General features: G+C 62.8%; 51 protein-coding genes, 4 tRNA genes and 1 pseudogene (1 of these 56 running past the window's edge). 26 read left to right on the top strand and 30 right to left on the bottom strand.

Annotated features, from left to right (window positions below; translation table 11 throughout):
- The 6 genes in view from pilV to thiO are tightly spaced (at most 53 nt apart) and all read left to right on the top strand, a layout consistent with a single transcriptional unit that may run on beyond the window.
- A protein-coding gene (pilV, locus tag A9971_RS31390) for a type IV pilus modification protein PilV (protein WP_072444995.1) crosses the window boundary here: on the top strand, positions 1–176 show its 3' portion. Its footprint begins 268 nt before the window's first position; 176 of the gene's 444 nt are visible here — the last part of the coding sequence; the start codon falls outside the window, past its left edge; it ends in the stop codon at positions 174–176.
- Positions 173–883: a prepilin-type N-terminal cleavage/methylation domain-containing protein gene (locus tag A9971_RS31385; protein WP_183001037.1), complete on the top strand. Its 711-nt coding sequence runs from the start codon at positions 173–175 to the stop codon at positions 881–883. The genes pilV and A9971_RS31385 overlap by 4 nt, the downstream gene beginning before the upstream one ends.
- Positions 883–1,365, top strand: coding sequence for a PilX N-terminal domain-containing pilus assembly protein (locus A9971_RS31380; RefSeq protein ID WP_233447094.1), 483 nt, complete (start codon positions 883–885; stop codon positions 1,363–1,365). The genes A9971_RS31385 and A9971_RS31380 overlap by 1 nt, the downstream gene beginning before the upstream one ends.
- Positions 1,352–4,414, top strand: coding sequence for a pilus assembly protein (locus A9971_RS31375; RefSeq protein WP_183001036.1), 3,063 nt, complete (start codon positions 1,352–1,354; stop codon positions 4,412–4,414). Before A9971_RS31380 ends, A9971_RS31375 begins: the two co-directional genes overlap by 14 nt.
- Before the next feature lie 15 nt (positions 4,415–4,429).
- Entirely contained in the window at positions 4,430–4,831 is a 402-nt protein-coding gene (locus tag A9971_RS31370; protein ID WP_015637084.1) for a type IV pilin protein, read from the top strand.
- A gap of 53 nt (positions 4,832–4,884) precedes the next feature.
- Positions 4,885–5,985: a glycine oxidase ThiO gene (gene thiO / locus A9971_RS31365; protein WP_183001035.1), complete on the top strand. Its 1,101-nt coding sequence runs from the start codon at positions 4,885–4,887 to the stop codon at positions 5,983–5,985.
- Here the strand turns inward: thiO and A9971_RS31360 are convergent.
- From A9971_RS31360 to A9971_RS31350, 3 genes are all read right to left on the bottom strand, one after another.
- The gene (locus tag A9971_RS31360; RefSeq protein WP_019094003.1) at positions 5,982–7,316 is read right to left on the bottom strand and encodes a sigma-54 dependent transcriptional regulator; all 1,335 of its coding nucleotides are present in this window, start codon (positions 7,314–7,316) and stop codon (positions 5,982–5,984) included. The genes thiO and A9971_RS31360 overlap by 4 nt on opposite strands.
- Positions 7,317–7,741: 425 nt before the next feature.
- A complete protein-coding gene (locus A9971_RS31355; RefSeq protein ID WP_041119935.1) occupies positions 7,742–7,975 on the bottom strand; it encodes a PP0621 family protein in 234 nt (77 codons plus the stop codon).
- A gap of 124 nt (positions 7,976–8,099) precedes the next feature.
- Entirely contained in the window at positions 8,100–9,122 is a 1,023-nt protein-coding gene (locus A9971_RS31350; protein WP_041119934.1) for an outer membrane protein assembly factor BamD, read from the bottom strand.
- A 150-nt stretch (positions 9,123–9,272) separates the two neighbouring features.
- Between A9971_RS31350 and rluD the strand changes: the two genes are divergently transcribed.
- The 7 genes from rluD (at position 9,273) to A9971_RS31315 (ending at position 14,363) form a co-directional block, all read left to right on the top strand.
- Positions 9,273–10,235, top strand: coding sequence for a 23S rRNA pseudouridine(1911/1915/1917) synthase RluD (gene rluD, locus A9971_RS31345; RefSeq protein WP_011063535.1), 963 nt, complete (start codon positions 9,273–9,275; stop codon positions 10,233–10,235).
- Positions 10,232–10,957, top strand: coding sequence for a peptidoglycan editing factor PgeF (gene pgeF / locus A9971_RS31340; protein ID WP_077934794.1), 726 nt, complete (start codon positions 10,232–10,234; stop codon positions 10,955–10,957). Before rluD ends, pgeF begins: the two co-directional genes overlap by 4 nt.
- A 130-nt stretch (positions 10,958–11,087) precedes the next feature.
- The gene (clpB, locus tag A9971_RS31335) at positions 11,088–13,652 is read left to right on the top strand and encodes an ATP-dependent chaperone ClpB (protein ID WP_011063533.1); all 2,565 of its coding nucleotides are present in this window, start codon (positions 11,088–11,090) and stop codon (positions 13,650–13,652) included.
- A 296-nt stretch (positions 13,653–13,948) separates the two neighbouring features.
- Positions 13,949–14,024: transfer RNA gene (locus A9971_RS31330), tRNA-Asn, on the top strand.
- 9 nt (positions 14,025–14,033) lie between these two features.
- Positions 14,034–14,110: transfer RNA gene (locus A9971_RS31325), tRNA-Pro, on the top strand.
- Between the two features lie 5 nt (positions 14,111–14,115).
- Positions 14,116–14,191: transfer RNA gene (locus tag A9971_RS31320), tRNA-Lys, on the top strand.
- Positions 14,192–14,286: 95 nt separating this feature from the next.
- Positions 14,287–14,363, top strand: a tRNA-Pro gene (locus A9971_RS31315).
- Between the two features lie 223 nt (positions 14,364–14,586).
- On the opposite strand, the gene A9971_RS31310 is transcribed toward A9971_RS31315, so the two are convergent.
- Positions 14,587–15,798, bottom strand: a complete 1,212-nt coding sequence (locus A9971_RS31310; RefSeq protein ID WP_183001034.1) for a M24 family metallopeptidase — start codon at positions 15,796–15,798, stop codon at positions 14,587–14,589.
- A 284-nt stretch (positions 15,799–16,082) separates the two neighbouring features.
- Between A9971_RS31310 and A9971_RS31305 the strand changes: the two genes are divergently transcribed.
- Both A9971_RS31305 and A9971_RS31300 read left to right on the top strand, forming a co-directional pair.
- Positions 16,083–16,841, top strand: a complete 759-nt coding sequence (locus A9971_RS31305; RefSeq protein WP_053160093.1) for a LuxR family transcriptional regulator — start codon at positions 16,083–16,085, stop codon at positions 16,839–16,841.
- Between the two features lie 95 nt (positions 16,842–16,936).
- A complete protein-coding gene (locus tag A9971_RS31300; protein WP_183001033.1) occupies positions 16,937–17,827 on the top strand; it encodes a proline iminopeptidase-family hydrolase in 891 nt (296 codons plus the stop codon).
- A 56-nt stretch (positions 17,828–17,883) separates the two neighbouring features.
- Here A9971_RS31300 and A9971_RS31295 read toward each other — a convergent pair whose 3' ends face one another.
- The 3 genes from A9971_RS31295 to A9971_RS31285 form a co-directional block, all read right to left on the bottom strand.
- Positions 17,884–19,182, bottom strand: a complete 1,299-nt coding sequence (locus tag A9971_RS31295) for an NAD(P)/FAD-dependent oxidoreductase (protein WP_011063529.1) — start codon at positions 19,180–19,182, stop codon at positions 17,884–17,886.
- A 60-nt stretch (positions 19,183–19,242) separates the two neighbouring features.
- Complete coding sequence (locus A9971_RS31290; protein ID WP_015637073.1) at positions 19,243–19,416, bottom strand: DUF3094 family protein; 174 nt, start codon at positions 19,414–19,416, stop codon at positions 19,243–19,245.
- 189 nt (positions 19,417–19,605) lie between these two features.
- On the bottom strand, positions 19,606–20,235 hold the full coding sequence (locus A9971_RS31285; RefSeq protein WP_011063528.1) for a DUF1780 domain-containing protein: 630 nt from the start codon (positions 20,233–20,235) through the stop codon (positions 19,606–19,608).
- Positions 20,236–20,378: 143 nt separating this feature from the next.
- Here A9971_RS31285 and A9971_RS31280 point away from each other — a divergent pair, with 143 nt between their 5' ends.
- The 3 genes from A9971_RS31280 to A9971_RS31270 all read left to right on the top strand — a co-directional run bounded on the left by A9971_RS31280 (position 20,379) and on the right by A9971_RS31270 (position 21,811).
- Positions 20,379–20,846 (top strand): hypothetical protein, encoded by a 468-nt coding sequence (locus A9971_RS31280; protein WP_183001032.1) that lies wholly within the window; start codon positions 20,379–20,381, stop codon positions 20,844–20,846.
- The gene (locus tag A9971_RS31275) at positions 20,843–21,532 is read left to right on the top strand and encodes an energy-coupling factor ABC transporter permease (RefSeq protein WP_047289276.1); all 690 of its coding nucleotides are present in this window, start codon (positions 20,843–20,845) and stop codon (positions 21,530–21,532) included. The genes A9971_RS31280 and A9971_RS31275 overlap by 4 nt, the downstream gene beginning before the upstream one ends.
- Positions 21,533–21,595: 63 nt before the next feature.
- Positions 21,596–21,811 (top strand): hypothetical protein, encoded by a 216-nt coding sequence (locus tag A9971_RS31270; protein ID WP_011063525.1) that lies wholly within the window; start codon positions 21,596–21,598, stop codon positions 21,809–21,811.
- A 19-nt stretch (positions 21,812–21,830) separates the two neighbouring features.
- Here the strand turns inward: A9971_RS31270 and yacG are convergent, their stop codons facing one another.
- Genes yacG through A9971_RS31250 form a run of 4 tightly spaced genes read right to left on the bottom strand, consistent with a single transcriptional unit; the run spans position 21,831 to position 24,743 of the window.
- Positions 21,831–22,034: a DNA gyrase inhibitor YacG gene (gene yacG, locus A9971_RS31265; protein WP_047289273.1), complete on the bottom strand. Its 204-nt coding sequence runs from the start codon at positions 22,032–22,034 to the stop codon at positions 21,831–21,833.
- Complete coding sequence (gene coaE / locus A9971_RS31260) at positions 22,031–22,654, bottom strand: dephospho-CoA kinase (protein WP_125063616.1); 624 nt, start codon at positions 22,652–22,654, stop codon at positions 22,031–22,033. Before coaE ends, yacG begins: the two co-directional genes overlap by 4 nt.
- Positions 22,651–23,523 carry an A24 family peptidase gene (locus tag A9971_RS31255; RefSeq protein WP_072445006.1) on the bottom strand — a complete coding sequence of 291 codons (873 nt, stop codon included), beginning with the start codon at positions 23,521–23,523 and terminating at the stop codon, positions 22,651–22,653. Before A9971_RS31255 ends, coaE begins: the two co-directional genes overlap by 4 nt.
- Positions 23,524–23,525: 2 nt before the next feature.
- Complete coding sequence (locus A9971_RS31250; protein WP_183001031.1) at positions 23,526–24,743, bottom strand: type II secretion system F family protein; 1,218 nt, start codon at positions 24,741–24,743, stop codon at positions 23,526–23,528.
- 329 nt (positions 24,744–25,072) lie between these two features.
- On the opposite strand from A9971_RS31250, the gene A9971_RS31245 reads away from it, so the two are divergent.
- Complete coding sequence (locus A9971_RS31245; protein WP_011063520.1) at positions 25,073–25,489, top strand: pilin; 417 nt, start codon at positions 25,073–25,075, stop codon at positions 25,487–25,489.
- 228 nt (positions 25,490–25,717) lie between these two features.
- The gene (locus A9971_RS31240; protein ID WP_011063519.1) at positions 25,718–26,074 is read left to right on the top strand and encodes a BON domain-containing protein; all 357 of its coding nucleotides are present in this window, start codon (positions 25,718–25,720) and stop codon (positions 26,072–26,074) included.
- A gap of 210 nt (positions 26,075–26,284) precedes the next feature.
- Here the strand turns inward: A9971_RS31240 and A9971_RS31235 are convergent, their stop codons facing one another.
- The 16 genes and pseudogenes from A9971_RS31235 to dksA form a co-directional block, all read right to left on the bottom strand.
- Complete coding sequence (locus A9971_RS31235; protein WP_011063518.1) at positions 26,285–29,203, bottom strand: DUF748 domain-containing protein; 2,919 nt, start codon at positions 29,201–29,203, stop codon at positions 26,285–26,287.
- A 105-nt stretch (positions 29,204–29,308) separates the two neighbouring features.
- Positions 29,309–30,325: a class I SAM-dependent rRNA methyltransferase gene (locus A9971_RS31230; protein WP_011063517.1), complete on the bottom strand. Its 1,017-nt coding sequence runs from the start codon at positions 30,323–30,325 to the stop codon at positions 29,309–29,311.
- A gap of 193 nt (positions 30,326–30,518) precedes the next feature.
- Entirely contained in the window at positions 30,519–31,697 is a 1,179-nt protein-coding gene (locus A9971_RS31225) for an acetyl-CoA C-acetyltransferase (protein WP_015637063.1), read from the bottom strand.
- A gap of 159 nt (positions 31,698–31,856) precedes the next feature.
- Positions 31,857–32,723 (bottom strand): oxygenase MpaB family protein, encoded by an 867-nt coding sequence (locus A9971_RS31220; protein WP_077934787.1) that lies wholly within the window; start codon positions 32,721–32,723, stop codon positions 31,857–31,859.
- A 53-nt stretch (positions 32,724–32,776) separates the two neighbouring features.
- On the bottom strand, positions 32,777–34,714 hold the full coding sequence (acs, locus tag A9971_RS31215; RefSeq protein ID WP_011063514.1) for an acetate--CoA ligase: 1,938 nt from the start codon (positions 34,712–34,714) through the stop codon (positions 32,777–32,779).
- Between the two features lie 128 nt (positions 34,715–34,842).
- On the bottom strand, positions 34,843–36,507 hold the full coding sequence (gene pgi, locus A9971_RS31210; RefSeq protein WP_011063513.1) for a glucose-6-phosphate isomerase: 1,665 nt from the start codon (positions 36,505–36,507) through the stop codon (positions 34,843–34,845).
- 246 nt (positions 36,508–36,753) lie between these two features.
- Positions 36,754–36,903: pseudogene (locus A9971_RS31205) on the bottom strand (aspartate 1-decarboxylase); the annotation flags it as partial.
- A 123-nt stretch (positions 36,904–37,026) separates the two neighbouring features.
- On the bottom strand, positions 37,027–37,887 hold the full coding sequence (gene panC, locus A9971_RS31200) for a pantoate--beta-alanine ligase (RefSeq protein WP_041119923.1): 861 nt from the start codon (positions 37,885–37,887) through the stop codon (positions 37,027–37,029).
- Positions 37,884–38,684: a 3-methyl-2-oxobutanoate hydroxymethyltransferase gene (panB, locus tag A9971_RS31195; RefSeq protein WP_011063511.1), complete on the bottom strand. Its 801-nt coding sequence runs from the start codon at positions 38,682–38,684 to the stop codon at positions 37,884–37,886. Before panB ends, panC begins: the two co-directional genes overlap by 4 nt.
- Positions 38,685–39,078: 394 nt before the next feature.
- A complete protein-coding gene (gene folK, locus A9971_RS31190; protein ID WP_053153907.1) occupies positions 39,079–39,558 on the bottom strand; it encodes a 2-amino-4-hydroxy-6-hydroxymethyldihydropteridine diphosphokinase in 480 nt (159 codons plus the stop codon).
- A gap of 3 nt (positions 39,559–39,561) precedes the next feature.
- A complete protein-coding gene (locus tag A9971_RS31185; protein ID WP_011063509.1) occupies positions 39,562–40,953 on the bottom strand; it encodes a polynucleotide adenylyltransferase PcnB in 1,392 nt (463 codons plus the stop codon).
- Positions 40,954–41,698: 745 nt separating this feature from the next.
- Entirely contained in the window at positions 41,699–43,126 is a 1,428-nt protein-coding gene (locus tag A9971_RS31180) for a sigma-54 dependent transcriptional regulator (protein ID WP_041119922.1), read from the bottom strand.
- A 22-nt stretch (positions 43,127–43,148) separates the two neighbouring features.
- On the bottom strand, positions 43,149–46,103 hold the full coding sequence (locus A9971_RS31175; RefSeq protein ID WP_011063507.1) for a sensor histidine kinase: 2,955 nt from the start codon (positions 46,101–46,103) through the stop codon (positions 43,149–43,151).
- Positions 46,087–46,263 carry a hypothetical protein gene (locus A9971_RS31170; RefSeq protein ID WP_003176118.1) on the bottom strand — a complete coding sequence of 59 codons (177 nt, stop codon included), beginning with the start codon at positions 46,261–46,263 and terminating at the stop codon, positions 46,087–46,089. The genes A9971_RS31175 and A9971_RS31170 overlap by 17 nt, the downstream gene beginning before the upstream one ends.
- Before the next feature lie 77 nt (positions 46,264–46,340).
- Positions 46,341–47,237: a tRNA glutamyl-Q(34) synthetase GluQRS gene (gene gluQRS, locus A9971_RS31165; RefSeq protein ID WP_183001030.1), complete on the bottom strand. Its 897-nt coding sequence runs from the start codon at positions 47,235–47,237 to the stop codon at positions 46,341–46,343.
- A gap of 138 nt (positions 47,238–47,375) precedes the next feature.
- Entirely contained in the window at positions 47,376–47,816 is a 441-nt protein-coding gene (dksA, locus tag A9971_RS31160) for an RNA polymerase-binding protein DksA (RefSeq protein ID WP_011063504.1), read from the bottom strand.
- 342 nt (positions 47,817–48,158) lie between these two features.
- Here dksA and A9971_RS31155 point away from each other — a divergent pair, with 342 nt between their 5' ends.
- Both A9971_RS31155 and sfsA read left to right on the top strand, forming a co-directional pair.
- Positions 48,159–49,331 carry a pyridoxal phosphate-dependent aminotransferase gene (locus A9971_RS31155; protein WP_011063503.1) on the top strand — a complete coding sequence of 391 codons (1,173 nt, stop codon included), beginning with the start codon at positions 48,159–48,161 and terminating at the stop codon, positions 49,329–49,331.
- Complete coding sequence (gene sfsA / locus A9971_RS31150) at positions 49,331–50,044, top strand: DNA/RNA nuclease SfsA (RefSeq protein WP_015637057.1); 714 nt, start codon at positions 49,331–49,333, stop codon at positions 50,042–50,044. Before A9971_RS31155 ends, sfsA begins: the two co-directional genes overlap by 1 nt.
- Here the strand turns inward: sfsA and A9971_RS31145 are convergent.
- The gene (locus tag A9971_RS31145; protein ID WP_125063814.1) at positions 50,041–50,358 is read right to left on the bottom strand and encodes a Rieske 2Fe-2S domain-containing protein; all 318 of its coding nucleotides are present in this window, start codon (positions 50,356–50,358) and stop codon (positions 50,041–50,043) included. The genes sfsA and A9971_RS31145 overlap by 4 nt on opposite strands.
- 219 nt (positions 50,359–50,577) lie before the next feature.
- On the opposite strand from A9971_RS31145, the gene A9971_RS31140 reads away from it, so the two are divergent.
- From A9971_RS31140 to A9971_RS31125, 4 genes are read left to right on the top strand one after another with little or no spacing between them, the layout of a single operon-like run.
- Positions 50,578–51,453, top strand: a complete 876-nt coding sequence (locus A9971_RS31140) for a hemin ABC transporter substrate-binding protein (protein ID WP_183001029.1) — start codon at positions 50,578–50,580, stop codon at positions 51,451–51,453.
- Positions 51,450–52,487, top strand: coding sequence for an iron ABC transporter permease (locus A9971_RS31135; RefSeq protein ID WP_011063499.1), 1,038 nt, complete (start codon positions 51,450–51,452; stop codon positions 52,485–52,487). Before A9971_RS31140 ends, A9971_RS31135 begins: the two co-directional genes overlap by 4 nt.
- On the top strand, positions 52,487–53,254 hold the full coding sequence (locus A9971_RS31130; RefSeq protein ID WP_011063498.1) for a heme ABC transporter ATP-binding protein: 768 nt from the start codon (positions 52,487–52,489) through the stop codon (positions 53,252–53,254). The genes A9971_RS31135 and A9971_RS31130 overlap by 1 nt, the downstream gene beginning before the upstream one ends.
- A gap of 21 nt (positions 53,255–53,275) precedes the next feature.
- The gene (locus A9971_RS31125) at positions 53,276–54,139 is read left to right on the top strand and encodes a ChaN family lipoprotein (RefSeq protein ID WP_077934782.1); all 864 of its coding nucleotides are present in this window, start codon (positions 53,276–53,278) and stop codon (positions 54,137–54,139) included.
- A 233-nt stretch (positions 54,140–54,372) separates the two neighbouring features.
- On the opposite strand, the gene A9971_RS31120 is transcribed toward A9971_RS31125, so the two are convergent.
- Positions 54,373–55,173, bottom strand: coding sequence for a Crp/Fnr family transcriptional regulator (locus A9971_RS31120; protein ID WP_011063496.1), 801 nt, complete (start codon positions 55,171–55,173; stop codon positions 54,373–54,375).
- Positions 55,174–55,186: 13 nt separating this feature from the next.
- Entirely contained in the window at positions 55,187–55,459 is a 273-nt protein-coding gene (locus tag A9971_RS31115; RefSeq protein ID WP_011063495.1) for a TfoX/Sxy family protein, read from the bottom strand.
- Positions 55,460–55,613: the final 154 nt, after the last annotated feature.

Raw genomic sequence — 55,613 nt, 5'->3', positions numbered from 1 at the left:
CCGCCAATATCGCGAGCTTCGCCGGCCCCAGCGGCAAGGGCAGCATCAGCGTCAAGCAGCATGTCTACACCATTCGCATCACCTGGGACGACTCCCGTGCCGAAGGCCGGGGGGGCAGCCTGCGTAGCCTGGAGCTCAGCAGCCGGGTTGCAGCGCAACCGGGAGGCTTGCCGTGAACCGGGCCGATAGTGGCTTCGGCCTGGTGGAGATGATGCTGGCACTGGCGTTGAGCCTGGTGCTGGTACTGGGGGTGGCCCAGGTATTCATTGCGGCGAAGAACACCTACCAGAGTCAGAGCGCTGCCGCCTACCTGCAGGAGGATGCTCGCTTTGTCCTGAGCAAGATGCTTCAGGAAATCCGCATGGTGGGGCTGTTCGGTTGCCTGCGGACCATCAGTGATGCCAGCACGGCACGGGAGTTCTCGCACTATGCGGCGACGCCGATCCAATGGGACAACGCCGAGCAGAAACTGACCCTGATCACCGCCGATGTCGGGGGCGATGGCGGCACGCCGACCTGGAGCCTGGTCAGCGACTGCCAGCACAGCGCCGTAGCCTATTCAGGCGCTCATCGAGGGGCCGGCGCTGAGCAGGTGTTCGCCCTGCGCCGGCTGTTCTACAGCCTGAAGAATCGCCAGTTGCTGCTGGGCAGCGGCCTTGGCAAGCAGCAAGCGGTGCTGCTGGACAACGTCGAAGCCTTTGATGTGAGTTTCGGCATGGCCCGTTCGGCCACCGACATTGCCGCCTCCAGCTACAGTCGCAACCCGTTGGACCCGGAACGGATCCGCAGTGTGCGCTTGCGCCTGACCCTGGTCGACCCCCATGACCGCGTGCGCCCGCAGACCTATAGCGTGGTCGCGGCCCTGCGCAACAGGTTGCCCTGATGACGCGCTTGCGAGGTCGGGTTCCTCTCGGGCAGCGGGGCATGGCGTTGCTGGTCAGCCTGGTGTTCCTGTTGCTGCTGACCCTGATCGGGCTCTCGTCGCTGCAGAACGCCACCCTGCAGGAAAAAATGGCCGCCAGCCTGGCTCTGCACAACCGCGCATTCCAGGCCGCCGAAGCCGCGCTGCGGGTGGGGGAGAGTGCGGTGCAGCAGGATGATTTTCGCTTGCCGGTATGTGCCAGCCCTGCTCAGTGTGCGCCTCCCGCCGAATCAGCGCTGGTCAAGGCTCCTGGAGTCAATGCTGCTTCGGCGGTGCTGTGGATCGCTAGCGGCTCTGGCTTCTACGGGGTGCAGAACCTCGGTGTTTCACAGGATGCGGTGAATGTGCCGAGCAATACTCCAGCCACCTTGTATCGCGTGACCGCTGTCGGTCTGGCCGGGCAATCGCGCAGTGTGCTGGAGAGCATCTATGCCAAGTATTGATCGGGGCATGCGTCGGCCCGGCTGGCGAAGCCTGGGCGCGCTGCTGCTGAGCCTGTTGCCGGTACCTCTAGCCATGGCGTTCAACCCTGCCAGCACCCCGCTTCTTGGTGCCGCGGCGGTGGCGCCGAACGTGATGCTGGTGCTGGATGACTCCCTGGGCATGAACAGCATTGTCCATGCCCGGGAGTTCGATCCGCTGCTCGCCCGGGCTGCGGTCTGGCGCTGTGCCGGAGTGGGGGGCGAGTGTGCTCGGGGTGAGCGGCTTGCAGGCCCGGCGATTGCCTTGTCCAGCCTCGGCGAATCGGGGTGCCGGGCAGGCTTTCACAGCTTCCATGATCCCGAGCGTGGGGTGCGCTGCCTGAAGCTGCCGGACCCGGTTGGGGCGGGAAATACGCTGTACTCCGCGGACTACCTGTCCTGGCTACTGGCGCAGGCCAAGGGACGGGAGCGAGACTTCACTGACGGTTCCATTCCCAACGACTACCGGATGAATGTGGCTCGGCGGCTGGCCACGGCCCTGGTTACCCGGTATCGCTGGCTGCGCCTGGGGTTGGCCACCTTCAACCCGCCGGCCCCGGGTGATCCGGGCCCTGGGGGTTACATTGCCCGTCCCATCAGTGACCTGTCGGCCATTGAAGGCGCTGTGAGCCCGGCCCAGGCCGAGGCCAATTACCAGGCCCTGCTGGCGACAATCAACGGCCTCAAGGCCGGCGGTCATACGCCGTTGGCGGAAACCTACTACGAGATCACCCGCTATCTGCGCGGCATGGTGCCGTACTACAACCTTTCACCGGCGCTCTACAGCAGCCCCATTCAATACCGTTGCCAGAAGAACTACGGAGTGGTGATCAGTGCCGGCGCGGCGGATCACGATACTCAGTTCCCGTTCAACGACCCTTTGGGGGCGGGGCGCCTGCCCAACTGGGACGGGATCGGCAACGATGGTGGCGAGCGCGATGGGCAGACTCTATTCCTCGATGACCTGGCCAAGTTCGCCTTCGATATCGACTTGCGTGGCCCAGGAGTGGATGAGGCCGGGAAAAGCTGGGCGGCGGTGGATTTCCCCCGTCAGTACCTGAATACGTTCACGGTGGGTTTCCAGGCCCACAATCCTCTGCTGATGGGTGCTGCGGACTACGGCCAGGGTGAGTATTTCCAGGCCCGCAGCAACCTTGATGGCGTGCTGGCAGGCGTTCTGGGCGAAGGCGTAGCCAGTGCCGTGACTGCCGGCAGTGGTGTACTGGATGCCGCCAGTGGTCGTTATTACCAGAGCCAGTACGACCCGGTCGATTGGCATGGCACGATCCGCGCCTACGGCATCGACAATCAGGGCCGAGTGGCTGTCGGTTCGCCGTTGTGGAGCAGCGATAGTGGCGTGGATGGTGCCGGCGCGGCGGTAATCCATGAGACCTGGAACACTGCCAGCCGGCGTCCGGTGAGCCTGGCCTACGGCAACTTGTCCACCGCTCAGCGTGGCGAACTTGAGCAGTCGTTGCCTGCAGGTGTCAGTGGCGCCGAGCTATTGGACTGGAGCCAGGGCCGCTCCGTGAGCGGGCTCAGGGAGCGCCGCTATCAGTTGGGAGATATCGTCAATTCGCCGCTGGTGCTGGCAACTGCCGGGCAGCGCAGTGCTGTCGATGGGGCTGCCGGGGGCGACTACAGCCGCTACCTGGCACAGAAAGCCACGGCCATGGCGACGCGCTTGTTGGTGAACAGCAATGACGGGTTGTTCAATGTGCTGGACCCGGCCAGCGGTGAGCGCCTCTATGGCTACATGCCCTCCAGCGCGTTGGGCGCCCTGGCGCAGGTCGCCGATCCCGGTTATCGGCGGGGCGAGCGCCATCGCTATCTGGTGGATGGTCCCCTGGCGGTGTTCGATGGGCAGCGGGGCGGTGCCTGGCAAACCCTGGCCCTGGGGGGCGTCGGGGCGGGCGGCAAGAGTTTCTTTGCAGTGCGTCTGTTCGACGCCGTGCACGGCAATACGCCTGGCGCCTTGTGGGAAATCGGCGCTCCTCCCGAGCCGGACCGCAATCATCCTTTCAATGACCTGGGGTATGCCTATGCCCGCCCACAGGTAGCGCGCTTGGCCGATGGTCGCTGGGCGGCCTTCATCGGCAATGGCTACGGCAGCCATTCCGGGGTGGCAGCGCTGTATGTGGTGGACCTGAATGATGGCTCGCTGATTCGCGAGATCGCCATTGACGACCAGCCTGACAATGGCCTGTCGTCCGTCACCCTCAAGGTCAATGCACGCAATGAAGTGCAGGCGGCCTATGCGGGCGACCTCAAGGGGCGACTGTGGAAATTCGAGCTGTCCGGCAACGATAGCGCCAGCTGGCATCTGGCATTTGCCGGGCAGCCCTTGTTCCGCACCGCGGGAGGCGCCAGCCAGCCGATCAGCGTACCGCCGCGCCTGCTCGATCATCCCCGTGGTGGCCAATTGGTGCTGTTCGGTACGGGCAAGCTCAACGAGACCCGGGACAAGCAAAGCCGGGCGCGCCAGGGATTCTATGGCGTGTGGGACGCCGAGGGCGGTCCTGGGGGCATTGGCGAAAGTCAGTTGCAGGTGCAGCACCTTGAGGCCGGGTTCAGCGCGGCGGCCAGCAGTTTCCTGCGCAGCACCCTCAACGAGGTGCGTTATCCGGCGCAGCGCGGCTGGTACCTGCCCCTGGTACAAGGTGGCCTGGCAGCCGGCGAGCGGGTGCTCAACGAGGCGACCCTGGTGGCCGGTAGGGTGGTGTTCAGCACCCTGCAACTGGAGCCCGACGACCCTTGTTCGAGTGCCGGCAGTGGGAAATTGATCGAGCTGGAGGCGTTCAGCGGTAAGATGCTCGACGCTGCGGTGCTCGACACCAATGGCGACGGGGTCGTGGATGACCAGGACCAGCCCTCCAGCGGCGTGCGCTACGTCGGCACCGTGCCCAGCCTCGGCGGAGTTGCCAGCAATGGCGCCCGCAAGATCATCAATGACTCCAGGGGTGGCATCAGCACCCTGGTGGAAAGGCCCGGCGGTGGCAGCCGGCGCATCCTGTGGCGACAAATCCAGTAAGCGAGATTCTTGACCATGCGCAGATCCAACCAAGGTTTTACCCTGATCGAAATCATGATCGTGATTGCGATCATCGGTCTGGTCCTTACCTTGAGCCTTCCCAGCATCACCGAATACGTGAAAAAACCGCACCGCAGTGAAATCGCGGTACTGCTTACCGAGCAGGCGCAGCAGCTTGAACGGCATTTCTCCAAGGCTGGGGTCTACAGCAACGCCCCGGACCTGAGCGCTGGCAATGAGTACTACAGCATTGCCGCAACCCTGACCGATACCGGCTTCTCCTTGACCGCGACCCCGAAGGACGATGGGCTGATGGCGGCGGACAAATGCGGCAGTTTCAGCATCGACCAGACCGGCGCGACCCGCATTAGCGGCCAGGCCGAAGGGCTGACCGCCAAGGATTGCTGGGGGCGCTGAGCACCTGATTCGGGCCGCGGCGCCCACTGTCTTTCTCATGATTGGATCGGACTATGGCTAAGCAACAGCAAGTGCTGGTGGTGGGCGGCGGGGTGATCGGCCTGCTCACCGCCTTCAATCTGGCGTCCCAGGGCCAGCAGGTACGGCTTCTGGAACGTTCGGACCTGGGGCGTGAATCGTCCTGGGCCGGTGGTGGGATCGTCTCGCCGCTTTACCCCTGGCGCTACAACCCAGCGGTCACTGCCCTGGCGCACTGGTCGCAGGATTTCTACCCACAACTGGCCCAGCAACTGTTCAGTGCCACCGGTGTCGACCCGCAAGTGCATGTCACCGGCCTCTACTGGCTGGACCTGGAGGATGAAGCCCAGGCCCTGGAGTGGGCCAAGCGTGAAGGCCGGCCGCTGAGTGCTGTGGATATCTCGGCGGTGCATGACGCGGTGCCGGTGCTGGGTAATGGTTATCAACAGGCGATCTACATGGCCGATGTGGCCAACGTGCGCAACCCGCGCCTGGTCAAATCCCTGAAGGCGGCGTTACAGGCGTTGCCTAATGTGCAAATCGATGAGCAATGCACCGTCAGTGGTTTTATCCGCGAAGGCCAGCAAGTGGTGGGGGTCGATAGCTCGCTGGGCGAGGTTCGCGCTGATCAGGTGGTGCTCTGCGCCGGGGCCTGGAGTGGCGAACTGCTGGGCAGCCTGGGCCTGGAACTGCCGGTGGAGCCGGTGAAGGGGCAGATGATCCTCTACAAGTGTGCTGCCGACTTTCTGTCCTGCATGGTCCTGGCCAAGGGGCGCTATGCCATCCCGCGGCGCGATGGCCACATTCTGGTGGGCAGCACTCTGGAGTATGAAGGTTTCGACAAGACCCCGACCGTTTCGGCCCTGGAGAGCCTCAAGGCCTCCGCGGTCGAGCTGATTCCCGCACTGGCCGAGGCCGAGGTGGTCGGGCACTGGGCCGGGCTGCGCCCGGGCTCTCCGGATGGCATTCCCTACATCGGGCCGGTTCCGGGCTTTGCAGGCCTGTGGCTCAACTGCGGGCACTACCGCAATGGCCTGGTGTTGGCGCCGGCCTCCTGTCAGCTGTTCTGCGACCTGCTGCTGGGGAACCCGCCGATCATCGACCCGGCGCCTTATGCGCCTGAAGGTCGGATCTAGTCCAGCCCGAGCTTCTTCATGCGGTAACGCATCGAACGAAACGACAGGCTCAGCCGCCGGGCCGCCGCCGTGCGGTTCCAGCGGGTTTCCTCCAGGGCCTGGAGCAGCAGCTGGCGCTCCACCTGTTGCAGGTGCAGCGCCAGGTCTAGCTGGGTGGCCGCCGCCGATGATCGGGCTTCTAGGCTGTCGGCTCTGGGCAACTGCAGGTCGTCTGTTTCTATCCAGCGTCCTTCGCATAGGGTCTGCGCCCGTTCCAGCAGGTTTTCCAGCTCTCGCACGTTGCCCGGAAAGTCATAGCGCTCCAGGGCTTGCAGGGCTTCGGGACGTAGCTGGACGGCAGGCTGGCCGCTGTCCCTGGCCAGGCGCTGCAGGACGTGCCCGGCCAGTGCGGGGATGTCGCCACGGCGCTCGCGCAACGCCGGGACTCGCAACTCGATGACGTTCAGGCGGTAGTAGAGATCCTGGCGAAAGCGTCCGGTTTCTACCTCGTTTTTCAGGTCCTTGTGGGTGGCACAGAGAATCCGCACGTCGACGGATTTTTCCTGTTGGCTGCCTACAGGGCGCACGGATTTTTCCTGCAAGGCTCGCAGCAGTTTTACTTGCATGGCCAGGGGCAGGTCGGCGACCTCATCAAGAAACAGGGTGCCGCCGTGGGCGGCCAGAAATAGCCCGGGCTGATCGCTGACGGCGCCACTGAAGCTGCCTTTGCAATGGCCGAAGAGTTCACTCTCCATCAATTCGGAAGGAATCGCCCCGCAGTTGACCGGGACGAACGGGTATCGGGCCCTGGGGCCAAGCTGGTGGAGCAGACGGGCGACCCGTTCCTTGCCACTGCCGGATTCACCGCTGATATAGACCGCCGCCAGGCTGTGGGCCAGCTTGTCGATGTGGCGACGCAGGGCATTCATGGGCGCCGAGTCTCCCAGCAATTGCCGGGCTGGGTCCTCCGTTGCGCAGTCCGTGGCCTGCTTCAGGCTGGCACCTACCCAAGCGCGCAGTTGCTTGAGGTCCAGAGGCTTGTGCAGCAACTGGCAGGCTCCGGCCTGCAGGGCGCCCGCGCTGGCCTGTGCACAGGCGCCGTTGCTTAGCAGCGCCACAGGAAGGTTGGGGTGGGACTGGCGGATGTGCCGCAGCAGCTCCAGCCCGCTGCCGTCCGGTAGCTGCAGGTCGGTCAGGCACAGGTCAAAGCGCTCCCGGGCCAGGCGGCCACGGGCTTCCTGCAGGGTGCGCGCACTTTGGGTGTGCAAGCGCATTCGGCCCAGAGTGATCTCCACAAGGGCGCGGGTTTCCGTGGCGTCATCGACTACCAGCACCGATTGCCGTGGGTTCATGGCGGCTGCAGTTTTCATCCGTGAGTGAGGAGCGGGCGACAGTGCTCGCCCGATGGGCGTGAACTCAAGTCTAGGCCCGACGGGATGGCGGCGCAGGGGATGGGCAACTGGTCATCCAGCCGGGCGTCCTGAAGGTGCGCGTCGTCGGGACGTTGTGGTGCCCGTGGATCGGGGGCTACAGCGCTCTGCCCGAGAGCGAAACGGCGAGTGGGCGCCAACAGGCTATTTTGTCGCCAATTGTTCGGCCGGGGTTGGCACTTGGGCCTTCCCGTTCCTGAGTAGAGGTTCGAAGCCTGGGAGAGGCGAGGGAGGACGGGGGCGACGAGCCGGTTCATGCGCTGACCAAGGCCTGGAATAGTCCGTGTCAGACGCCATTTTTCGCCCCCGAGTTCCTTGCCTCGGGTATCCGCAGTGGGCCTGGCGGCTCAGCGGTCCTGGTTTCCCGGCCCTTGTTGCAGGTGTGCCTGGCTGCAGTACCACTGTTGCGACTGGCTCAGGGCCCGGTCCTGGGGCAGGTGCACGCCGCAATGGGCGCAACGCACCATGGGCGTAGTGACCGGTTCATTGGGGGAGCGAGGGGCGGCGGCAGGACGCTTGAACTTGCGCCACAACCATACCGCGGCGGCAATCAGAGCGATCCAGAACAGTAGACGAACCATGGCAACCAGCTTTTTGAAGGGGGAGGGGGCAGTTTAGCCAAGCGCCCGTCGGGCGCACAGGCCCATCAATGCGCGGGCATAAAAAAGGGAGACTTCAAGTCTCCCTTTCCGGCCTGCGGGGTGATCAGTCGAACACGCCGAAGGTCATGTAGCTGAACCAGGAACGGTCGCTATTGTTGCCGGCAGCCTCGTGCTCTTCTTCCTCGACCACGTCGCCGTTGCTGTCTTTAGGCTTGAGCTCGGACGGAATGGCGTCCTTGGCATCCTGGTACTGCTTCATCACGTCCTGGTTGGCGCGGGTTTCTCCCGGCGGCAGCGGTGGACGGGACTCGATCAGGCCCAGGGTGGCCTTGCTCAGCCACGAACGGTTGTCGGCCTCAGCCACGCGTGGCACGAACTGACCGTCCACCAGGCTTGGGTGGTTGGGGTAGTTGAGCTTGAGAGTTTCCAGGCTGGTGGCAGCCAGTTCGTCCAGGTGCAGGCGCTGGTAGGCCTCGGTCATCACCGCCAGGCCGTCGCCGACCGATGGGGTTTCCTGGAAGTTCTCCACTACGTAGCGGCCACGGTTGGCGGCGGCGACATAGGCCTGGCGGGTCAGGTAATAGTCGGCTACGTGGATCTCGTAGGCAGCCAGCAGGTTGCGCAGGTAGATCATGCGCTGCTTGGCGTCCGGCGCGTAGCGGCTGTTGGGGAAGCGGCTGGTCAGCTGGGCGAACTCGTTGTAGGAGTCGCGGGCGGCACCCGGGTCACGCTTGGTCATGTCCAGCGGCAGGAAGCGCGCCAGCAGGCCGACGTCCTGGTCGAACGAGGTCAGGCCCTTGAGGTAGTAGGCGTAGTCCACGTTCGGGTGCTGGGGGTGCAGGCGAATGAAGCGCTCGGCGGCGGACTTGGCGGCCTCCGGCTCGGCATTCTTGTAGTTGGCGTAGATCAGCTCGAGCTGTGCCTGATCGGCGTAGCGACCAAAGGGATAGCGCGATTCCAGGGCCTTGAGCTTGGCGGTGGCGCTGGTATAGCTGTGGTTGTCCAGGTCGGTCTGCGCCTGCTGGTACAACTCGACTTCGCTCAGGTTTTCGTCAACGACTTCCTTCGATGAGCAAGCAGCGGTCAGTGCGAGGATGGCGATCAGCAGCAGGTGTTTCACTTGCATGGCGGCTTGCGTCCCTATGACGGCCGCTGTCTTGGGCGGGGCCGTCCTGTTATGATGAGCGCCCCGTTGAAAGCCTCGGGGCAAAAGACGCCGTATTTAACCACAAGCGCGCAGCCGAAACCAAAGGCTGTGCCGACGCCCAGTCCGAGCATGTCCGATAAAATTGAACTTCGCGCAGAGGTGCCGTCCGAACTGGGCGGTCAACGCCTCGATCAAGTCGCCGCCCAACTATTCGCTGAGCATTCGCGCTCGCGCCTTTCCGCCTGGATCAAGGACGGCCGCCTGACTGTTGACGGAGCGGTCATCCGCCCGCGGGACATCGTGCACGGCGGCTCCATTCTTGAGCTGACTGCCGAGCAGGAGGCCCAGGGCGAGTGGATCGCCCAGGATATCGAGCTGGACATCGTCTATGAAGATGACGACATCCTGGTGATCAACAAGCCTGCGGGCCTGGTGGTGCACCCGGCTGCCGGCCATGCCGACGGCACCCTGCTCAATGCCCTGCTGCATCACATCCCGGACATTATCAATGTGCCGCGGGCCGGTATCGTCCACCGCCTGGACAAGGACACCACAGGACTGATGGTGGTGGCCAAGACCATCCAGGCGCAGACCCAACTGGTGGCCCAGCTGCAAAGCCGCAGTGTCAGCCGCATCTATGAATGCATCGTGATCGGCGTGGTAACCGCCGGGGGCAAGATCAACGCTCCGATCGGCCGTCATGGCCAGCAGCGCCAGCGCATGGCGGTGATGGAAGGCGGCAAGCAGGCCGTCAGCCACTACCGGGTCCTGGAACGTTTCCGTTCCCACACCCATGTGCGGGTCAAGCTGGAAACCGGTCGTACCCACCAGATCCGGGTGCACATGGCCCACATCAACTTCCCGCTGGTGGGGGATCCAGCCTACGGCGGCCGCTTCCGCATTCCGCCGGCGGCGAGCCAGACCATGGTCGACTCGCTGAAGAACTTCCCGCGCCAGGCCCTGCATGCACGCTTCCTGGAGCTGGATCATCCGACCACCGGTATCCGCATGAGCTGGGAGTCGCCGCTGCCGGACGATTTCGTCTGGCTGCTGTCGCTGCTCAAGCAGGACCGTGAGGCGTTCATCGGATGAATGACTGGCTGATTCCCGACTGGCCCGCGCCGGCCGGAGTCAAAGCCTGTATTACCACCCGCGCTGGCGGCGTCAGCCTGACGCCGTTCGACAGCCTCAACCTGGGCGACCATGTCGACGATCAGCCGCAAGCAGTGGCCGAGAATCGCCGTCGCCTGAGCGAACACTTCGGCATCGCCCCGGCCTGGCTGCAACAGGTGCACGGGGTGGCCGTGGCCCACGCCGACCCTTCCATGGTCGCGACCGCGGACGCCAGTTGGTCCGCCACCGCGGGCGTTGCCTGTGCGGTGATGACGGCCGACTGCCTGCCGGCACTGTTCTGCAACCGTGCCGGAACCCGAGTCGCCGCGGCCCATGCCGGCTGGCGCGGGTTGGCGGCGGGCGTGCTGGAAGCCACCCTCGACAGCCTGGATACGCCCTGCGCCGAGGTGCTGGTGTGGCTGGGGCCGGCCATTGGCCCGCAGCGCTTTGAAGTGGGGCCCGAGGTGCGTGAAGCCTTCGTCGCCCAGTTGCCGGCAGCCGAGCAGGCCTTTGTGCCGAGCGCCAATGCCGGGCGCTTCATGGCCGATATCTATCAGCTGGCGCGCCTGCGCCTGGCTGCCTGTGGTGTGACTGCCGTGTACGGTGGCGGCTACTGCACCGTCAGCGATCCCCGCTTCTTTTCCTACCGGCGCAGCCCGCGCACCGGGCGTTTTGCCTCCCTTATCTGGCTTGAGCGCTAGACTAATCTGACTTGTGTCAAGCTGCTGACGCTTGAATCTCCCAGAATCGACCGCATCTAGTGAAACATCTGGCAGGTTTCTCTATTTAGGTGTGTCCATCGCTCCGGCCTGCTCAAAAGGAAGGTGACTAATGCGTATAGACCGATTAACCAGCAAATTGCAGCTGGCCTTATCCGATTCTCAATCTCTGGCGGTTGGCCTCGATCATCCGGCCATTGAACCGGCGCACCTGATGCAGGCGCTGCTGGAACAGCAGGGCGGCTCGATCAAGCCTCTGCTGATGCAGGTGGGCTTCGACGTCAACAGCCTGCGCAAGGAACTGAGCAAAGAGCTCGACCAGCTGCCGAAAATCCAGAACCCCACTGGCGACGTCAACATGTCCCAGGATCTGGCGCGTCTGCTCAACCAGGCCGACCGCCTGGCGCAGCAGAAAGGCGACCAGTTCATCTCCAGCGAGCTGGTGCTGCTGGCCGCTATGGATGAGAACAGCAAACTCGGCAAATTGTTGCTGGGCCAGGGCGTGAGCAAGAAAGCCCTGGAGAACGCCATCAACAACCTGCGTGGCGGTGAGGCGGTGAATGACGCCAACGTCGAAGAGTCGCGCCAGGCCCTGGACAAGTACACCGTCGACCTGACCAAGCGCGCCGAAGACGGCAAGCTTGATCCGGTAATCGGCCGTGACGACGAAATTCGCCGGACCATCCAGGTGCTGCAACGCCGGACCAAGAACAACCCGGTGCTGATTGGTGAGCCAGGCGTGGGTAAGACGGCCATCGCCGAAGGCCTGGCCCAGCGGATCATCAACGGCGAAGTGCCCGATGGCCTCAAAGGCAAGCGCTTGCTGTCCCTGGACATGGGCGCCTTGATCGCCGGCGCCAAATACCGTGGCGAGTTCGAAGAGCGCCTGAAATCCCTGCTTAATGAACTGTCGAAGCAGGAAGGGCAGATCATCCTGTTCATCGACGAGCTGCACACCATGGTCGGCGCTGGTAAAGGCGAAGGCTCGATGGATGCGGGCAACATGCTCAAGCCCGCCCTGGCCCGTGGCGAGCTGCACTGCGTGGGCGCCACCACGCTCAACGAATACCGCCAATATATAGAGAAGGACGCGGCCCTCGAGCGGCGCTTCCAGAAAGTGTTGGTGGATGAGCCGAGCGAGGAAGACACCATTGCCATCCTGCGCGGCCTGAAAGAGCGGTATGAGGTGCACCACAAGGTGGCGATCACCGACGGCGCGATCATTGCCGCGGCCAAGCTCAGCCATCGTTACATCACCGATCGGCAGTTGCCGGACAAGGCCATCGACCTGATCGACGAGGCCGCCAGCCGCATCCGTATGGAGATCGACTCCAAGCCGGAAGTGCTGGACCGTCTGGAGCGGCGCCTGATTCAGCTCAAGGTTGAATCCCAGGCCCTGAAGAAAGAAGACGACGAGGCCGCGATCAAGCGCCTGGAAAAACTCCAGGAAGAGATTGTCCGCCTGGAGCGTGAATACGCTGACCTGGAAGAAGTCTGGACCTCGGAGAAAGCCGAAGTGCAGGGTTCTGCGCAGATCCAGCAGAAGATCGAGCAGTCGCGCCAGGAACTGGAAGCGGCGCGTCGTAAAGGCGATCTCAATCGCATGGCCGAGCTGCAGTACGGGGTGATCCCGGACCTGGAGCGCAGCCTGCAGATGGTCGACCAGCACGGCCACAGCGAGAACCAGTTGCTGCGCAGCAAGGTTACCGAGGAAGAGATTGCCGAAGTGGTGTCCAAGTGGACCGGCATTCCAGTGTCGAAAATGCTTGAAGGCGAGCGCGACAAGCTGCTGAAGATGGAAAGCCTGCTGCACGAGCGGGTGATTGGCCAGAACGAAGCCGTGGTGGCGGTGGCCAACGCTGTGCGCCGTTCCCGAGCCGGGTTGTCCGACCCGAACCGGCCCAGCGGTTCGTTCATGTTCCTCGGCCCGACCGGCGTGGGTAAGACCGAGCTGTGCAAGGCCCTGGCGGAATTCCTCTTCGATACCGAAGAGGCCATGGTGCGGATCGACATGTCCGAGTTCATGGAGAAACATTCCGTGGCTCGCCTGATCGGTGCGCCACCAGGCTATGTCGGTTATGAAGAGGGCGGTTACCTGACCGAAGCCGTGCGTCGCAAGCCGTACTCGGTGATTCTGCTGGACGAAGTCGAGAAGGCGCACCCGGATGTGTTCAACATCCTGCTGCAGGTCCTGGAAGATGGCCGTCTGACGGACAGCCACGGGCGTACCGTGGATTTTCGCAATACGGTGATCGTCATGACCTCCAACCTGGGCTCGGCGCAGATCCAGGAACTGGTAGGGGATCGCGAGGCACAACGTGCGGCGGTGATGGACGCGGTGTCCACCCACTTCCGGCCAGAGTTCATCAACCGGGTCGACGAAGTGGTGATCTTCGAGCCTCTGGCACGGGATCAGATCGCCGGCATCACGCAGATCCAGTTGGGTCGCCTGCGCAGTCGCCTGGCGGAGCGCGAGCTGAGCCTGGAACTGAGCGACGAGGCCTTGGACAAGCTGATCGCTGTGGGTTACGACCCGGTGTATGGCGCACGGCCGCTGAAACGGGCGATCCAGCGCTGGATCGAGAACCCGTTGGCGCAGTTGATCCTCTCCGGCGGCTTCCTGCCGGGAGCTACGGTTACCGCCTCGGTGCAGGACGACGAAATCGTCTTCGCCTGATCGCTGATCGGTGGGTTTATAGAGGAGGCCTCGCATTGCGAGGCCTTTTTTTTCACTAGGGCGTTGAACTGTAAGGAAAAGGCTTGTAAAGTGCGCCCCGCAGTCAGTCACCCCCGAGGTTTTTTCTGATCAAGAAGAAACCGGCAATGAAGTCGCAAATCATTGTCTTAAAAGCAATTTAAGGGGTTGACAGGGGTTTTTAAGATTGTAAAATAGCGCGCCTCAGAGACATGAACGTAGCGATACGAACAAGTCGAAGAGGATGAAGTAAAAAGTTGTAACTTGAAATATGTAGTTCCGTGATAGCTCAGTCGGTAGAGCAAATGACTGTTAATCATTGGGTCCCAGGTTCGAGTCCTGGTCACGGAGCCAATTTCAAACCGGGGTATAGCGCAGTCCGGTAGCGCGCCTGCTTTGGGAGCAGGATGTCAGGAGTTCGAATCCCCTTACCCCGACCATTTTTGGGTCGTTAGCTCAGTTGGTAGAGCAGTTGGCTTTTAACCAATTGGTCGTAGGTTCGAATCCCACACGACCCACCATTTTTGAAACCAGTTAGCGCTGGAATCGAATCTTAAGAACAGAGGCCAAAAGCGCTGTTCGAAGAAGGCGCCTCTAGAAGGTGCCTTTTTTTTACCGGGGTATAGCGCAGTCCGGTAGCGCGCCTGCTTTGGGAGCAGGATGTCAGGAGTTCGAATCCCCTTACCCCGACCATATTCACGAAAAAGGGCACCTCAATGAGGTGCCCTTTTTCGTATGCCCGTGGAAAAGTTCGCAGGCCCGCTGGCGTCTAGCCTGGGTAGGGTACCTACAGCCCTTGATGCCTCGATTGTGCTTGTGCTGAATGTTCTCCGTCACTGTATTTGGCTGATGACTCGAGTCATGGTTGAAGCGGCGAGCCTTCTCTGTGGGGGAGGGCGTTTTCCAGGCAGTTGAGTCAACTGCCAATGATGTTGTACCGCGGTCCGTACGGCAGCCCGGTGATATTGCACGCACCGTGCTCGTCGACGATCAGGATGTCGTGTTCCCGATAACCGCCGGCACCGGGCAGGCCTTCGGGCAGCCTGATCATCGGTTCGATGGACACCACCATGCCGGGCTCAAGAATGGTCTCCACATCCTCACGAAACTCCAGCCCGGTCTCGCGCCCATAGTAGTGGCTGAGGATGCCGAACGAATGGCCATAGCCGAAGGTACGGTATTGCAGCAGGTCGTGTTCCAGGTAGAGGGCGTTCAGTTGTCGAGCGATATCGCTGCAGCGTGCGCCGGGCTTGACCAGTTGCAGCCCGGCTTCATGCACCTGGACGTTGATCTCCCACAATCGCAGGCAGGCGTCGGGGCAATGGCCGAGGAACAGCGTGCGCTCCAGGGCAGTGTAGTAGCCGGCGATCATCGGGAAGCAGTTGAGGCTCAGCACTTCTCCTGGGCTGACCCGTCTCGAGGTCAGTGGATTGTGTGCGCCATCGGTATTGAGCCCGGACTGAAACCAGGTCCAGGTATCCATCAGTTCGGCCCCCGGAAACGCCTCGGCAATCGCCCGCACCATGGCCTGGGTGGCGTGTCCGGCCACTTCGTATTCCGGTACCTGGTCGTGCAGGGCTTCGATGGCGGCGGCCCCGCCGATGTCTGCAATCCGCGCACCCTGGCGGATCAGCGCTTGCTCTTCAGCGGACTTGAGCATGCGCAGGTTCATGCAGGGCGCGGCGATGTCCAGTAACTGTGCCTGGGGATAGAGCTCGGCAAAGGCCCGGTGATTGGGCAGGGTCAGATGATCGAACTCCAGTCCCAGGCGCGAAGCGCGGGGCAGGGCCTGCTTGACCGCGACGAAGAAATTGCCCCGCTGCCAGTCGGTGTAGATCACCTGGGCATCGCAGGTCGCCCGCCGCCCCGGTTGGCCGCCGTCGATATTGGCGCTGATCAGCACGCTGTGTTCCTGGGTCACCACGAGGGCGTACTGGCGGCCGAAGGAGCAATACAGGAAGCCGGCGTAGTAGTTGATGTTGTGGTACGAGGTGAACAGCGCGGCGTCAATGTCCTGTTGCGCCATGTAGGCACGCAGGGCGACCAGGCGTCGAGCGTATTCTTTGGGGGAGAAGGTGGCAGGGGCTTTGTCACCGTTGTGCAACTCAAGCGTCTGGGGCATCTGCATGGCCTGGGTCCTTGTCTGCTATGAGCGATGCATGGCGCCACACGGGGTGGGCCGTGACACTGCATTGCAGCAGATAGGGCGGGGGCAGGCATGTGCGGTACCGACCTTGAGCTGGTTGTCAGCGCTGTTTTGCGGGTCATGGCCATGGGCGCCGATGACGCTGGGGCAAGCGCTGGTTGTGCCGCAAACCTGGTATTTCTTATAGGTTTTGCCTGGCCCGTTGCTGCCGGGCGTGGCATTCTGGCCCTTCGCTGTTAAGGATCAACAGTAAGGAAGCGGCAAGGATGCAGAGCAGGCTCGCGGAATTTGATACCCATCTTTTGTCCGGAAACTCGCTGCATGAGCGAATGACGGGAACCATGACACTGGCCTCGGAACTGGGTTTCGATGCCCTGGTTTATGACTACAGCCCGGTGCCTTTCGATCAGGCAGGCGAACTGATCATCCCCAGTGCCATGGTCTGCAATACCCCCAGTGACTGGCTGGAGCTCTGGTGCGATCAGGGTTACTACCATATCGACCCGGTCCAGCAGGTTGCTCTGGACAGCTCCTCGCCCTTTATCTGGTCCTACAAGCCCGAGGCGGAAACCGTTCTGCGCCAGGCCCTCGGGCAGCAGCACGCTCCGGTATCCAGTTACCTGCACCATCATCAAATGGCCCACGGCATGACCGTGCCCATCCATTTACCCAGGGGCGGTTTCGCCAGCCTCACCGGTTTGCGCTCCGGCAATGCCACGGTGGCATTACAGGACTTGCAACAGGTTCAGGGCCACTTCACCCTGCTTGCTCATGCGTTGCAGGAGCATCTCTATCCACAGCTCAGCAAATGCGTTCGCAGTTATCCGGTTGATCTGACCCGGCGTGAACGCGAGTGCCTGAAATGGGCTGCAGAGGGCATGACTTCCGGCGAGATTGCCGAGCGCCTGCAGCGTTCGCAGGCCACGATCAACCTGCACCTGACCTCGGCGATGCACAAGCTGGGCGCCAGGAATCGGGTTCAGGCGGTGGTTCGCGCGGTTCACTATCGCCTGCTGGGTAACTGAGGCGAGTAGCACAGGCTCTGCCGCACTGGAGGCGTTGGAGCGCGGAACGGAAGATTGAACGACACAGGCTGATTGTCATCAGGGAGCGATGCGCAATGAATGCAAGCAAACCACCACTGGAAGGCTATGCCTCCTTTGGCGTCCATCAGACGTGGTATCGGGTCACCGGGGATCTGCACAGCGGACTTACGCCCCTGGTGATTCTGCACGGCGGTCCGGGCTGCACCCATGACACCCTGGACGCCTTCAGGGATGTGGCCGCCAGTGGTCGGGCGATCGTTCAATTCGATCACTTGGGAAGTGGCCTCTCCACTCGTCTGAATGGCAAGCCGCCGTCGTTCTGGAGCCTTGAACTCTACCTGCAGCAGCTGGACAACCTCCTGGACCACCTGCGCATCAGCCAGGACTACGCCCTGCTGGGTCACTCCTGGGGAGCTGCGCTGGCCAGCGAGCACGGGGTGCGCGCGCCGGCCGGCTTGCGTGCGCTGATCCTGGCCAATGCCCCAGCCGACATGCGCACCTGGGAAGCCGAGACCCTGAAACTGCGCGCAGCCCTGCCTGAGGAGGCGTTGCAGGTGCTGGCCTGGCATGAGCAGCCGGGCTCCCTTCGTGGCGCCGAATATGTGCAGGCCTGGCAGTTGTACTTTGAACGGCATGTATGTCGGCTGCGCCCGTGGCCTGAAGAGGTGGCGCGGATGTTTGCCCAGGGCCGTGGTGCCGATGGCGCGGAGCGGGGGGGAGGTTTTCCGCTGATGGACAACCTGCGTGACTGGAGCATCGTCGAGCGCCTGGGACGCATCGAGGTGCCGACGCTTTTGATCTGTGGCCACTACGATGAAGCCACGCCAGTTGTGGTCAGACCCTACCTGGAGAAGATTCCCGGCATTCGCCTGGCGTTGTTCGAACACTCCAGCCACATGCCCCACGTCGAGGAGCGGGTCGCCTGCATGGGCACCGTCGTGAATTTTCTCGATGAATGCCTGTAACCGCACGCCAGCACCCCACGCTACGTTGCGTAGCGGGGGCGTGGTTTTTCAGGGGCCTAGTGCAGCTTCAGGCGTGGATCGGTACCGCGGCCGATTCGGCTGCCAAGCATCAGCATCGCGGTGCGGAAGACTCCGTACAGCGCCATCTGGTGCATGCGATACAGCGAGATGTAGAACATCCGCGCCAGCCAGCCTTCGAGCATCACGCTGCCAGTGAGGTTGCCCATCAAGTTGCCCACCGCCGAGAAGCGCGACAGCGAGATCAGTGAGCCGTAGTCGGTGTACTTGTAGGTCGGCAGGTCCTTGCCTTCGATGCGCAGCTTCAGCGACTTGGCCAGCAACGAGGCCTGCTGGTGCGCGGCCTGGGCCCGTGGCGGCACATTGCGGTCGCTGCCTGGTTGCGGGCAGGCGGCGCAGTCGCCGAAGGCAAAGATGTTCTCGTCGCGAGTGGTCTGCAGGGTCGGTAGTACCTGCAGTTGGTTGATGCGGTTGGTCTCCAGGCCGTCGATGTCCTTGAGGAAGCCTGGCGCGCGAATGCCCGCGGCCCAGACCTTGAGGCTGGCGGGAATGGTCTGGCCGTCGGCGGTAATCAGGCTGTCGGCGGTCACTTCGCTGACCGAGGCGTTGGTCAGCACCTTGACCCCGAGTTTCTCCAGGGTCTTGTGCACCGGGCCGCTGATGCGTTCGGGCAGGGCAGGCAGCACCCGTGGCCCGGCCTCGATCAGGGTGATGTGCATGTTTTCCGGGAGAATCCGGTCCAGCCCGTAGGCCGCCAGTTCATGGGCCGCGTTGTGCAGTTCTGCCGCCAGTTCCACGCCAGTGGCGCCGGCGCCGACGATGGCCACGCTGATCTGCTCCACGGCATCGGTCTGCCCGGCATGGGCTCGCAAGTAGTGGTTGAGCAGTTGCTGGTGGAAACGCTCGGCCTGCTTGCGGGTGTCGAGGAACAGGCAATGCTGGGCCGCGCCCTGGGTGCCAAAGTCGTTGGTGGTGCTGCCCACGGCGATCACCAGGGTGTCGTAGCCCAGCTCCCGGGCCGGCAACAGCTCCACACCTTCTTCGTCGTAGGTGGCGGCCAGTTGGATTTTCTTGCGCTGCCGATCGAGCCCGCTCATGCGGCCCAGCTGGAACTCGAAGTGGTTCCATTTTGCTTGGGCGACGTAGTTGAGTTCGTCTTCGGAGGAGTTCAGCGAACCGGCAGCCACTTCGTGGAGCAGCGGTTTCCAGATGTGGGTCAGGTTGGCGTCCACCAGCATCACACTGGCGGTGCCGCGCTTGCCCAGAGTCTTACCCAGGCGGGTCGCCAACTCCAGGCCGCCGGCGCCGCCGCCAACGATGACAATACGATGAGTCATGGGGATATCTCGCAAGGCTAAAAGAAATCGGTGCAGTCAACCGAGCGAGCGCGAAGCAGCTCATAGCGTCAGGTAACTGATGAAACGGCTCAACAGGCCCAGGGCGACAGTCACCGCAATCACCACCACGAGGAGCATCCACGGCCGGAAGGGCCGGCGCTCGACTCGATGCTGGGGCAGTTGCAGGTATTCTTCGACATGGCGTTGGTCGTCGGGGTTCAGGCGGCTGCTCATAAAAGACCTCGTCAGATAGACGTCGCAACGTTGAGGAATGTTACAGCGCGGTGTTATCCGGCATGAACGGAGCATAGCCGCTGCCGTGTGAGGGCTCGCTGGCACGGGCCCGGCGTTGGCAGGCAAGTGTGCTTTTTTACCATTGCCGGGCGGATTGCGCCATGGCTACACAGGCCGCATTGACCGGCGTTACAAACTGATGCCGACGTCGAACAGGATGCTGCGGCCCAGGTTGCTGCGCAGGAACTCCGGTGCATCCGGGTGGGCGAACAGCACGCGGGCGAACGTCGGCCCCACCAGGGACAGCGAGCGCCAGCCCTGGCGCAGGTATTCGGTGGGTGGCGGGAAGTGGCTGTTGAGGTCCAGGACTTCGCGTTTCAGGGCGGCGAAGGCAATGATGTCCAGCTCGCCGAGGTTCATTCCGCGCTCCTGATAGTTGTGGGCCTTCTTGCGCAAGGTCGGTGCCAGGCGCAGCAACAGTTCGCTGGCCGGGATGCGCTTGGGCTTGGCTTCGCGGCGCACCAGTTGGCTCAGGGAGAACGCGCTGCGCCGGCGCTGCAGTTCGTCGCGCCATTCATCGTTGAGCCTGCGGCCTTCGTCGAGGACGAAGAACACTTCGAAGCTGGCCTCGCGAAACAGCACATCGGGGGGCTCTTGCCCGGCGGCGGTGAACTCGTCGTTGCGGTAGGGAATGTTCAGGCCTTGCAGCAGGCGCTGGCAGACCCAACGCTCACGCTCCCATTTGCGGGCATTGGACAGGAACGCGTTGGCTTGTTCGGCCTGGATGGTAAGCAGGCGCAAAAAATCTGAGTCATCCATACCCCCAAGCTTAGCGCTCAAATATGACCTTAAAAACCACGGCCGTGCAAAAACCTCCGCAGGCGTTGCCGGCAACCTCGCTGGAGCCTGCCCAAGGGCGGTGTAGACTGTTTGCCGTCCAACCATTCGATAAGGAGTGCGCAGTGAAGCGCTGGTCAATGCTGTTGCTGGCCCTGTTGCCGTTGTGGGCCCAGGCCCTGGAAATAGGAGAGCGCCTGGCGCCCTGGACCCTGCTGGATCAATTCGACCAGCCCTACAGCCTCGATTCCCAGGCGCGGATCCTGTTGGTGGCACGCAGCATGGACGCCGCCAAAGTGGTGAACGCGGTGCTCAAGGACAAACCCAAGGGCTACCTGCAGGAGCGCCACGGGGTGTTTGTCGCCGATATCCAGCGCATGCCGACAGTGATCGCCAAACTGTTTGCGGTGCCGGCCATGAAGGATTACCCCTACCGAGTGATGCTCGATCGCGATGGGCGCGTGGCACCACGCTATCCCGCCGCCGAGGATCAGGTGCTGTGGCTGCAACTGCAGGATGGGCAACTGGTCGCCCGGCAGGCGTTCGCCACGGCCGCGCAATTGGCTGCGGCGCTGGAGCGGGCCCAGCCATGATCAGCGCGGCGCTGCTGTCGCCGCAAAGCCTGATTGGCGGCTGGCTGCTGTATGTGCCGGTACTGATCTGGGCGGTACTGCGGGCACCCTGGGTCGAGCTGTTTACCGACAGCCGGCGCCAGCACTTGCTGTTTGGCACGGTGTTCGCCTTGTTTCTGCTGTGGCTGGTGCGCCGGGATTTCGACACCGGGGTCTCCTACCACTTCATCGGCATGACCGCAGTAACCCTGCTGCTGGACTGGCCGCTGGCGATAGTTGGCGGCTTGATCGCACAGTTGGGCCTGCTGGCCCTGGGCCGGCAGGACCTGGCGGCGCTGGGGGTCAATGGAGCCTTGCTGATCCTGCTGCCGGTGGCGGTCACCGAGGCCTGCGCCTGGCTCGTGGAACGGGCCCAGCCGCGCAATCCCTTCGTCTATATCTTCTGCTCGGGGTTCTTTGCCGCGGCACTCTCGGCATTGTTATGCCTGCTCTGCGGCCTGGGCCTGCTGTGGTTCGACGAACGCTTTGCCATGCCCGAATGGCTGGAAGATTTTGTCGGCTACCTGTGGCTGATCATCTTCCCGGAAGCCTTTATCAACGGCATGGTGATCAGCGCCCTGGTGGTGTTCTGCCCGGAATGGCTGGAAACCTTCAACCGCACCCGCTACCTGTCGGCTCCTTGGAAAGACGAGGATCCGCGCCCTTGATCCATATCAATCCACGGTGTTTTGCCGAGCTGCATGCTCGGCAAAAATCTCAGGAGTGCGGTCATGAGTGTCTACCAGTGGGCCCGGCAGGAAGTGCGCGACAGTCTGCACAATGCTCAGCAGGAAGGTTTTGAACCGGGGTTGAGCCTGCGCGCCCTGCTCAGTGCGGTGGTGCAGCAAAGCAAGAGTGTGCGCAGCATCGAGGACCTGGCAGACGAGCTGCAGTTTCTTGCGGAGAACCTCGACGACGATCAGGACTACAGCTTCATGCGGCCCTGACCGGCGCCGGGGTCAGCACTCAGTGAGCGCGAGGGGGCAGCTCTTCGGAGAACAGGTCGTCCTCGGCATCCGGGCTCACCGGAATCTTGTGCTCCTCGGCAGCCCAGGCGCCCAGGTCGATCAGCTTGCAGCGATCGGAACAGAAGGGCCGATTGATGTTGGCCGCGGTCCATTCCACAGGGGCGCCACAGGTTGGGCATTCGACGGTCAGGGGTTGGCTCATGACTGGCCTCCACGCAAAGTTAGGTAAAAGTGATGCAGGCGCTCGACCTCGCTGCGCAACCAGGCGTGGTCGCGGTCGTTGACCAGTACGTCATCGGCATGGCGCAGGCGTTCCTCACGGCTGGCCTGGGCCTGGAGAATCGCCTGGACCTGCTGTTCGCTGATCTGGTCGCGCTGCAGGGTACGCTCGATCTGCAGTTGCTGGGGCACGTCGATCACCAGAATCCGCTGGGTCATCCGCGACTGGCCGGATTCGATCAGCAGCGGCGACACCAGGATTGCGTAGGGCGATTCGGCGCGGGCCAGGTGGCTGACAATTTCCTCGGCGATCAGCGGGTGCAGCAGGGCTTCCAGCCAGCGACGCTGTTCGGGCACCTCGAAGATCAGCTTGCGCAGAGCCGCGCGATCCAGTTGGCCGTCGGCCTGCAGCACGCCTTGGCCAAAGTGCCGGGCAATCTGTTCCAGGGCCGGGCGGCCGGGCTCCACCACCCAGCGGGCGGCATGATCGGCATCGATCACATGCACTCCCAGGTCGATGAAGTGCTGGGCGGCGGCACTTTTGCCGCTGCCGATGCCGCCGGTCAGGCCGAGGGTCCAGGGTGTGTTTATGGAGCGAGTCATTGGAAACCGACAAACTGCAGATAGAAGTCGGTTATTTGACCACCCCAGAGCAAGGCAATCCAGCCGGCAATGGCCAGAAAGGGTCCAAAGGGGATTGGCGTAGAAGTCTTTTCCCGGCGCAGGCGCAGCAGGATCGTGCCGAGAATCGCCCCCAACAGGGATGACAGCAGCAGGGTCAGCGGCAGGATCTGCCAGCCGCCCCAGGCCCCGAACAGGGCCAGCAGCTTGAAATCACCGTGGCCCATGCCCTCCTTGCCGGTCAGCAGCTTGAACAGCCAGAACACCGACCACAAGAACAGGTAGCCGATCACCGTCCCCCACAGCGCATCCTCCAGGCTGATCAGCAGGCCGAAGCTGTTGGCGATCAGCCCTAGCCACAATAGTGGCAGCACCAGCACATCCGGCAGCAGCTGGTGATCGGCGTCGATCAGGCTCATTGCCAGCAGCCCCCAACTGAGGATCAGCATCAGCCCGGCCGCCCAGCCGAAGCCGAAGTGCCAGGCGATAAAACCCGAGATCAGCCCGCAGGCCAGTTCGGTCAACGGGTAGCGCGGGCTGATGGAGCTATTGCAGTGGGCGCAGCGGCCACGCAGCCACAGGTAACTGAGCAGCGGAATGTTTTCCCAGGGGCGGATCGGCTGCGCACAGTGCGGGCACTGGGAGTGCGGCAGCATCAGGTTGTAGGGCGCAGCCACAGGTTCCGGCTCCAGCCCCAGTACGTCGCGGGCCTGGGCTCGCCAGTCGCGTTCGAGCATTTTCGGCAGGCGCCACACCAGCACGTTGAGAAAGCTGCCGACGATCAGGCCCAATACCAGGGCCGCAGCCACGAAGGCCATGGGGTAGAGAGTGAGGGCGTCAGTCAGGGGCATGTTCAGATCGCTGTACCGAGTTGGAAGATAGGCAGGTACATGGCAACCACCAGGGCGCCGACGATACCCCCCAGGACCACCATGATCAACGGCTCCATGAGGCTGGTCAGGCTGTCCACCAGGTTGTCCACCTCGACCTCGTAATGGATCGCGACTTTTTCCAGCAGATGATCCAGGGTTCCGGACTCTTCGCCGATGGCGGTCATCTGGATCGCCATGGTCGGGAAGACGCCGCTGGCGCGCATGGCAAAGTTCAATTGCATCCCGGCGGCGACCTGCTGGCGGATCCGTTGCACCGCTCGCGTGAAGACAGGGTTGCCGCTGGCTCCGGCCACTGAATCCAGGGCCTGCACCAGGGGAACGCCGGCGGCGAAGGTGGTGGCCAGGGTCCGTGCGTAGCGGGCCACCGCGGATTTGTGCAGCAGTGGCCCGGCCAGGGGCATGTGCAAAAGGCCGACATCCAGGCGGTCACGCAAGCTCGGGGAACGCCGATAGGCCAGGCGCGCTGCGAGCCCGCCCAGCACACCGGCAGCCAGCAGCAGCGCCCCCTGCTGCTGGATGAAATGTGACAGAGCGATGACCCACTGGGTGAGCAGTGGCAGCTCGGCATTGAAACCGGCGAACAGGCTCTGGAACTGGGGGACCACCTTGAGCAGCAGGATGCTGCTGACCACGACCGCCACGCCGATCACCGCCAAGGGATAGACCATGGCCTTCTTCAGCCGCGCCTTCAGGTTCTCGCTCTTTTCCTTGTAGGTGGCGACTCTCTCCAGCAGGGTATCCAGGGCGCCGGCCTGTTCGCCGGCGTCCACCAGGTTGCAGTACAGCGGGTCGAAGTGGCGCGGTTGTCTGCGCAATGCCGCGGCCAGGCTGGAGCCGGCCTCGATGTCGCGCTTGAGGCTGGCCAGCAGTTGGCGCATCTGCGGATGCTCGAAACTTTCGGCAATGATGTCGAAGGATTGCAGCAGCGGCACCCCGGCCTGCATCAGCGTGGCCAACTGCCGGGTGAGCAGGGCAATGTCCCGTGCCCCTACTCGCTGATGCAGGCGCAGCCAGCCCTTGGGTTTGCGTCGGACTCGGGTTGGGGTGATGCCCTGTCTGCGCAATTGCGCCCTGATCAGGGCCGGGGTCGCGGCGCTGAGTTCTCCGGTGAGGGGGCGGCCCTGGCTGTCGGTGCCGTGCCAGAGATAGACACTGGTCGCGGGTGCTTTTACCGCCATGGTTCGATCCTTGGTGCAAGGGTGGATAGGGAGGCGCACGCGCCCTGCTGTGTTCGAACGGGTGATAGATCACCCTGACCCCCGGACGTTCCTTGGTGGGGGCGCGAGCCGACTGTCGGGCCGCCATGCACCTGTCCAAGCCTAGCTGGCGAGGCGCTGCCCGAGAGGGGCAGGGGCTGACGAAATTTGTCAGTTTGTGCGACTCCTTGCGCTCAAGGCCATGGGCTATCGCGCCTGCAGGCCACGTAATCCGTGGGTTATCCCCTGGCACAGGCTGTGCTTCACGCCTTTGTGCTCATGCAACATTCGTCCATGCCAGGAGGCAACCCATGAAACATCAATCCGGTTTTACCCTGATCGAATTGCTGGTGGTGGTAGCCATCATCGGCATCCTCGCCACCGTGGCGATGCCGATGTATGCCAAGTACCAGGCGCGGGCCAAGGTGATTGCCGCCCTGGCCGAGGCGTCGGCCCTGAAGGTCAACGTCGAGGATCTGCTGAACCAGGGGACCGATCCGACCCTGGCCCTGGCCGGGGGCACGGCCCAGACCGCCAACTGCCGGATGAGTGCCGGCGGGACGGCGGCCACCGGTGAAGGCAGCATTGGCTGCACCCTGCTCAATGCGCCGGGGCCGGTGCTGAACAAGACCCTGACCCTGACCCGTTCGGCGACTTCAGGATGGACATGCACCACCACTGTGGAGGCCGACTATGCGCCCAAAGGCTGTGGTGCGGAGGGGGCTTGAGGAGGCTTTTCACGATTGGCTAGGCCGCGCTGAAAAAGCCGCAACTTGCATGCAGATTGGCGGGCAGTCATGCATTTTGCATGATGCCGAATTATTTGTGATTTTATAACTCATTGATTTTTATGAATATTTATAGGCTCCCAGACTTGGCACAGCACCTGCAACATCCCTCATAACCCTGTTGCCAGGACACGGCGCAGGCTTTCTTAAAGAACAGGAGTTACTCGTATGAAGAAGTTCGCTATCGCTGCCGCAACTGCTACCGCTCTGACCCTGACCATGGCTAACGCAGCATTTGCGCAGACCACTCAAAACACCCAGTCGCCCATGGTGGTGGCTGCCGGTGAAGTGACCAAGGCCAAAGAGGCCACCTCCGATACCTGGATCACCACCAAAGTGAAAAGCGATCTGGTAACCGAGAAAGGCATTCCTGGCACCGACATCAAGGTTGAAACCAACAAGGGCGTTGTTTCGCTGTCGTCCACTGTTGCGGTAACCGAGGCTCAGAAAGCTACCGCCGTGGCCATCACCAAGAAAATCAAAGGCGTCAAGGCAGTTTCCGCTGACGGCCTGAAAGCCGAGTAACACTCACGCTTCTCGCCTGGACAGGGAGAGGGTGCGGTAGACGAGCCGAGTGATACGTCTGCCGCTTCTCAAAAGGGTTCATGCGGAAGATCACAAGGACGTGATCATTACAGGCCCCGGCACTGAGTGTCGGGGCCTGTTCTATTGTGGGCGCCAGGCAGGCGCTGCAGGAGAGACCGGCCGGGCTGGGTGGAGCCCGGCGCGAGAGGTTTATTCACTGTCCAGGTGCAGCGGGGTGACGACCCGGCCATCGCTTTCGGCCTGGCCCAGGTTGGCATCGATGAAATAGACCCGGTCGTCGGCCAGTTGGCCCTTGTCCACCAGGAAGTCCTTGATGCTGCTGGCGCGCTCCTGACCCAGTTGTCGCAACAGCACGTCACTGCTGCTCCAGAACTTGATCAGACCTTCACGCAGCTTGGCGCTGCGTTCGTCGCGGCTGAGCTGGGTCCATTCCGCCGGCGGCTGCTGTTTCAGGCGGGTGCGGTAGATGCCTTCCAGCAGAGGGGCCTTTTCGCCCTCGGGAACCTGCAGCAGGGACGCCTGGGCGGGGACCTTGTCACCGCGGCGCTGGAGGATCTTGTAGTAGTTGTATTGGTATTCGCGCTCCAGCCGCTGCTCGGCGATCAGCGGGCCGTCACTGCTCTGGGCGCTGGTACCTTCGATTTCCAGGCGCAGGGTCGGACGCTCCTTGAGCGCCTTGGCCAGGGTGGTCAGGGCCGACTCGGATTCCTTGCTCAGGTCGCTGGAGCCTGGAGCGAAGGACACGTTGCTCAGGTCTTCCGAGCCACCACCGCTGACCAGCCCGCCAATGAACTTGAAGGGTGCCTGGGCGGCGCGCAGCACCAGATTGCGCAGGGTCTGCCAGACAATCGGCATCACGCTGAACTGCGGGTTGTTCAAATCACCGGAGATAGGTAGCTCGATGGAGATCTTGCCGTCCGTGTCTTTCAGCAAGGCCACTGCCAGGCGGATCGGCAGATCCACGGCGTCCGGGCTGTCGACCTTTTCCCCCAGTTGCAACTGCTCGACCACCAGTTTGTTCTCGGCCTTGAGCTGGCCCTTGGTGATCATGTAGTGCAGGTCGAGGTTGAGCCGGCCCTTGCGGATGCGGAAACCGGCGAATTTCCCGGAGTAGGGGGTCAGGGTGGTCAGTTCCACTCGTTTGAAGCTGGTGGCGATATCCAGGGCGGCCATCGGATCGAACGGGTTGACGCTGCCCTTGATGGTCACCGGCGCATAGCGGTCGACCTTGCCCTTGACGTCCACGTCTGCCGGCTTGGCCTGGCGGCTGTCGATGGTGCCGACATGGCCGTTGAGCTGCTGGATGGCGGTAGCGAAGTTCGGCGTCAGGCTCAGGTCGGCGAAGTTCGCCGAACCGTCGTTGATGGCGATTTCACCGATGTGGATGCCCAGGGGCTTGCTTGAGCTGGGCTCGGCCTTCGTCGAGGATTTGCCACCACTGCTGGGTGGTTGTGGAATCAGCAGGTCGTCGATATTGGTGGTGCGGTCATCGTTGATGATGAAGCGTGCATAGGGCTGCATCAGGTTGACCCGGCTGATGGTCAGGCTGTCACCGTGCTGATAGTTCAGGCCTTCGACCACCACTTGTTTCCATTTCACGAAGTCGCGGGTCTTGAGGGTGTCCAGGGTGTGCAACTGGTCCACATTGGCCCGGCCGGTGACGCTGAAAGTCAGGGGTTCGACTTTCTTCAGGTCCACTGCCAGGTCACTGCCGAGCATGCCGCTGCGCAGTTCCAGGCGGATGAACGGGCTGATATAGGACTGGGCGACGCGCAGGTCGATGTCCCGGGTCTGCACCTTGAGTTTGGCGCTGACGGGGTTGAGGTTGACCTCGCCGGTGGCGTTGACCTTGCCTTGTTTGCCCAGGCCGGTATCGAGCTTGAGGGTGAAGGGCGACTGGTTGAGGCTGTCGAAGTTCTGCAGGTCCAGGTTCAGCGGCCCCAGCTCCAGGGCTACGGCGGGCTTGGCCTTGCGATCGGCCAGGTGCACCTGGTAGTTGCGCAGTTGCACGTCCTTGAGCAGCACCTGCCAGGGTTTACCTGGTACTGCTGGTTCCTTGGGGGCGTCGGCGGCGGCCGGCTCGGGTTTTGGCGCCGGTTTGGCCGGCTGACTGGCGAAGAGCTTTTGCCAGTCCAACTGGCCATCGGCTTCAAGGGCGGCCCAGGTTTCGAGCTTTTGGCTGCGGACCTTGCCGACAATCACGTGCTGCTTGGCCAGGTCGACTGTGGTTTCGCTGACGTCCAGGCGCTCCAGGCGCGCCAGTGGGCGACCGTCCGGGGCCTTGATGGCAAAGGGCGCGACGCTGATGGAGGTGTTGTCCAGCAGCAGCTCGGTTTCCTTGGTCAGGCTGAATTTGTAGTGGGTACTGAGGTTGACCACGCCGTCTTCCAGCACCAGCGGCACCGCATCGCGCACATAGGGCCACCAGGCTTTCATCTTGCCGTCGGTGACTTTCAAGGTGCCTTCGGAGGTCAGCGGCGTCACGCTGAAGTTGCCGCTCCAGTCGATCTGCCCGCCCTCGGGGCCGGTGGCGACCAGCGTCATGTCGGCGCTGTCGTCCGGCAGGGTACTGAGGTTCTTCAACTCAAAATCGAGCTTGTTGTAGAGGAATTCGATGGGTTCGCTGGGGCGCAGATCCTTGAAATGCAGGTAGCCGCCGGCCAGCTTGATGCGTTCGATGCGTACCGGGAAGGGTTTGGCGTTGGGGTCGCTTGGGGTCGGTTCGCTGGCCGGCAGCTTGAACAGGGCCAGGAGATTGAGCTTGCCTTCCTTGTCGAAGAGGATTTCGGTCTTGGGCTGGTCCAGCTCGACATCCGCCAGGTGCAGCGCGCGTTTCCACAGGCTGTCCAATTGCAGATTGGCGTAGAGGCGATCGAAGGCGATCTGCTCCTTGCCCGGTTCACCGATGCTCAGGCCCCAGAGGGTCAGCTCCAGGCTGAAGGGGTTGAGCTCGATGCGCTGGATATGGGCTGGGGTGGTGGCGTAGTTGGCCAATTGCTGGTTGGCCACCCGCAAGGCAATGCCCGGCAGAATCAGAAAGCCCAGCAGACTGTAAAGGGCGAGAGCGGTCAACAAGGCGCAAAGAGCGCGAATCAATCCTTTGGTCATGCGAGGCTTCATCTATCTGAATCGGAAGTGCCTTGGAGTATGGCACGCGTTTACGGTTCCGAAACCACTCCAGTCTTCAGGATTGTTCAGATTTCCTGCCCTTGGTCAAAGTTGCAGGATCAAGGTTTTCAGTGGGGGTTGCCCGTCTTGGGAGGGGAAGTCCGCGGCGGGTACCAGGACCTGGCAGTCGCGAACCGGACGCCCGGCCTTCTCGGCGCAGCGCAATACTTGTTCACGCCAGTCCGGCATCGAGACCTTGGCCAGGTTGTTGCAGCAGATCAGCACGCCGTCTTCGGCGGTGGCCAGCAGTGCCGGCTTGAGCAGGCTCTGGTAATCACGCAGCAGGTCGACCGTACCGAAGGCGCTTTTGGCCCAGGCTGGCGGGTCCAGCAGTACCAGGTCGTACTGGCGCTGTTCAAGGCGCGGATAGCTGGGCAGTTTCTGCCCGCGGCGCTGGCTGATGGGCAGGCCCGCCAGTTGGCGAATGGCCGGGAAATAGTCCGACTGTACGAACTGCATCTGTGGCAGTTGCGGGTTGAGCTGGCCGTTCTCCCGTCCGACGGCCAGGTTGCCCTCGGCGAAGTCCAGGTTGCACACCTCGCGCGCGCCGCCAGCTGCGGCGCTGAGGCCTACGCCACAGGTGTAGGCGAAGAGGTTGAGCACGCTTTTACCCGCGCTGTGTTGCTTGACCCAGCCACGGGCGTTGCGCAGGTCGAGAAACAATAGCGGGTCCTGCCCGGCGTGGCGTCCACGCACGCGGTAATTCAGGCCCCATTCGTGGCCAACCAGGTCCTCCAGGGCAGCCTCTTCGGCGCGGTACACCGAGTCTTCGCGGTCGATCCGCGAGTTGCCCCGGGAGCGGTCGTTGTAGACCAGCAGGGTCGACAGGTTCAGATGCTGATTGATGCTGTCGTGCAGTTGCAGCAGGGCGTCGCGTTCCAGCGTCTGGTGAAAGCTCTGTACCAGCAATTGCGGGCCATAGCGGTCGATGGTCAGGCCGCCGGCACCCTCCTGGCTGCCGTGGAACAGGCGATAGCAGTCGGTGCCTTGCTGATGCAGCTCGGCGAGCAGGTCCTGGCGGTGATCGAGAGCGGCGCGCAGCGCCTGATTCAAGGAGGACATGCGGAGCGCCTTGGAGCTGAGGAGTGAGGCGCGGCAGTTTACCAGCGTCCCGTCCGTTGTAGGAGCCAGCTTGCTGGCAAAGACGATCATGCGCACGTCTTCCCCGTAGGAGCCAGCTTGCTGGCGAAAGCGCTCTCACGGGCACCTTCGCTGGCAAGCCAGCTCCTACAAGGAGGGCGGTTTTGCGCGGAGGTTAGCGCTCGATCGCCAGGGCCACGCCCTGGCCGCCGCCGATGCACAGGGTCGCCAGGCCCTTTTTGGCATCACGCTTGATCATTTCATGCAGCAGGGTCACCAGCACCCGGCAGCCCGATGCACCAATCGGGTGGCCGATGGCGATCGCACCGCCGTTGACGTTGACCTTGCTGGCGTCCCATTCCAGTTCCTGGGCCACCGACAGCGACTGCGCGGCGAAGGCTTCGTTGGCTTCGATCAGGTCCAGCTGGTCCAGGGTCCAGCCGGCCTTGTCCAGGCAGCGGCGGGTGGCCGAGACCGGGCCGATGCCCATGATCGCCGGGTCGACGCCGGCGTTGGCGTAGGCAGCAATTTTTGCCAGCACCGGCAGGCCCAGGGCCCGGGCCTTGCTGGCGCTCATCAGCATCACCGCAGCGGCGCCGTCGTTCAGCGCCGAGGCGTTGCCGGCGGTGACGCTGCCGTCTTTCTTGAACGCGGGCTTGAGCTTGGCCAGGGCTTCGGCGGTGGTGCCGGGGCGTGGCTGCTCGTCGGTGGCGAAGGTCAGCGGCTCGCCCTTGCGCTGGGGAATCTGGATCGGGGTGATCTCGTCGACAAAGCGCCCGGCCTCGATGGCCGCTGCGGCTTTCTGTTGGGAAGCGGCGGCGAAGGCGTCCTGGGCTTCACGGCTGATGCCGTATTTCTCCACCAGGTTCTCGGCGGTGATGCCCATGTGGTAGTCGTTGAAGGCGTCCCACAGGCCGTCGCTGATCATGGAGTCGACCATCTGGCTGTGGCCCATGCGCAGGCCGGTGCGGGCGCCGGGCAGCACGTAGTTGGACAGGCTCATGTTTTCCTGGCCGCCGGCGATGATCACCTCGGCATCGCCGCAGCGGATGGCCTGGGCGCCCAGGTGCAGGGCCTTGAGGCCGGAGCCGCAGACCTTGTTCAGGGTCATGGCGGGTACCGCGTGGGGCAGGCCGGCCTTGATCGCGGCCTGGCGGGCGGGGTTCTGCCCGGCGCCGGCGGTGAGCACCTGGCCCATGAGCACTTCGTCGACCTGGGCCGGGTCGATGCCGGTCTGGGCCAGCAATTGGCGGATGACCGCGGCGCCCAGGTCAACGGCGGGAATGTTCGCCAGGGAGCCCTGGAAACTGCCCACGGCGGTGCGGGTGGCGGCAACGATTACGACGTCTTGCATGATCGGGTCCTTGTGTTCGGTGGCGGGGACCTGTGGCGTGGTGCGGGTGTTGGCCGGGCGGCACAGGCACTGGAAATTGGCGAAATCATGGTTGCACACAACCCCGGGAGCCGGCCAATCGCGAACCGGCCGGTCGGGTTGTGCTTGAACGGTCGGTTTTTACAGGCCCATGCGTCGTTTCGCCCGGTGCACGGAACTGTCCCGTACCGCCCAGCGCAGCATCGGCGTGCTGCGCTTGACGCTGGCACGAATCAGTTGGCGTTGCAGCGGGTTCTGATTGACCTCGAGCATGGCGCTGGCCCAGTCCGGCAGCAGGTCGATGCCGGCCTGCATCATCAACGAACCGAAGGGTTTGGCCAGGCGGCTGGGGGCTGGGGCAGCCAGCAGCAGGCGCAGGACCTCCCGGCTGCGCTGGTCGCAGAGCAGTTGGGGGCGCATGGCCTGCAGGTAGTCGGCCACGGCGCGTCGCGAGCGCGGCACGTCCCGGGCTCCCAGGCGTTCGGCGATCAGGGCGATCTCTTCGTAGTAGCGATCCTGGTCAGCCCCGGAAAGATGAGGGTTGAGGTAACGCAAGTGCGCGGCAAGAAAGCTGCTGACCTCAGCCACGTGAACCCAGGTCAGCAGATCGGGGTCGCTGGCGGCATAGGGGCGGCCATCTGGGGCGGTGCCGACTATGTGCAAGTGAATGCTGCGTACCTTGTCGATCAGCCATTCGGCGTCCTGGCGGGAGCCGAAGGTGGTGCCGGAGATGAACTGCCCGGTGCGGCGCAGCCGGCCGATCATGTCCTGGCGAAAGTTCGAGTGATCCCAGACGCCGGCCAAGGCCAGAGGATGCAGGGCCTGCATCAACAGGGCGCTGATGCCGCCGATCAGCATGCTGCTGAAGTCGGCGTGCACCTGCCAACTGACGGACCCCGGCCCGAACAGGCCGGGGTCACCTTTGGGATGTTCCAGGTCGAGTTGGCCCAGAGACAGGCCGGACAGGCTCATGACCTGGCTTTCGATGCGGCTGCGAATGAATTCCATGACAGCTCGGTGTGGCTATTTAAAAAAGAAGCGCGGCGGATGCCGCGCCGGTTTCAAACGTTCAGGCGTTTGTCGATCAGGCCGTCCACCACGCTGGGGTCCGCCAGGGTCGAAGTGTCACCCAGGGTATCCAGTTCGTTGCAGGCGATCTTGCGCAGGATACGCCGCATGATCTTGCCCGAGCGAGTTTTCGGCAGGGCCGGAGCCCACTGGATCAGCTCCGGCTTGGCGAAACTGCCGATCTCGCGGCTGACCAGGGCCAGCAGTTCCTTCTTCAGTGCCTCGTCGGGCTCGACGCCCTGCATCGGTGTGACGAAGGCATAGATTCCCTGGCCCTTGAGATCATGGGGGTAACCGACCACCGCCGCTTCGGCGATGCTGTCGTGCAGCACCAGGGCGCTTTCCACTTCGGCGGTGCCGATGCGGTGCCCGGAAACGTTGATCACGTCGTCGATGCGCCCGGTGATCCAGTAGCTGCCATCCTCGTCGCGCCGGGCACCATCACCGGTGAAGTAATAGCCGGGGTAGGGAGCGAAATAGGTTTCGACCATGCGCTTGGGATCGCCATAGACGCTACGGATCTGCGCCGGCCAACTGGCCTTGATTGCCAGGATGCCGCTGCCTGCCCCATGGATTTCCTTGCCCTGGTCGTCCAGCAGCACCGGTTGTACGCCGAACATCGGGGTCGAGGCGCATCCGGGCTTGATCTGCCGGGCGCTGACCAGGGGGCTGAGCATGATGCCGCCGGTTTCGGTCTGCCACCAGGTATCTACAATCGGGCAGCGTTGTTCGCCGACCACGTTGAAATACCACTCCCAGGCTTCCGGGTTGATCGGCTCGCCGACGCTGCCGAGCAAGCGCAGGCTGGCGCGGGAGGTGTTCTGTAGCGGGGCGCTGCCTTCGCGCATCAGGGCACGCAGAGCGGTGGGCGCGGTGTAGAAGATGTTCACCTGATGCTTGTCCACCACCTCCCAGAAACGCGAGGTGCTGGGGTAGTTGGGCACGCCTTCGAAGATCAGCGTGGTCGCGCCGTTGGCCAGGGGGCCGTAGAGGATGTAGCTGTGGCCGGTGACCCAGCCGACGTCGGCGGTGCACCAGAAGACTTCGCCGTCGCGGTAGTCCAGCACGTACTTGAAGGTCATGGCGGCCTGTAGCAGGTAGCCGCCGGTGGTGTGCAGCACGCCCTTGGGTTTGCCGGTGCTGCCGGAGGTGTAGAGGATGAACAGCGGGTCTTCGGCGTCCATCGGCTCGGGGGCGCATTGGTTGCTGGCGCCAGCCACGGCCTGTTCATAGGAAATGTCGCGATCTGGCACCCAGTTCACCGGGTTGCGGGTGCGTTCGACCACCAGCACGCTGCTGACATCCGGGCAACTGAGCAGGGCCTTGTCGACGTTGCTCTTCAGCGGAATCAGTTTGCCGCCGCGCACGCCTTCATCGGCGGTGATCACGGTGCGGCAGTCGGCGTTGAGAATGCGGTCGCGCAGGGCCTCCGGCGAAAAACCGCCGAACACCACCGAATGCACCGCGCCGATCCGGGTGCAGGCGAGCATGGCGTAGGCCACTTCGGGAATCATCGGCATGTAGATGCACACCCGGTCGCCCTTCTTCACGCCACGGCTTTTCAGCACGTTGGCCAGGCGGCAGACCCGGTCGTGGAGTTCCTGGTAGGTGATGCGCTGGGAGTCTGCCGGGTTGTCACCTTCCCAGATGATTGCCGCCTGATTGCCGCGTTTTTCCAGATGACGGTCGATGCAGTTGTAGCTGACGTTGAGTTGGCCACCGCGAAACCAGTTGGCCTCGCCGGTGCGCATGTCGTGGCTGTGGACGCTGTCCCAGGGGCTGCTCCAGTGCAGGAAGCGCCTGGCCTGCTCGGCCCAGAACTGGTCCGGTTGCTCAATGGACTGGCGGTAGAGGTGGTGGTAGTCGTCCTGGCTCATTTGTGCCGCCCGGCGGACGGCATCGGCTTTCGGAAAAGTGCTGATATCGAACATGACGGTTCCTTATTCTTGTTTTGCGACAAGTCATAAGGGTGCGCACAAGTGCCGGGAAGGTTCAAGTGGGGAAGGGCCGGGGCCCGGACAGGAGCCGGTGTGGCCGGCTCCTGGGGTGACAGGGTCGATCAGCCGCGGTGACGGCCGCGGAAGTAGTTGATCAGGCCTTGGGTCGATGCGTCGTCGGCCAGGGTTTCGTCGCTGCCGACCAGGCGGTTGTAGACGCCTTTGCCCAGCTCCTTGCCCAGCTCCACGCCCCACTGGTCGAAGGCGTTGATGCCCCAGACCACGCTTTGCACGAAGACCTTGTGTTCATACAGCGCCACCAGTGCGCCAAGGCGCCGCGGGCTGATGCGCTCCACCACCAGGGTGTTGCTCGGACGGTTGCCGGGAATCACCTTGTGCGGTGCCAGTTTCGCGATTTCGGCTTCGCTCAGGCCTTTCTCGCGCAGTTCGCTCTCGGCTTCGGCGCGGGTCTTGCCCAGCATCAGTGCCTGGCTCTGGGATAGGCAGTTGGCGTACAGCCATTGATGGTGGTCGGCCACCGGGTTGAAGCTGACGATCGGCACGATGAAGTCGGCCGGAATCAATTGGGTGCCCTGGTGCAGCAACTGGTGGTAGGCATGCTGGCCGTTGCAGCCCACGCCGCCCCAGATCACCGGGCCGGTATCGGTGGCCACCGGGGTGCCGTCCTGGCGCACGCTCTTGCCGTTGGATTCCATGTCCAATTGTTGCAAGTGCTTGGTGATGTTGCGCAGGTAGTGGTCGTACGGCAGGATCGCGTGGCTCTGCGCGCCCCAGAAATTGCCGTACCACACGCCCAGCAGCGCCAGCAGCACCGGCATGTTCTGTTCGAATGGGGCGCTCTGGAAATGCTGGTCCATGGTGTAGGCACCGGACAGCAGCTCCTTGAAGTTGGACATGCCGATGGCCAGGGCGATCGGCAGGCCGATGGCGGACCACAGCGAGTAGCGCCCGCCGACCCAGTCCCACATCGGGAAGATGTTCTCTTCGCGAATGCCGAAGGCCACTGCCGCCGCATTGTTGCTCGACACGGCGATGAAGTGGCGGTGCAGTTCGGCCTCCGAGCCGCCCTGGGCCAGGTACCAGGCCCGTGCTGCCTGGGCGTTCTTCAGGGTTTCGAGGGTATTGAAAGACTTGGAGGAAACGATGAATAGCGTAGTTTCTGCCCGGATTTTCGCAGAAAGCTCATGGAATTCGCTGCCATCGATGTTCGCCAGGTAATGGCAGCGCACGCCTTTCTGGGCGTAGGACAACAGCGCTTCGGAAACCAGCTCCGGGCCGAGGAAGGAGCCGCCGATGCCGATGTTCACCACGTCGGTGATGGGCTTCTCGGTGTAGCCGCGCCACAGGCCGTCGTGGATGCGGCCCACCAGCTCGGTGATCTGGTTCAGTACCTTGTGCACTTCGGGCATCACGTTGACACCGTTCACCGACAGCTTGTCGCCCACCGGGCGGCGCAGTGCGGTGTGCAAGGCCGGGCGGCCTTCGGAAGCGTTGACCAGTTCGCCGGTGATCATGGACTTGATGGCGTCTGAGAGGCCGACTTCCTTGGCCAGGTTCACCAGCAGGTCGCGGGTTTCGCTGGTGATCAGGTTCTTCGAATAGTCGAGAAACAGCCCGCAGCTGCTCAGGGTGAATTGGCTGAAGCGCTGCGGATCGGCATTGAACGCCTCGCGCATGCTGAAATCCTGCATGGCTTGGCGGTGGTCTTTCAACGCTTGCCAGGCGGGCAGAGCGGTAACGTCATGAGGAGTGCGGTAGTACGCCATCGCTGCGGTTTTCCTTTTGCTTGAACTGCCTTTTGGACACTGAAAAGCCCGGAACGTCCTGCGCGGTCTCAAGGACCCGTTGGGCCGGCCCTGTGCTGATACGTTTAATCACTCGGGGGGATAACAGTAACCCCGGCGTGCTGTTCTGTCTTGGCTTTGTCCGACTGGTGGCCAGTACTATTTTGTACTCAGCGGGCCTGCCTGGTCTGGATTCGGGTTTTCAATGGGTAGAAATAGGGGGAAGCGTCAGGCGACCTGATCCGCAATCGCAGGGCTGGTAAGGCTCTGCTCATTGCCAGGGGCCATGTGCAGCATGCGCGGCTTGAAACCGAGCAGTTCGGCTTCACTGCAGGGAGCATAGGTACAGAGGGTCGCTCGATCACCGACCTTGGCCTTGAACATGATGGTGTACATGGGGTGTTCCCTGGGGCAGATCCTTGAACGGGGCCCGCAGTTATGGGCTGCAGGCCCCAGCCGGCGGCAGTTTGCCCGAAGGTTGGAGTTCGGGCAATCGGGCGTTCATGCCGGTGTGTCGAGGTCCAGGTGCAGGTTGTCGATCAACCGTGTCGCGCCCAGATAGGCTGCCACAAGAATCACCAGTTCACGGTCTTGCGCGGTGGCTGGACGCAGGTTCTGTGCCTGGCGGATTTCCAGGTAGTCACGGCGCAGACCGGCGGCTTCAAGCTGCTGCTGTTGTTCGGCCACAAGCTTGGGATAGTCGCGTTCGCCGTTCCTGATGGCCTGGGCAATCTGGCTCAGGCTGCGGTACAGCACCGGGGCGATAGCGCGCTGCTCTTCGCTCAGGTAGCCGTTGCGCGACGACAGGGCGAGGCCGTCGGCGGCACGTACCGTTGGCTCACCGATGATCTGGATCGGCATGTTCAGGTCGTGCACCAGGGCCCGAATCACTGCCAACTGTTGGTAGTCCTTCTGGCCAAACACCGCGAGATCGGGCTGGACCATGTTGAACAGCTTGCTGACCACTGTAGCCACGCCTTCGAAATGCCCGGGACGGCTGGCGCCGCACAGGCCTTCGGACAGCTGGGGAACGCTGACCCGGGTCTGCCCGGCCATGCCGTCGGGGTACATTTCTTCGACGCTGGGGGCAAACAGCAGGTGGCAACCGGCTTCCAGCAATTTTTCCTGGTCGGCGGCGAGGGTGCGTGGGTACTTGTCCAGGTCTTCGCCTGCACCGAACTGCAGTGGGTTGACGAAGATGCTGGCGACCACGAAGTCCACCCGCTGGGCGGCTTTGGCCACCAGGGCGGCGTGGCCACTGTGCAGGTTGCCCATGGTGGGCACGAAGCCGATCCGCTTGCCCTCACTGCGCGCGCGGGCGACCGCGGCGCGCAATTCGCGCACGGTTTTGACTGTATTCATGCAGAGAACCCGTGTTCGGCGCCAGGGAAGGTGACGGCTTTGACTTCTTCGACATAGGCGCTCAAGGCGGCCTGGATACTGTCCTTGCCTGCCATGAAGTTCTTCACGAACTTCGGCGAGCGACCACTGAGGGACAGCCCTAGCATGTCGTGGAGCACCAGGACCTGACCGTCGGTAGCATTGCCGGCACCGATACCTATTACCGGGATCTTCACCGCCTGGGTGATTTCCGCCGCCAGCTCGCTGGGCACGCACTCCAGCAGCAGCATTGCCGCGCCGGCCTGCTCCAGGGCGATGGCATCGGCACGCATCTGCCGTGCCTGGCTTTCATTGCGGCCCTGGACCTTGTAGCCGCCCAGAACGTTCACGGTCTGTGGCGTCAGCCCCATGTGCACGCAGACCGGCACTCCACGCTCGTTCAGCAGGCGCACCGGCTCGGCCAGCCAGGCTGCGCCTTCGATCTTGAGCATATGGGCGCCGGCCTGCATCAGCTGGGCCGAGCTGCTCAGGGCCTGTTCAGTGGTGGCGTAGGACATGAATGGCAGGTCGGCCAGGATCAGTGCCCCGTTGTTGCCGCGCTTGACCGCCGCGACGTGATAGGCCATGTCAGCGGTGCTGACGGGCAGGGTGCTGTCGTGTCCTTGCAGCACCATGCCCAGGGAGTCGCCTACCAGCAGGACTTCGACGCCTGCCTCGCAGCAGGTGTGGGCAAAGGTGGCGTCGTAGCAGGTCAGCATGGTGATTTTCTCACCTTTCTGCTTGAGGCTTTGCAGGGTGGTCAGAGTGATGTCTGGCATGAAAGGGGTCCTCATTTCAGGCGCTTTGGAAACTACTGCGAGTAACGCGCGTGATTCTTCGTTATTCAGGCGCACGGTCTTTTGTCGTGCTTATACAGCCTGGTTCCAAGCGATTTGAACGAGCTTGCGGGAGTCGCGCCTGTGGCGTCGGGCCCATCATTCTGTGTCCAGAAGAGGTGCCATGCCAGCGGGTGCCACCGCCGTTGCACAACTGCCCCTGCCTGGCGTTTCCCGGGCTCGCCGCGAACCGACCTCACTTGAATTGCGCCCTTTAGCGCCGTGATGGCGGCAACGGGACGCCTATAGTCGTGAGGAGAACTCGGGAAGTCAATTAGATGTGTTACCGCATTGTTACGCTGCCAGTGTTACCGCCGTTACTGATGCGTTTCAGCGGTCAGGCCAGGCGTTCCAGGCCGACAAATGGGCAGGCAGCGAGCAGTTCGTGCAGGGTGCGGCCGTCAGCCAGTTGCAGGTCGGCAGGGGCCAGTTCCGCCAACGGGTAGAGCACGAAGGGGCGCGCCTGCATGTGGTAATGGGGGACTTTGAGGCGGGGTTCGTCGATCAGTCGATCGCCGAACAACAGGATGTCCAGATCCAGGGTACGTGGGCCCCAGCGCTCATTTCGCTCGCGGCCTTGCTGGTTTTCGATGGCCTGCAAGGCGTCCAGCAGGGCTAGCGGCGCCAGCGCGCTGTCCAGCGCCGCGACGGCGTTGGTATAGCGTGGCTGGCCTGGGAGCAATGAGTCGCTCTGGTAGAAGGCCGATACGCCGTGCATGCGGCTGTCGGGCAACTGCGCTAGGGCCTCGATGGCACTGCGCAGTTGTGCTTCAGGGGCTGCCAGATTGCTGCCCATGCCGATATAGATGCGTTCCATCTATTACTCGCCCGATGCGCCGCTGCTGCGCTTGCGCTTGGCACCGCTGCTGCGCCGGCGCTTGCGTGGCGCGCCACTGGCGTCTTCCTTGCCGCTGAGGTCGCGGATCATGTCGCGGCGTTCGGCGTCATTGGCGTCCTGATAGTCGGTCCACCATTCTCCCAGGCCATCGGTCTGCTCGCCGGCGCTTTCGCGCAGCAGCAGGAAGTCGTAGCCGGCGCGGAAGCGCGGATTGTCCAGCAACTGGTCGGCGCGCTTGCCGCTGCGCCGTGGCAGGCGTTCCTGCATATCCCAGATTTCGCGGATCGGCATGGTGAAACGCTTGGGAATAGCGATGCGCTGGCACTGTTCGGCGATCAACTCGTGGGCGGCTTCCTGCATGGCCGGAATCGGCGGCATGCCACGCTCCTGCAGGCGCAGCACCCGGGCCGGCAGGGCTGGCCAGAGCAGGGCGGCGAACAGGAAGGCTGGGGTCACCGGCTTGTTCTGCTTGATCCGAAGGTCGGTGTTGACCAAGGCTTCGCTGATCAGCGTATGGGTGTAGGTCGGGTTGTACTCCAGGGCTTCGGCGCTGGCCGGGAACAACGGGTCGAACAGTTGCAGGTCCACCAGCATTTCGAAGGTGTCCGCCGCGTAGCCGGAGAGGAACAGCTTGAGCACTTCTTCGAACAGGCGCGCCGAGGGGATTTCCCGCAGCATCGGTGCCAGCTCGCGAATGGGCGCGGCGGTGTGTTTCTCGATGCCGAAGTTCAGTTTTGCTGCAAAGCGTACTGCCCGAAGCATACGTACCGGATCTTCCTGATAACGCTGGCGAGGATCGCCGATCAGGCGGATCAGGTTGTTGCGAATGTCGTGTACGCCATTGGCGTAATCGAGAATGCGTTCGCTGACCGGATCGTAGTACAGGGCATTGATGGTGAAGTCGCGACGTTGCGCGTCCTCTTCCAGGGTGCCATAGACGTTGTCCCGCAGGATCCGCCCGCTTTCGTTGCGCGATGACTGGTTACTGTCCTCGTCGTCTTCGTTTTGCGGGTGATTGGCGCGGAAAGTCGCAACTTCGATGATTTCGCGACCGAAGTGGATGTGCACCAGCTTGAAACGCCGGCCAATGATGCGCGCGTTACGGAACTCGGCCTTGACCTGTTCCGGCGTGGCGCTGGTGGCGACGTCGAAGTCCTTGGGGGTGATATTGAGCAGCATGTCGCGCACGCAGCCACCCACCAGGTAGGCCTGGTAGCCGGCGTTCTGCAGGCGTTCGACGATATTCACCGCATACCGGCTGAACTGGGCACGTTGCAGCGAATGCTGGCTGCTATTGAGCACTTCAGGCGTGCTGCGTTTATGTTGCGTACGACGCAAGGGAGAACGGAATGACTGGAACAGCTTCTTCAGCATGGGATGCACTGTTTGAAGGAATATTCGGCCAAAACGAAGAGTGGCCGCATGATGGGCGGGGATTCTAGCATTTAGTCGAAGGATGGTGTAGGAAGCTGCCGCGACTTGTACAGGCTGGCGCTGAGCTGCGGTTTGGCGAGGTTGGATGGGGGGCGGGGGAGTGAAAACACGAATTCCGGAAACCACAAGGGGAGCCGAAGCTCCCCCAGAATAGTTGCGTGCTCTATTTTTATTATTGGTTTCGGGCTTCTTGTTTTTGTTAAACGCCCTTGTCATCTGGTTTACCCAGGATGACCCTCCCAATCGGGAGCCAAGAGCAAACGGATTGCTTTGATCGCTGAGTTGCAATGACCTTTCGATCCAACCAGTTCAGGCTCTGCCTTAGGGCAGTTTTTGTTGTTCTCGGCCTGGTTGTGGGGCAAGCCCCAAATACAACGCCTCTCCAAAAGAATCAGTTAGCTGCGCCTCCGCCGTGTTGTTTTTATTATGCGTGAGTCGATTCGTCTTATTTTTATTGTCTTGTGCATTACTTGTTATTGTTCTTGTACCAAACATATAGCAGGTGCCGTGCCAACTTTTGCGATCCCCAGTAAAACAAGGGGTTAGGCGTGCCGTTGGGTGTTTTTCAGGGCAAAAAAAACCGGGGCTTCGTTACCTTTAGCCCCGGTTCCTGTTACGTGCGATGGAGCAGGTAACAGTTTTTTTCACAAAAGCGAGTGTTACCCGCGTTTTCGTCAGCCGTAGTTCAGCTTTCGCTGGCGACCCCGCTCTTGCGCCGTGGGATGCCCAGGCGCTGACGACGTTCCCACAGGCACTTGCGGCTGACGCCCAGTTTGCGTGCCAGCTCGGTCTCGGTCATGTGGTCCTGGTGTTCGAGGACGAAGTGCTGGAAGTAGTCCTCCAGGGACAGGTCTTCGGTCGGTTCGTGGCTGGTGTTACCCGCTTGTGGGGGCAGGCCGACGAAGTCGTCGTCTTCCAGGTCGCTCAGTTCGATGTCGATGCCCAGCAGGTCGGCCGAGATTTCCGGGCTTTCGCACAGAATGACCGCACGCTCGACAGCGTTCTCCAGTTCGCGCACGTTCCCCGGCCAGGAGTAATGACGGATGGCCTGTTCTGCATCGGCGGCGAACTTAAGGTCCGTGCGGCCGACGCGCGCGCTCTGGCGGGCCAGAAAGGCATTGGCAATTTCATTGACGTCTGCACCGCGCTCACGCAGGGCCGGCAGTTTCAGGGCAATCACGTGCAGGCGGTAGTACAAGTCTTCACGGAACTGGCCTATTTTCGACAGGCTTTTCAGGTCGCGGTGAGTGGCTGCAATCAGGCGCACATCGACTTTCTGTGACTGTACCGAGCCGACACGGCGGATTTCGCCTTCCTGCAGTACTCGCAGCAATCGCGCCTGCGCCTCCAGCGGTAGCTCGCCAATCTCGTCGAGGAACAGGGTGCCGCCGTCCGCAGCTTCTACCAGGCCGGCACGGCCGGCGCTGGCCCCGGTGAACGCGCCTTTCTCGTGGCCGAACAGTTCGGACTCGATCAGGGTTTCCGGAATGGCTGCGCAGTTCACCGAAATCATCGGTGCCTTGGCACGCTTGGACAGGTTGTGCAGGGCCCGGGCCACCAGTTCCTTGCCGGTACCGGATTCACCCTGAATCAGTACATTGGAGTCAGTGGGCGCCACTTTGCGGATCTTGCTGTACAGATCCTGCATGGGAGCGCAGGAACCGATGATGCCGATTTCGCCATTGTTGTTGCCCGCACCGGCCCGCTCCGCAGTGGCGCCAGCCTTGGCGGCCGGACGGTCTGGCGGGGAATTTTCGGCGCTTTGCCGATCCCGCAGGATCCGCGCCACGGCCTGGAGCATTTCATCGTGATCGAACGGCTTGGCGATGTAGTCCACCGCGCCCATTTTCATCGAGTCCACGGCTGAGCGCAGGCTGGCGTAGCTGGTCATGATCAGCACCGGAGTGCCCTGGCCGAGCTTGATCAATTCGGTGCCCGGGGCGCCTGGCAGGCGCAAGTCACTGACGATCAGATCGAAAGTGGGAATGCTGAAGCGTTCCTGTGCCTCCTGCACTGAGCCGGCTTCGCTGACCTGGTACTGGTTGCGTTCCAGCAGGCGGCGCAGGGCGGAGCGGATAATGGTTTCGTCTTCGACGATCAGAATATGCGGCATTGATTCAATTCTCTCGACGGTCTCAGTTCACAGCGGACGTCGCTTCGACATGACGCGGTAAAGTCACCCGGATACGGGTGCCGCGTTGGCTTTGAGGATCGGCCGGGCTGTCGATGGTGATTTGTCCATAATGCTCTTCAACGATGGAATAGACCAGTGCAAGGCCCAGACCGGTGCCTTCCCCAGGGTCCTTGGTGGTGAAAAACGGTTCGAACAATCGGTCCATGATGTTCTTCGGAATGCCGCTGCCTTCGTCCTCCACGATCAGGTCGACCGTGTGCTCGAAAGCCTCGCTCTTGACGCGTACCGCGCTGCCAGGAGGGGAGGCGTCGCGGGCGTTGGAAAGGAGGTTGATCAGTACCTGGGCAAGGCGCTGGGGATCACCGTCGACCCAGTGGTCGGGATCGCACAGGTTGAAGAACTGCACCTCGAAATTGCGCCGGTTCAACGCCAGCAGGCCAATGGCGTCCTGGGCCACTTCGGCCAGGCACACCGCCTCGTCGTTGTGCTGATGGCTGCCGGCGTGGGCGAAGCTCATCAGCGACTGGACGATACGCGAGATGCGTTTGGTCTGTTCGAGGATCTGCTCGCTGATTTCCGTCAGTTCGCCGTCCTCTTCCCGTTCTTCGCGCAGGTTCTGCGCCAGGCAGGCGATGCCGGTAATCGGGTTGCCGATCTCATGGGCCACCCCGGCCGCCAGGCGCCCGATGCTGGCCAGGCGTTCGGAGTGCACCAGCTTGTCTTCCAGGGTCTGGGTTTCGGTCAGGTCTTCCACCAGCAGTACCAGGCCGCTGTTGCCCGGGGCCAGAGGCTCATCGATGGCGGCCTTGTGCAGGTTCAGCCAGCGGGTCTGGCCATCGAGGGCCAGGTGCTGTTTGTGCAAGTGTTCGTCCGGCAGGTTGATAAAGCCCTGCAGCAGGTCCTTCCACGGGTTGGTAATGGTGCTCAGGCGTGAGCCCACCACGTGCTGGGCTGGTATGCCTGTGAGCTCCTCCATGGCCTTGTTCCACATGAGGATCTCCTGGTCCTTGGCCAGGGAGCAGACTCCCATCGGCAGCTCTTGCAGGGTTTGCCGGTGATAGCGGCGCAGGGCATCGAGCTCGGCGGCCAGGCCGGTGAGGCGTGAGTGGTAGTCCTCCAGCCGGCTTTCGATGAAGTGGATGTCCTCGGTGACGTAGTTTTCTCCACCGGCCTTGTAGGGCAGGAAGGTTTCCACCATGTCCTGGGCGACGCTGGGGCCCATCAACCCGGACAGGTTGGCTTCGATGCGGTCGCGCAGGCGCCGCAGGGCGTAAGGTCGGCGTTCGTCAAAGGGCAGATACAGATCACGCAGGGCCTGCTCCACTTCCTTCTGGGCTGCCTTGGCCCCCAGCGGCTTGGCCAGCTGGGTGGCGAACTCCTGGGGCGAGGCGGCGTGCAGTTCCCGGCGCTGCGGACGGCGCACGTTGTCCACGGCACAGGCTTCGGCGGCGCTGGCCTCCTCGGTGCTGGCATTGGTGAACAGCGAGATCAGGGTGAACATCAGGACGTTGGCCGCCAGCGAGGCGATGGCCGCCATATGCCAACTGGTGTCGTCCAGGACGTAGATCATGTTCAGCAGCGGGATGTAGAAACCCTGCAGGTTGCCGATCAACGGCAGCAGCATGGTCACCAGCCACACCAGGATCCCCGCCAGCAGGCCGGCGATGAAGCCCCGGCGGTTGGCGGTCGGCCAGTACAGTACCGACAGCACGCCCGGAAGAAATTGCAGGGTGGCGACGAAGGCCACTATCCCCAGGTTGGCCAGGTCCTGCTCGGCGCCCAGCAGCAGGTAGAAGGCGTAGCCGGCCATGATAATGGCGACGATCAGGGCGCGGCGGGTCCACTTCAGCCAGCGGTAGATGTTGCCCTCCGCCGGCGGCTGGTAGAGCGGCAGCACCAGGTGGTTCAGGGCCATCCCCGAGAGCGCCAGGGTGGTGACGATGATCAGGCCGCTGGCGGCCGACAGCCCGCCGACATAGGCCAGCAGAGCCAGGGCCGGGCTGTTGGCGGCGATGCCGATGCCCAGGGTGAAGTATTCCGGGTTGGTGGTAGCGCCGAGCTTGAGGCCGGCCCAGAGAATCAGCGGCACTGCCAGGCTCATCAGCAGCAGGAACAGCGGCAGCCCCCAACTGGCGCTGACCAGGGCGCGAGGGTTGAGGTTCTCGGTAAAGGTCATGTGGTACATGTGCGGCATGACGATCGCCGAGGCGAAGAACACCAGTAGCAGGGTGCGCCACGGGCCTTCCTGAAGGGGTGTATGCAGTGCGGCAAGGGCGGTCTGGTTCTGCAGCAGCCAGAGTTCCAGTTGCTGCGGGCCGTCGAATACCCCGTACAGCGCGTACAGGCCGACACCGCCAATGGCGATCAGCTTGATCACCGATTCAAAGGCAATGGCGAACACCAGGCCTTCATGTTTTTCCCGGGTGGCGATATGCCGCGAGCCGAAGAAGATCGTGAACAAGGTGATCAGCGCGCAAAAGCTCAGCGCCACCCGATGCTGCACCGGCTCGTGGGTGAGAATGCCAATGGAGTCGGCCACGGCCTGGATCTGCAGCGCCAGTAATGGCAGCACGCCGATCAGCATGAAGATCGTGGTCAGCGCACCGGCCCAGGTACTGCGAAAACGGAAGGCGAACAGGTCGGCCAGGGATGACAGCTGGTAGGTGCGGGTGATTTTCAGGATCGGGTAGAGCAGTACCGGTGCCAGCAGGAAGGCCCCGGAAACCCCCAGGTAACTGGACAGGAAGCCATAGCCGTACTGGTAGGCCAGGCCGACCGTGCCGTAGAACGCCCAGGCACTGGCATAGACCCCGAGTGACAGGGTGTAGGTCAGCGGGTGGCGAATGATCGAGCGGGGGATCATCCCGCGCTCACTGATCCAGGCAACGCCGAACAGCACCGCCAGGTAGGCGGCGCTGATCAGGATCATCTGGGTCAGGCTAAAGCTCATCGGCATCTTTTTGGCTCTGCAGGATGAAGGTCACGACGATCAGAATCAGCCAGAGCAGATACGGGCGATACCAGGCGCCAGTAGCATCGATCCACCAATCCATGATGGCGGGGGAGAACAGATAGATCCCCACTACCAGGAGCAGGACCAAGCGATAGATGTACATCTCGGCCTCTCTTTATTGTGTGCGTGCCCGAAAACGTGCGGCGATGGTAACGGATGGGCGCCAAGCTGCAAGTGGCGTCAGCTTAATTGCGCTTCCGGCACGCTCAGTGTGCGTGGAATCAGGGCGGCATCCCAGTGGGCCATGCCCCAGGCCATTATCTGCGCGACGCTGGCGCCATCGAGGTCGGCCGGTGGCTTCTGGCCCAGTGCCCGCAGGGCGCGCAGCAGCAGGGGCGGGGCCTGATCCTCGGTCAGCGGGGGCGAGCGGTAGGACTTGCCCAGTTTGTGCCCGTCCGGCTGGGTGATCAGCGGTACATGCAAGTAGCGGGGCTGGGAAAGGCCCAGCAGTTCCTGCAGGTACAGCTGGCGCGGTGTGGAATCCAGCAGGTCGGCGCCGCGCACGATATCAGTGATGCCTTGCCAGGCATCGTCGAGCACCACGGCCAGTTGGTAAGCGTAGAGACCGTCGCGGCGGCGGATCACGAAGTCCCCCACTTCCCGGCCCAGGTGCTGGCGGTATTCGCCCTGGACCCGGTCAACGAAGCGATACTCCAGTTCGGGTACCCGCAGGCGGATCGCGGCGTCGTCCTGGGCGTGGCCGAGGTTGCGGCACAGTCCTGGGTAAATGCCGTGGTAGGGCTCCAGCTGTTTGCGCGAACAGGTGCAGGCATAGGCCAGGCCCTGCTGGAACAGGCGATTGAGGATTTCGCCATAGGCGCCGTGGCGATCGCTCTGGCGGATCATCTGCCCATCCCATTCGAAACCGTAGCTTTCCAGTGCCTTGAGAATGGCCGCCTGGGCACCGGGCTCTTCCCGAGGCGGGTCAAGGTCCTCCATGCGCAGCAGCCAGCGGCCGCCGACGGCGCGGGCATCAAGATAGGAGGCAAGCGCGGCAACCAGAGAGCCGAAATGCAGATAGCCGCTGGGAGTGGGGGCGAAGCGCCCGATGTACGAGGAAGAGGTGGAGGCAGTCATGGAGCGGATGTTACTTCGTCTGGCCCCGGGGTGACGATGGTGCCGGGGGATCGCTTTGGCGAGCGGGCTTGCTCTTGCAGGGAAGGTAGAAACGAAAACGGAGCGTGAGTACGCTCCGTTTCAGGTTCCAGCCGGCGATTATTTGCCGACCTGTTTTTCCTTGATTTCCGCCAGTGTCTTGCAGTCGACGCACATGTCGGCGGTTGGGCGGGCTTCCAGCCGGCGGATGCCGATCTCGACGCCGCAGGATTCGCACCAGCCGTATTCTTCGTCTTCGATCAGTTGCAGGGTCTTGTCGATCTTCTTGATCAACTTGCGCTCGCGATCGCGGGCCCGCAGTTCGAGGCTGAACTCTTCTTCCTGGCTGGCACGGTCAGCCGGGTCGGGGAAGTTGGCCGCTTCGTCTTTCATGTGATCAACAGTGCGGTCGACTTCCTGCATCAAGTCCTGTTTCCACTTGTTCAGGATCTTGGTGAAGTGCTCGCGCATGGGCTTGCCCATGTACTCTTCGCCCGCAGTTTCAACGTAAGGTTCAAAACCGCTGATCGATTGAATCTGTTGCTTTGCTTGGGTGGGCATGAATGGACCGCCTCTACTCTTGTAATCCATTGCGCAGGATTGCTCCATCTCCGACACTTGCCGGCCCTGCGGCTGCAAGCGGGCGAACTTACCAGATCAAACCAGAGCGCGCTACTCCCGGTTGTCGAGCCTATGTCCTGCTTCGTCCATGGATATGGGAAAAGTCTGACATGGCTTGCTGATCGGTTCGTTCAATCATTGATTTTAGTCAAGTCTGCGGGTTGTGTTGGCGCCAGTTGGCGCAAGCAACAGACCGCTCGGATCTGCCTGGGTTCTCCCGGGCTTGATCAGATGGGTAGAATCGGTCCTTTGCTCCCCCCTCGAATCAATGAAGGAAGGCTAATGGCTCAGCCCTACAGTGCGCGTAGTCGCGCTATCGAACCTTTCCATGTCATGGCCTTGCTGGCCCGCGCCAATGAGCTGCAAGCCGCCGGGCATGATGTGATTCACCTGGAAATCGGCGAACCGGACTTCACCACCGCCGAACCGATCATCAAGGCCGGGCAGGCCGCGCTGAGCGCCGGCAAGACGCGCTACACCGCAGCCCGCGGAATTCCCGAGCTGCGAGGGGCGATTTCCGGCTTCTATCAGCAGCGTTACGGCCTGGACATCGATCCCGAGCGGATCATGATCACCCCCGGTGGTTCCGGTGCCCTGCTGTTGACCAGCAGCCTGTTGGTGGACCCGGGCAAGCACTGGCTGCTGGCGGACCCGGGTTATCCGTGCAACCGGCATTTTCTGCGTCTGGTGGAAGGCGCTGCGCAGTTGGTCCCGGTGGGGCCGGATGTGCGTTACCAACTGACGCCGGACCTGGTGGAGCGCTATTGGGATCAGGACAGCGTGGGCGCCCTGGTGGCCTCGCCGGCGAACCCCACCGGCACGGTCCTGAGCCGGGACGAGTTGGCGGGGTTGTCCACCGCGATCAAGGCTCGCAACGGGCATCTGGTGGTGGACGAGATCTACCATGGCCTGACCTATGGCACCGATGCCGCCAGCGTTCTGGAAGTGGATGACAGCGCTTTCGTCCTGAATAGTTTCTCCAAATATTTCGGCATGACCGGCTGGCGCCTGGGCTGGCTGGTAGCTCCGCCGGCAGCCGTGGGTGAACTGGAAAAGCTGGCACAGAACCTCTATATCAGTGCGCCGAGTATGGCCCAGTATGCTGCGCTGGCTTGCTTCGAGCCGCAGACCCTGGAGATCCTCGAGGAGCGCCGCGCCGAGTTCGGGCGCCGCCGGGATTTCCTGCTGCCAGCCTTGCGTGAGTTGGGCTTCGGCATCGCTGTGGAGCCTGAAGGGGCGTTCTACTTGTACGCGGACATCAGCGCCTTCGGCGGTGATGCCTTCGCCTTTTGCCGGCACTTCCTGGAAACCGAGCACCTGGCCTTTACCCCTGGCCTGGACTTCGGCCGGCATCAGGCTGGCCATCATGTGCGCTTTGCCTATACCCAGAGCCTGGAACGCCTGCAGGAGGCGGTTGAGCGTATCGCCCGTGGCCTGCAGAGCTGGCACGCCTGATGCGCTTCGATCCTCCCCTGGAAGAGGGGCGTCTGCTGCGTCGTTACAAGCGCTTCCTGGCGGACATCGAAACCACCACCGGCGAGCTGTTGACCATCCATTGCCCCAATACCGGCTCGATGCTCAATTGCATGGTCGAGGGCGGGCAGGTGTGGTTCAGCCGCTCCAATGACCCCAAGCGCAAGTTGCCGGGCACCTGGGAAATCAGCGAAACCCCTCAAGGCCGCCTGGCCTGCGTCAACACCGGGCGGGCCAACGGGCTGGTGGAAGAAGCCTTGCGGGCGGGGCTTATCAGCGAGTTGAACGGCTTCACCGGGCTCAAGCGCGAGGTGCCTTACGGGCAAGAGAACAGCCGTATCGATTTTCGCCTGGATTACCCGGACGGTCCGGCGTACGTCGAGGTCAAAAGCGTCACCCTGGGCTTCGATGGCACGCCGGTGGCAGCGTTTCCCGATGCCGTGACCCAGCGCGGCGCCAAGCATCTGCGGGAACTGGCGAGCCTGGCCCGGGAGGGCGTGCGGGCGGTTCAGCTGTATTGCGTCAACCTTTCGGGCATCGACGCGGTGCGGCCGGCGCAGGAGATCGATCCGGGTTACGCCGCTGCCCTGCGCGAAGCCCGCGCGGCGGGGGTTGAGGTGCTGGCCTATGGTGTGTGCCTGACGGCCGAGCAAGTGTGCATCGACCGACGTCTTGAAGTGTTGCTCGGGGATTAGAGGTCCACCCAGATCCCCTGGCTGTCTTCATGGCAGCCGATGCTCTCCAGGAACTGGCCGGCGCAAGGTCCGGCCACGCACTCTCCGCTCTCGATCAGAAACAGGGCGCCATGGGTGGCGCACTGGATCAGGCTGGCGCTGGGGTCGAGGAACTGGTCAGCTTGCCACTCCAGCGCCACTCCCCGGTGCGGGCAGCGATTGGCATAGACATAGGCTCGCTGCTCGCGCCGCACGGCGAACAGCTTCAGCCCCGCGAGCTGGAAGCCCCGGCTGCCGGCTTCGGGCAGATCGTTGCCGGCGCAAAGAAATTTCATGGCTATCCTCTTGGTCCGAAGGCTCTGCGTCCAGGCTGTCACAGTTTCTTTCCGGCTGCAGGATGAAACATGTCGGCGCTTGACGGCTAAATGAAAACAATTATCAAATGGCCGCCCCGCCCGTTACGGGGCGCTTGTTCCTTTCGATGCCCGGCCTGTCCGGCATGTCACATGGACAGCAGCTGCGCGGGCCCCCACTTTAATGAAGGAAATGTTCTTATGCGCCTGAGTGCCTGCGCCATTGCGTTCTGTGCCGGATTGCTGGTGAGCCAGTGGGCCACCGCTGATGAGTTGCCGCAGCGTTGGGTCAGTGCCGGTGGGGCCTTGTCCGAGTGGATAACGGCTCTGGGGGCCGAGTCCAAGCTGGTGGGCGTCGATACCACCAGCCAGCATCCGGAGTCGCTCAAGGCGCTGCCGAGCATCGGCTATCAGCGTCAGTTGTCGGCCGAAGGCATTCTCAGCCTGCGGCCGCAGATTCTGGTGGGTACCGAGGAGATGGGGCCGCCGCCAGTGCTTTCGCAGATCCGCAGTGCCGGGGTCAAGGTCGAACTGTTTTCCGCCCAGGCCGACTTGCCGACCTTGCAAGCTACCCTGCAGCACTTGGGGCTATTGCTGGGCCGAGAAGAGCAGGCCGGGCAACTGTTCCAGGGCTATCAGCAACAACTTGGGCAGCAGCAGGCGTGGGTCGCCCAGGCTCAAGCGCAGCACGCGGCGCCCGGGGTGCTGTTGTTGCTCGGGCATGCCGGCGGCAAACCCCTGATCGCCGGCAAGGACACCGCCGCGAATTGGCTATTGCAACAGGCCGGTGGGCGCAACCTGGCGACTCATACCGGCTATAAGCCATTCTCGGTCGAATCCCTGGCGGGCTTGAATCCGGATGTACTGGTGTTCTCCGATCGCAGCCTGACCGGCGATGTCGCTCGTGCCGCACTGTTCAAGGAGAACCCGGTGCTGGCATCCACACCGGCGGCCAAGGCCGGGCGGGTGGTGGAACTGGACCCGACCTTGCTGGTGGGAGGCCTGGGCCCTCGCTTGCCTGATAGCCTGAAACGCCTCTCCAGCGCCTTTTATCCCCAGGCCAAGCCGGCCCAATGAGTCGTCTGGTCAAGCCTCGAACACTGTTTATCGGGCTGGGCGTCCTGTGCCTTGTGGCGATCTGGCTGTCCCTGGCCCTGGGCCCTGTCAGCCTGCCCTTGTTTGATACCTTGCGTGCCGCCTTGCGCCTGCTTGGATTGCCGATCGACGGGCAGGGCCTGGAGCAGGCGGAACTGATCCTGGGACAGATTCGCTTGCCCCGGACTCTGCTCGGTCTTGCGGTGGGCGGAGTTCTGGCGCTGTCCGGGGTCGCCATGCAGGGGCTGTTTCGCAACCCCCTGGCAGACCCGGGGCTGGTGGGGGTTTCCAGTGGTGCAGCATTGGGTGCGGCCATCGCCATTGTTGGCGGCTCGATGTTCGGCGGCCTGCCAGAGGCTGTCGGCCCTTATTTGCTCTCCCTGTGTGCCTTCCTTGGCGGCCTGGGGGTGACGGCGCTGGTGTATCGCCTGGGGCGGCGCAACGGGCAGACCCATGTGGCAACCATGCTGCTGGCGGGGATTGCCCTGACGGCGCTGGCCAGTTCGGCGGTGGGGTTGTTCACCTATCTGGCGGACGACGCCACGTTGCGCACTCTGACTTTCTGGAACCTGGGCAGCCTGAATGGTGCCAGTTACCAGCGCTTGTGGCCCTTGCTGCTGGTGACCGCCGCGGTTGCGCTGTGGCTGCCGCGCCGAGCCAAGGCGTTGAATGCACTGCTGTTGGGCGAGTCCGAGGCCAAGCACCTTGGCATCGATGTCGAAGGTCTCAAGCGCGAGCTGGTGTTCTGCACCGCGCTGGGTGTGGGCGCTGCCGTGGCGGCGGCGGGAATGATCGGTTTTGTCGGCCTGGTGGTGCCGCATCTGGTGCGACTGTTGTCCGGTCCGGATCACCGAACCTTGCTCCCGGCCTCGATCCTGGCCGGAGCCAGCCTGCTGCTGTTGGCTGACCTGGTGGCGCGCCTGGCGCTGGCGCCTGCCGAGTTGCCCATCGGTATCGTCACGGCCTTTATCGGTGCGCCATTCTTTCTGTACCTGTTGTTGCGAGGGCGTGCCTGATGCTGCGAGTCGAGAACCTGCATGTGCGGCGCGGCGGCAAAGACGTCCTGGCTGGCATCGACCTGCAGTTGCTGCCGGGCGAGGTGCTGGGAGTCCTCGGCCCTAATGGTGCAGGTAAAAGCAGCCTCTTGGGGGGCTTGAGTGGTGAACTGGCGGCTCATCAGGGGCAGGTGCTGCTGGATGATCAGGAACTGGCTCATTGGTCGGGCGCCGAGCGTGCGCAGCGCCTGGCAGTGCTGCCCCAGGCTTCGAGCCTGGATTTCGCCTTTCGTGTGGAGGAGGTGGTGGCGCTGGGGCGTTTGCCCCATCAGACCGGGCGCGTGCGTGACGAGGAAATCGTCAACGCTGCTTTGAATGCTGCCGATGTGGCGCACCTGTCGGGGCGCAGCTATCTCGCGCTGTCCGGCGGCGAGCGCCAGCGGGTGCATCTGGCGCGGGTCCTGGCGCAACTGTGGCCGGGCCAGCCAGGGCACAACCTGCTGCTGGATGAGCCGACTTCTGCACTCGACCCCTTGCACCAGCACGTCACCTTGCAGGCCATTCGAGCCTTCGCCGACCGCGGCGCGGCGGTGCTGGTCATCCTGCATGACCTGAATCTGGCTGCGCGTTATTGTGACCGGGTCTTGTTGCTCGAAGGCGGCCGCCCGCATTCATTGGGAACACCGACCGCGGTACTGCGGCCTGAGCCCCTGAAGGCGGTGTTCGGCCTGGAAGTTCTGGTGCAGGAGCATCCCGAACGCGGGCACCCGTTGATCATCGCCCGCTGAGGCGAAGCCCGGAGAGACCTGATGCGCGTATTGCCATTGTTGCTGGCCATGCTGCTGGCCGCCTGTCACAGCATGCCGGGGATCCTGCCGCCGCCGGTGGCTTCGGCGCCCGGCAGTATCATTGAGCTGCGCAGTGCCAAGGCGCTGACCCCTGTCGAACTGGTAGGGCGCCTGGCACGGTCCCCTCGAGTGATCATTGGTGAGCAGCATGACAATCCCGATCATCATGCCTTGCAACTCTGGCTCTTGCGCTCCATGGCCCGGGAGCGGCCACAGGGCAGTCTGTTGCTGGAAATGCTCAACCCGGATCAGCAGCCAGAAGTCGATGGGGTAAAACGCTCCATTGATGGGGGGCGTTTGCCTGATGACCTACCTGGCAGGTTGGCCTGGCAATCAGGCTGGGACTGGAGCCTCTACGGCCCGCTGGTGGGTTTTGCCCTGCGTCAGCCCTATCCCTTGCTCGCTGCCAATCTGGATCGCCAGGAGGTGCGTGCCATTTATGCACGGGCGCCCGTCCTGACCGGCACACGGAGCAACGCACCGTCGGTGATCGAGGCATTGGCCGGGCAAATCCGCGAATCGCACTGTGGCTTGCTGCCGGAGAGCCAGGTGCCGGCAATGCGGGCGGTGCAGCAGCAACGGGACCGGCGCATGGCTGAACAACTGCTGGCGGCTCCGGCTCCGGCCCTGTTGCTGGCCGGGGCGTTTCACGGTCGCAAGGATCTTGGTGTGCCCCTGCATCTTGCCGATCTGGACCGAAGCCAGGAGGTGGTGGTGTTGATTCTGGCGGAGCTGGGGCAACAGGTTGCCGCGGCATCGGCCGACTACGTCTGGTATACGCCGCCCCAGCCCGCCAAGGACTATTGCGCGCAACTGAGGCCCTGATCGGAGGGCTTTTCTGCGGGCAAAAAAAGACCCGGCAAGAGCCGGGTCAAATAACCGTGATTAGCCTGATGAGGAGATAATCTGAGAGTCCGAACCACTGGTCTTCCAGGTTATCGACTGATCTCGCGACCAGTTGTGATAATCATAACGATTCTCATTTCGAAGTCAACAAGGCTTTTCAGATTTCTGCATATTTTGCCAAACGTCCGTTTGGATCTGCCTGGAATCCGGGTTCAGTTCGGGTTGTTCAAGGTCATGAGCCGGGTCACTTCCTTGTTTAGCAGGTCGATGCGGCGCGCCATGCTTTCGATCAGGCTGTGGGCAATACGCGGATTGCTCTGGGTCAGGCTGAGAAACTGGTCCTTGGGAATCAGCATGATTGTGCTGGGTTCGCTGGCGATCACGCTGGCGCTGCGTTTTTCTCCGGTGAACACTGCCATGGCGCCGAAAATCTCGTCCTTGGGGACGTCGCCGACCTTGTGCCCGTCGACGAAGGCCTGTGCATGGCCTTCGAGTATTACAAACACGTGATCTGCCTCATCCCCCTGGGTAATCAGCCTTTCGCCCGCCTCCACGCGCTTGAAGCCGTTGCTGCTGCGCAACTCTGGCGGCTTGAGACGGGCAATGGCATCGGACAGCAGGGCGGTCTGGCCGATCAGGTACTGTACGAGCAGTTCCGAGCGTTGTACGTCGGCCTGGATGTGCCGAAACACTTCAGTCCTCAGATAGGGAATCAGTTGCAGCGGCGTATCGCAGTGCAGTTGCCACTGCGGGAGTTCGATGCCGCGCCGCAGCCCCACCAGGTCGCCTTCATGCAGGTAGAACAGTGGCCGCTCTTCGACACTGGCCTGGATCACGCCACTTGCCAGCAGGAACAACTGGTCGCCGGGCAATACGCTGGACAGCTCAGCGATGGGGCCAAGCTCCAACGTCGGGCCGCTGGGCGCAAGCCCGTCCAGCAATTGCGGCGGAATGCTCTGCAGTCTGTTGATCAAGGCGTCGGCGTAAGCCGGCTGCTCCCCCATTAGATACATTTGGCTCTGCCAGTCAGTTTTTGTGACGAGAGGAAATGGCGTCCAGTTGCTTGTTCAACGCCTCTTTGCGTTCGGCGGGAAGGTCGTTCCAGTGCATGTCCATCAGGGCGCCCTCGATGGCATAGAGCAAGACTTTCGACGCACGAAAACCACGGGTCCGCACGGCCCGGTAGGCGTCCACCGCACCCAGGCGGCGCAAGTCGGAAGCGCTATGGATGCCCACTGCATGCAGCCATTGTGCCGATGTCTTGCCAAGGTTCTTCAGGTGTTGCAGTTCATCATTCATTAAGCCTCCTGGCGATGGCCGAATGGTGAGTGGGCAGCCTCAGAGGAGTGTAGCGCTCAGTAGAAAACGCGCTGTTCTTTGGTCGGGTTTGGCGCAAATGCTTCTAAGGGCGCAGCGGTGAAGCTCGAAGGGAGGGGGGGGGCAGGCCATGCGA

Source organism: Pseudomonas sp. UME65, assembly GCF_014170225.1.
In the GTDB taxonomy this organism is placed as follows: Bacteria; Pseudomonadota; Gammaproteobacteria; order Pseudomonadales; family Pseudomonadaceae; genus Aquipseudomonas; species Aquipseudomonas protegens.
Note: the sequence above shows the minus strand (reverse complement) of the source record. Positions and strands in the feature narration are given on the sequence as shown.

Bases quoted from the DNA above. Each gene is read 5' to 3' on its own strand.
- A9971_RS31380 (WP_233447094.1), top strand. From the start codon at position 883: ATGACGCGCTTGCGAGGTCGGGTTCCTCTCGGGCAGCGGGGCATGGCG.
- A9971_RS31375 (WP_183001036.1), top strand. From the start codon at position 1,352: ATGCCAAGTATTGATCGGGGCATGCGTCGGCCCGGCTGGCGAAGCCTG.
- A9971_RS31370 (WP_015637084.1), top strand. From the start codon at position 4,430: ATGCGCAGATCCAACCAAGGTTTTACCCTGATCGAAATCATGATCGTG.
- thiO (WP_183001035.1), top strand. From the start codon at position 4,885: ATGGCTAAGCAACAGCAAGTGCTGGTGGTGGGCGGCGGGGTGATCGGC.
- A9971_RS31360 (WP_019094003.1), bottom strand. From the start codon at position 7,316: ATGAACCCACGGCAATCGGTGCTGGTAGTCGATGACGCCACGGAAACC.
- A9971_RS31355 (WP_041119935.1), bottom strand. From the start codon at position 7,975: ATGGTTCGTCTACTGTTCTGGATCGCTCTGATTGCCGCCGCGGTATGG.
- A9971_RS31350 (WP_041119934.1), bottom strand. From the start codon at position 9,122: ATGCAAGTGAAACACCTGCTGCTGATCGCCATCCTCGCACTGACCGCT.
- rluD (WP_011063535.1), top strand. From the start codon at position 9,273: ATGTCCGATAAAATTGAACTTCGCGCAGAGGTGCCGTCCGAACTGGGC.
- pgeF (WP_077934794.1), top strand. From the start codon at position 10,232: ATGAATGACTGGCTGATTCCCGACTGGCCCGCGCCGGCCGGAGTCAAA.
- clpB (WP_011063533.1), top strand. From the start codon at position 11,088: ATGCGTATAGACCGATTAACCAGCAAATTGCAGCTGGCCTTATCCGAT.
- A9971_RS31310 (WP_183001034.1), bottom strand. From the start codon at position 15,798: ATGCAGATGCCCCAGACGCTTGAGTTGCACAACGGTGACAAAGCCCCT.
- A9971_RS31305 (WP_053160093.1), top strand. From the start codon at position 16,083: ATGCAGAGCAGGCTCGCGGAATTTGATACCCATCTTTTGTCCGGAAAC.
- A9971_RS31300 (WP_183001033.1), top strand. From the start codon at position 16,937: ATGAATGCAAGCAAACCACCACTGGAAGGCTATGCCTCCTTTGGCGTC.
- A9971_RS31295 (WP_011063529.1), bottom strand. From the start codon at position 19,182: ATGACTCATCGTATTGTCATCGTTGGCGGCGGCGCCGGCGGCCTGGAG.
- A9971_RS31290 (WP_015637073.1), bottom strand. From the start codon at position 19,416: ATGAGCAGCCGCCTGAACCCCGACGACCAACGCCATGTCGAAGAATAC.
- A9971_RS31285 (WP_011063528.1), bottom strand. From the start codon at position 20,235: ATGGATGACTCAGATTTTTTGCGCCTGCTTACCATCCAGGCCGAACAA.
- A9971_RS31275 (WP_047289276.1), top strand. From the start codon at position 20,843: ATGATCAGCGCGGCGCTGCTGTCGCCGCAAAGCCTGATTGGCGGCTGG.
- A9971_RS31270 (WP_011063525.1), top strand. From the start codon at position 21,596: ATGAGTGTCTACCAGTGGGCCCGGCAGGAAGTGCGCGACAGTCTGCAC.
- yacG (WP_047289273.1), bottom strand. From the start codon at position 22,034: ATGAGCCAACCCCTGACCGTCGAATGCCCAACCTGTGGCGCCCCTGTG.
- coaE (WP_125063616.1), bottom strand. From the start codon at position 22,654: ATGACTCGCTCCATAAACACACCCTGGACCCTCGGCCTGACCGGCGGC.
- A9971_RS31255 (WP_072445006.1), bottom strand. From the start codon at position 23,523: ATGCCCCTGACTGACGCCCTCACTCTCTACCCCATGGCCTTCGTGGCT.
- A9971_RS31250 (WP_183001031.1), bottom strand. From the start codon at position 24,743: ATGGCGGTAAAAGCACCCGCGACCAGTGTCTATCTCTGGCACGGCACC.
- A9971_RS31245 (WP_011063520.1), top strand. From the start codon at position 25,073: ATGAAACATCAATCCGGTTTTACCCTGATCGAATTGCTGGTGGTGGTA.
- A9971_RS31240 (WP_011063519.1), top strand. From the start codon at position 25,718: ATGAAGAAGTTCGCTATCGCTGCCGCAACTGCTACCGCTCTGACCCTG.
- A9971_RS31235 (WP_011063518.1), bottom strand. From the start codon at position 29,203: ATGACCAAAGGATTGATTCGCGCTCTTTGCGCCTTGTTGACCGCTCTC.
- A9971_RS31230 (WP_011063517.1), bottom strand. From the start codon at position 30,325: ATGTCCTCCTTGAATCAGGCGCTGCGCGCCGCTCTCGATCACCGCCAG.
- A9971_RS31225 (WP_015637063.1), bottom strand. From the start codon at position 31,697: ATGCAAGACGTCGTAATCGTTGCCGCCACCCGCACCGCCGTGGGCAGT.
- A9971_RS31220 (WP_077934787.1), bottom strand. From the start codon at position 32,723: ATGGAATTCATTCGCAGCCGCATCGAAAGCCAGGTCATGAGCCTGTCC.
- acs (WP_011063514.1), bottom strand. From the start codon at position 34,714: ATGTTCGATATCAGCACTTTTCCGAAAGCCGATGCCGTCCGCCGGGCG.
- pgi (WP_011063513.1), bottom strand. From the start codon at position 36,507: ATGGCGTACTACCGCACTCCTCATGACGTTACCGCTCTGCCCGCCTGG.
- panC (WP_041119923.1), bottom strand. From the start codon at position 37,887: ATGAATACAGTCAAAACCGTGCGCGAATTGCGCGCCGCGGTCGCCCGC.
- panB (WP_011063511.1), bottom strand. From the start codon at position 38,684: ATGCCAGACATCACTCTGACCACCCTGCAAAGCCTCAAGCAGAAAGGT.
- folK (WP_053153907.1), bottom strand. From the start codon at position 39,558: ATGGAACGCATCTATATCGGCATGGGCAGCAATCTGGCAGCCCCTGAA.
- A9971_RS31185 (WP_011063509.1), bottom strand. From the start codon at position 40,953: ATGCTGAAGAAGCTGTTCCAGTCATTCCGTTCTCCCTTGCGTCGTACG.
- A9971_RS31180 (WP_041119922.1), bottom strand. From the start codon at position 43,126: ATGCCGCATATTCTGATCGTCGAAGACGAAACCATTATCCGCTCCGCC.
- A9971_RS31175 (WP_011063507.1), bottom strand. From the start codon at position 46,103: ATGCCGATGAGCTTTAGCCTGACCCAGATGATCCTGATCAGCGCCGCC.
- A9971_RS31170 (WP_003176118.1), bottom strand. From the start codon at position 46,263: ATGTACATCTATCGCTTGGTCCTGCTCCTGGTAGTGGGGATCTATCTG.
- gluQRS (WP_183001030.1), bottom strand. From the start codon at position 47,237: ATGACTGCCTCCACCTCTTCCTCGTACATCGGGCGCTTCGCCCCCACT.
- dksA (WP_011063504.1), bottom strand. From the start codon at position 47,816: ATGCCCACCCAAGCAAAGCAACAGATTCAATCGATCAGCGGTTTTGAA.
- A9971_RS31155 (WP_011063503.1), top strand. From the start codon at position 48,159: ATGGCTCAGCCCTACAGTGCGCGTAGTCGCGCTATCGAACCTTTCCAT.
- sfsA (WP_015637057.1), top strand. From the start codon at position 49,331: ATGCGCTTCGATCCTCCCCTGGAAGAGGGGCGTCTGCTGCGTCGTTAC.
- A9971_RS31145 (WP_125063814.1), bottom strand. From the start codon at position 50,358: ATGAAATTTCTTTGCGCCGGCAACGATCTGCCCGAAGCCGGCAGCCGG.
- A9971_RS31140 (WP_183001029.1), top strand. From the start codon at position 50,578: ATGCGCCTGAGTGCCTGCGCCATTGCGTTCTGTGCCGGATTGCTGGTG.
- A9971_RS31135 (WP_011063499.1), top strand. From the start codon at position 51,450: ATGAGTCGTCTGGTCAAGCCTCGAACACTGTTTATCGGGCTGGGCGTC.
- A9971_RS31130 (WP_011063498.1), top strand. From the start codon at position 52,487: ATGCTGCGAGTCGAGAACCTGCATGTGCGGCGCGGCGGCAAAGACGTC.
- A9971_RS31125 (WP_077934782.1), top strand. From the start codon at position 53,276: ATGCGCGTATTGCCATTGTTGCTGGCCATGCTGCTGGCCGCCTGTCAC.
- A9971_RS31120 (WP_011063496.1), bottom strand. From the start codon at position 55,173: ATGTATCTAATGGGGGAGCAGCCGGCTTACGCCGACGCCTTGATCAAC.
- A9971_RS31115 (WP_011063495.1), bottom strand. From the start codon at position 55,459: ATGAATGATGAACTGCAACACCTGAAGAACCTTGGCAAGACATCGGCA.